The 57671-nt window shown below is 61.2% G+C and carries 49 protein-coding genes (1 of these 49 running past the window's edge); 32 read left to right on the top strand and 17 right to left on the bottom strand.

The window, feature by feature from the left end:
- Together ACXAJT_RS23560 and ACXAJT_RS23555 are read right to left on the bottom strand one after the other, a co-directional pair.
- Window positions 1-6067: the beginning of a hypothetical protein gene (locus tag ACXAJT_RS23560; RefSeq protein ID WP_475239991.1), read on the bottom strand. 7445 nt of this gene lie to the left of the window's left edge; 6067 of the gene's 13512 nt are visible here — the first part of the coding sequence; the start codon lies at window positions 6065-6067; the stop codon falls past the left edge of the window.
- 150 nt (window positions 6068-6217) lie between these two features.
- A complete protein-coding gene (locus ACXAJT_RS23555; protein WP_475239988.1) occupies window positions 6218-6898 on the bottom strand; it encodes an OmpA family protein in 681 nt (226 codons plus the stop codon).
- Window positions 6899-7083: 185 nt separating this feature from the next.
- Here ACXAJT_RS23555 and ACXAJT_RS23550 point away from each other — a divergent pair, with 185 nt between their 5' ends.
- The 4 genes from ACXAJT_RS23550 (at window position 7084) to ACXAJT_RS23535 (ending at window position 13900) form a co-directional block, all read left to right on the top strand.
- Complete coding sequence (locus ACXAJT_RS23550) at window positions 7084-8469, top strand: TolC family protein (RefSeq protein ID WP_475239985.1); 1386 nt, start codon at window positions 7084-7086, stop codon at window positions 8467-8469.
- A 27-nt stretch (window positions 8470-8496) separates the two neighbouring features.
- The gene (locus tag ACXAJT_RS23545; RefSeq protein ID WP_475239982.1) at window positions 8497-10725 is read left to right on the top strand and encodes a type I secretion system permease/ATPase; all 2229 of its coding nucleotides are present in this window, start codon (window positions 8497-8499) and stop codon (window positions 10723-10725) included.
- Complete coding sequence (locus ACXAJT_RS23540) at window positions 10722-12044, top strand: HlyD family type I secretion periplasmic adaptor subunit (protein WP_475239979.1); 1323 nt, start codon at window positions 10722-10724, stop codon at window positions 12042-12044. The genes ACXAJT_RS23545 and ACXAJT_RS23540 overlap by 4 nt, the downstream gene beginning before the upstream one ends.
- Before the next feature lie 902 nt (window positions 12045-12946).
- Window positions 12947-13900: a hypothetical protein gene (locus ACXAJT_RS23535; protein WP_475239976.1), complete on the top strand. Its 954-nt coding sequence runs from the start codon at window positions 12947-12949 to the stop codon at window positions 13898-13900.
- 352 nt (window positions 13901-14252) lie between these two features.
- On the opposite strand, the gene ACXAJT_RS23530 is transcribed toward ACXAJT_RS23535, so the two are convergent.
- The gene (locus tag ACXAJT_RS23530; RefSeq protein WP_475239973.1) at window positions 14253-14957 is read right to left on the bottom strand and encodes a hypothetical protein; all 705 of its coding nucleotides are present in this window, start codon (window positions 14955-14957) and stop codon (window positions 14253-14255) included.
- Window positions 14958-15466: 509 nt separating this feature from the next.
- Here ACXAJT_RS23530 and ACXAJT_RS23525 point away from each other — a divergent pair.
- The 16 genes from ACXAJT_RS23525 (at window position 15467) to ACXAJT_RS23450 (ending at window position 33586) form a co-directional block, all read left to right on the top strand.
- Window positions 15467-16126 (top strand): transposase, encoded by a 660-nt coding sequence (locus ACXAJT_RS23525; protein ID WP_475239968.1) that lies wholly within the window; start codon window positions 15467-15469, stop codon window positions 16124-16126.
- Entirely contained in the window at window positions 16123-16410 is a 288-nt protein-coding gene (locus tag ACXAJT_RS23520) for a TRAP transporter large permease subunit (RefSeq protein ID WP_475239965.1), read from the top strand. The genes ACXAJT_RS23525 and ACXAJT_RS23520 overlap by 4 nt, the downstream gene beginning before the upstream one ends.
- Before the next feature lie 355 nt (window positions 16411-16765).
- The gene (locus tag ACXAJT_RS23515) at window positions 16766-17569 is read left to right on the top strand and encodes an IclR family transcriptional regulator (protein WP_475239963.1); all 804 of its coding nucleotides are present in this window, start codon (window positions 16766-16768) and stop codon (window positions 17567-17569) included.
- Window positions 17569-19626, top strand: coding sequence for a hydantoinase/oxoprolinase family protein (locus ACXAJT_RS23510; protein ID WP_475239961.1), 2058 nt, complete (start codon window positions 17569-17571; stop codon window positions 19624-19626). The genes ACXAJT_RS23515 and ACXAJT_RS23510 overlap by 1 nt, the downstream gene beginning before the upstream one ends.
- Window positions 19616-21628 carry a hydantoinase B/oxoprolinase family protein gene (locus tag ACXAJT_RS23505; protein ID WP_475239958.1) on the top strand — a complete coding sequence of 671 codons (2013 nt, stop codon included), beginning with the start codon at window positions 19616-19618 and terminating at the stop codon, window positions 21626-21628. Before ACXAJT_RS23510 ends, ACXAJT_RS23505 begins: the two co-directional genes overlap by 11 nt.
- Window positions 21625-22374, top strand: a complete 750-nt coding sequence (locus ACXAJT_RS23500) for an SDR family NAD(P)-dependent oxidoreductase (protein ID WP_475239955.1) — start codon at window positions 21625-21627, stop codon at window positions 22372-22374. Before ACXAJT_RS23505 ends, ACXAJT_RS23500 begins: the two co-directional genes overlap by 4 nt.
- A 12-nt stretch (window positions 22375-22386) precedes the next feature.
- Window positions 22387-23277 carry a polysaccharide deacetylase family protein gene (locus tag ACXAJT_RS23495; protein ID WP_475239952.1) on the top strand — a complete coding sequence of 297 codons (891 nt, stop codon included), beginning with the start codon at window positions 22387-22389 and terminating at the stop codon, window positions 23275-23277.
- Window positions 23278-23392: 115 nt separating this feature from the next.
- Window positions 23393-24946 (top strand): ABC transporter substrate-binding protein, encoded by a 1554-nt coding sequence (locus ACXAJT_RS23490; protein WP_475239949.1) that lies wholly within the window; start codon window positions 23393-23395, stop codon window positions 24944-24946.
- 143 nt (window positions 24947-25089) lie between these two features.
- Window positions 25090-26094, top strand: a complete 1005-nt coding sequence (locus tag ACXAJT_RS23485) for an ABC transporter permease (protein WP_475239947.1) — start codon at window positions 25090-25092, stop codon at window positions 26092-26094.
- Window positions 26091-26933 (top strand): ABC transporter permease, encoded by an 843-nt coding sequence (locus ACXAJT_RS23480; RefSeq protein WP_222493414.1) that lies wholly within the window; start codon window positions 26091-26093, stop codon window positions 26931-26933. Before ACXAJT_RS23485 ends, ACXAJT_RS23480 begins: the two co-directional genes overlap by 4 nt.
- The gene (locus ACXAJT_RS23475; protein ID WP_475239945.1) at window positions 26930-27985 is read left to right on the top strand and encodes an ABC transporter ATP-binding protein; all 1056 of its coding nucleotides are present in this window, start codon (window positions 26930-26932) and stop codon (window positions 27983-27985) included. Before ACXAJT_RS23480 ends, ACXAJT_RS23475 begins: the two co-directional genes overlap by 4 nt.
- Entirely contained in the window at window positions 27982-28992 is a 1011-nt protein-coding gene (locus tag ACXAJT_RS23470; RefSeq protein ID WP_475239943.1) for an ABC transporter ATP-binding protein, read from the top strand. The genes ACXAJT_RS23475 and ACXAJT_RS23470 overlap by 4 nt, the downstream gene beginning before the upstream one ends.
- Window positions 28989-29756, top strand: coding sequence for an SDR family NAD(P)-dependent oxidoreductase (locus ACXAJT_RS23465; protein WP_475239941.1), 768 nt, complete (start codon window positions 28989-28991; stop codon window positions 29754-29756). The genes ACXAJT_RS23470 and ACXAJT_RS23465 overlap by 4 nt, the downstream gene beginning before the upstream one ends.
- A gap of 10 nt (window positions 29757-29766) precedes the next feature.
- Window positions 29767-31008, top strand: coding sequence for an MFS transporter (locus tag ACXAJT_RS23460; protein WP_475239938.1), 1242 nt, complete (start codon window positions 29767-29769; stop codon window positions 31006-31008).
- A gap of 2 nt (window positions 31009-31010) precedes the next feature.
- The gene (locus ACXAJT_RS23455; RefSeq protein WP_475239936.1) at window positions 31011-32585 is read left to right on the top strand and encodes a gamma-glutamyltransferase; all 1575 of its coding nucleotides are present in this window, start codon (window positions 31011-31013) and stop codon (window positions 32583-32585) included.
- Window positions 32586-32653: 68 nt separating this feature from the next.
- Window positions 32654-33586: an IS5 family transposase gene (locus tag ACXAJT_RS23450; protein WP_475239934.1), complete on the top strand. Its 933-nt coding sequence runs from the start codon at window positions 32654-32656 to the stop codon at window positions 33584-33586.
- A gap of 102 nt (window positions 33587-33688) precedes the next feature.
- On the opposite strand, the gene ACXAJT_RS23445 is transcribed toward ACXAJT_RS23450, so the two are convergent.
- Window positions 33689-34366, bottom strand: coding sequence for a hypothetical protein (locus ACXAJT_RS23445; RefSeq protein WP_475239932.1), 678 nt, complete (start codon window positions 34364-34366; stop codon window positions 33689-33691).
- Window positions 34367-34373: 7 nt separating this feature from the next.
- Window positions 34374-35702: an RNA-guided endonuclease IscB gene (gene iscB / locus ACXAJT_RS23440; protein ID WP_475239929.1), complete on the bottom strand. Its 1329-nt coding sequence runs from the start codon at window positions 35700-35702 to the stop codon at window positions 34374-34376.
- Window positions 35703-36114: 412 nt separating this feature from the next.
- Between iscB and ACXAJT_RS23435 the strand changes: the two genes are divergently transcribed.
- The 4 genes from ACXAJT_RS23435 to ACXAJT_RS23420 all read left to right on the top strand — a co-directional run bounded on the left by ACXAJT_RS23435 (window position 36115) and on the right by ACXAJT_RS23420 (window position 40400).
- Window positions 36115-36822, top strand: coding sequence for a metallophosphoesterase family protein (locus tag ACXAJT_RS23435; protein WP_475239927.1), 708 nt, complete (start codon window positions 36115-36117; stop codon window positions 36820-36822).
- Between the two features lie 776 nt (window positions 36823-37598).
- Window positions 37599-38054, top strand: a complete 456-nt coding sequence (locus ACXAJT_RS23430) for a hypothetical protein (RefSeq protein WP_475239924.1) — start codon at window positions 37599-37601, stop codon at window positions 38052-38054.
- Between the two features lie 365 nt (window positions 38055-38419).
- Window positions 38420-39421: an ATP-binding protein gene (locus tag ACXAJT_RS23425; RefSeq protein WP_475239921.1), complete on the top strand. Its 1002-nt coding sequence runs from the start codon at window positions 38420-38422 to the stop codon at window positions 39419-39421.
- Between the two features lie 10 nt (window positions 39422-39431).
- Window positions 39432-40400 (top strand): hypothetical protein, encoded by a 969-nt coding sequence (locus ACXAJT_RS23420; protein ID WP_475239919.1) that lies wholly within the window; start codon window positions 39432-39434, stop codon window positions 40398-40400.
- A gap of 198 nt (window positions 40401-40598) precedes the next feature.
- Here ACXAJT_RS23420 and nrdF read toward each other — a convergent pair whose 3' ends face one another.
- The 5 genes from nrdF to ACXAJT_RS23395 form a co-directional block, all read right to left on the bottom strand.
- Window positions 40599-41561 carry a class 1b ribonucleoside-diphosphate reductase subunit beta gene (nrdF, locus tag ACXAJT_RS23415; RefSeq protein WP_475239916.1) on the bottom strand — a complete coding sequence of 321 codons (963 nt, stop codon included), beginning with the start codon at window positions 41559-41561 and terminating at the stop codon, window positions 40599-40601.
- 108 nt (window positions 41562-41669) lie between these two features.
- Window positions 41670-43745 carry a class 1b ribonucleoside-diphosphate reductase subunit alpha gene (gene nrdE / locus ACXAJT_RS23410; RefSeq protein ID WP_475240008.1) on the bottom strand — a complete coding sequence of 692 codons (2076 nt, stop codon included), beginning with the start codon at window positions 43743-43745 and terminating at the stop codon, window positions 41670-41672.
- Window positions 43746-43807: 62 nt separating this feature from the next.
- Entirely contained in the window at window positions 43808-44206 is a 399-nt protein-coding gene (gene nrdI, locus ACXAJT_RS23405) for a class Ib ribonucleoside-diphosphate reductase assembly flavoprotein NrdI (RefSeq protein WP_475239913.1), read from the bottom strand.
- A gap of 9 nt (window positions 44207-44215) precedes the next feature.
- Window positions 44216-44437: a glutaredoxin-like protein NrdH gene (gene nrdH, locus ACXAJT_RS23400; RefSeq protein WP_475239910.1), complete on the bottom strand. Its 222-nt coding sequence runs from the start codon at window positions 44435-44437 to the stop codon at window positions 44216-44218.
- 782 nt (window positions 44438-45219) lie between these two features.
- Window positions 45220-45471: a hypothetical protein gene (locus tag ACXAJT_RS23395; protein ID WP_475239907.1), complete on the bottom strand. Its 252-nt coding sequence runs from the start codon at window positions 45469-45471 to the stop codon at window positions 45220-45222.
- Window positions 45472-45937: 466 nt separating this feature from the next.
- Here ACXAJT_RS23395 and ACXAJT_RS23390 point away from each other — a divergent pair, with 466 nt between their 5' ends.
- The 3 genes from ACXAJT_RS23390 (at window position 45938) to ACXAJT_RS23380 (ending at window position 48314) form a co-directional block, all read left to right on the top strand.
- Window positions 45938-46294 carry a hypothetical protein gene (locus ACXAJT_RS23390; protein ID WP_475239905.1) on the top strand — a complete coding sequence of 119 codons (357 nt, stop codon included), beginning with the start codon at window positions 45938-45940 and terminating at the stop codon, window positions 46292-46294.
- Between the two features lie 45 nt (window positions 46295-46339).
- Complete coding sequence (locus ACXAJT_RS23385; protein WP_475239902.1) at window positions 46340-46483, top strand: hypothetical protein; 144 nt, start codon at window positions 46340-46342, stop codon at window positions 46481-46483.
- Window positions 46484-46745: 262 nt separating this feature from the next.
- Window positions 46746-48314 carry a mechanosensitive ion channel family protein gene (locus ACXAJT_RS23380; protein WP_475239899.1) on the top strand — a complete coding sequence of 523 codons (1569 nt, stop codon included), beginning with the start codon at window positions 46746-46748 and terminating at the stop codon, window positions 48312-48314.
- 208 nt (window positions 48315-48522) lie between these two features.
- Here ACXAJT_RS23380 and ACXAJT_RS23375 read toward each other — a convergent pair whose 3' ends face one another.
- The 5 genes from ACXAJT_RS23375 to ACXAJT_RS23355 form a co-directional block, all read right to left on the bottom strand.
- Window positions 48523-49014, bottom strand: coding sequence for a type II toxin-antitoxin system death-on-curing family toxin (locus ACXAJT_RS23375; RefSeq protein WP_475239896.1), 492 nt, complete (start codon window positions 49012-49014; stop codon window positions 48523-48525).
- Window positions 48992-49162, bottom strand: coding sequence for a hypothetical protein (locus ACXAJT_RS23370; protein ID WP_475239893.1), 171 nt, complete (start codon window positions 49160-49162; stop codon window positions 48992-48994). The genes ACXAJT_RS23375 and ACXAJT_RS23370 overlap by 23 nt, the downstream gene beginning before the upstream one ends.
- A 71-nt stretch (window positions 49163-49233) precedes the next feature.
- Window positions 49234-50319 carry a hypothetical protein gene (locus ACXAJT_RS23365; protein ID WP_475239890.1) on the bottom strand — a complete coding sequence of 362 codons (1086 nt, stop codon included), beginning with the start codon at window positions 50317-50319 and terminating at the stop codon, window positions 49234-49236.
- 616 nt (window positions 50320-50935) lie between these two features.
- A complete protein-coding gene (locus ACXAJT_RS23360) occupies window positions 50936-51181 on the bottom strand; it encodes a DUF6552 family protein (protein WP_475239888.1) in 246 nt (81 codons plus the stop codon).
- Window positions 51171-51875 carry an SDR family oxidoreductase gene (locus tag ACXAJT_RS23355; protein ID WP_475239885.1) on the bottom strand — a complete coding sequence of 235 codons (705 nt, stop codon included), beginning with the start codon at window positions 51873-51875 and terminating at the stop codon, window positions 51171-51173. The genes ACXAJT_RS23360 and ACXAJT_RS23355 overlap by 11 nt, the downstream gene beginning before the upstream one ends.
- Window positions 51876-51992: 117 nt before the next feature.
- Here ACXAJT_RS23355 and ACXAJT_RS23350 point away from each other — a divergent pair, with 117 nt between their 5' ends.
- Window positions 51993-52880: a LysR substrate-binding domain-containing protein gene (locus ACXAJT_RS23350; protein ID WP_475239878.1), complete on the top strand. Its 888-nt coding sequence runs from the start codon at window positions 51993-51995 to the stop codon at window positions 52878-52880.
- A gap of 75 nt (window positions 52881-52955) precedes the next feature.
- Here the strand turns inward: ACXAJT_RS23350 and ACXAJT_RS23345 are convergent, their stop codons facing one another.
- Entirely contained in the window at window positions 52956-54170 is a 1215-nt protein-coding gene (locus ACXAJT_RS23345) for a GAF domain-containing sensor histidine kinase (protein WP_475239872.1), read from the bottom strand.
- Between the two features lie 279 nt (window positions 54171-54449).
- Window positions 54450-54749: a DUF3604 domain-containing protein gene (locus ACXAJT_RS23340; protein ID WP_475239869.1), complete on the bottom strand. Its 300-nt coding sequence runs from the start codon at window positions 54747-54749 to the stop codon at window positions 54450-54452.
- 338 nt (window positions 54750-55087) lie between these two features.
- Between ACXAJT_RS23340 and ACXAJT_RS23335 the strand changes: the two genes are divergently transcribed.
- The 4 genes from ACXAJT_RS23335 to ACXAJT_RS23320 all read left to right on the top strand — a co-directional run bounded on the left by ACXAJT_RS23335 (window position 55088) and on the right by ACXAJT_RS23320 (window position 57233).
- Window positions 55088-55651, top strand: a complete 564-nt coding sequence (locus tag ACXAJT_RS23335; protein ID WP_475239866.1) for a helix-turn-helix domain-containing protein — start codon at window positions 55088-55090, stop codon at window positions 55649-55651.
- An 81-nt stretch (window positions 55652-55732) separates the two neighbouring features.
- The gene (locus ACXAJT_RS23330) at window positions 55733-56260 is read left to right on the top strand and encodes an N-acetyltransferase family protein (protein WP_475239861.1); all 528 of its coding nucleotides are present in this window, start codon (window positions 55733-55735) and stop codon (window positions 56258-56260) included.
- The gene (locus ACXAJT_RS23325; protein WP_475239856.1) at window positions 56257-56706 is read left to right on the top strand and encodes a DMT family transporter; all 450 of its coding nucleotides are present in this window, start codon (window positions 56257-56259) and stop codon (window positions 56704-56706) included. Before ACXAJT_RS23330 ends, ACXAJT_RS23325 begins: the two co-directional genes overlap by 4 nt.
- A gap of 137 nt (window positions 56707-56843) precedes the next feature.
- Window positions 56844-57233 (top strand): hypothetical protein, encoded by a 390-nt coding sequence (locus ACXAJT_RS23320; RefSeq protein WP_475239852.1) that lies wholly within the window; start codon window positions 56844-56846, stop codon window positions 57231-57233.
- Window positions 57234-57671: the final 438 nt, after the last annotated feature.

The following is a 57671-nucleotide window of genomic DNA, read 5'->3' as shown; positions in this document are numbered from 1 at the left end:
CTGGAAGGGTGTTGAAGACGACGGTTATGCGCGTGACGCTCTCCGAGCCATCGACGTCCGTCGCCACCGGCACAACCTCATCCGCCGGCCGAAAGGTAACTGACCCGTCGGTCTCCGCAAGCGCGATTGTCCCGTTCGGGACGGCAACATCTCCCTCAGCCTCGACAGTGATCGGCACGACCACCGCATCCTCGGATGTCGGCTCAACGCCAAACGTCGCGACAGGGGACGTCGCAGGGCTCTCTGTCGAGTAGTCGCGAGGGAAAACCATGACGAGGTCTTCGGCCTCGGCGACTGTCAGTGGTGCGCCCGGTGTCCACGTAAAGGTGCCATTAGGGGCAAGCGTTCCGACCGGAGTTCCGCCCTGCAGAAGCTGGAAGTTGCCCGCGGGATCAGCGCCATCGTAGGGCAGGTTGGTGATCGTCACGGAGGTGATCCCGGTCGCCGCGGGATTGCCGCCATCCGCACTGTCGATATCCAGACTGTCCCCGATCCGGACCTGCAGGATATCATCGGTTTCGCGGGATATGATCACGCCGCCGATAACATCAGGGGTTGGTGTGATCTCGACAGTTTGCCGCGCAATTTCTGTTCCCTCGGGCGTCTGCGCAATGATGACCGTTCCGAAGCTGCCATTGTAATTGCCCGGCAAGTTGACCGATAGGTCGTTGACCTGCGTGACCGTTCCCGACCAGAGGGACGTAGCCGGGTTGAAATCACCTACGTTGAACGTACTGCCATCCGGCAATCCCAGGAACAGAACCCGAACGGTCGGTGCAAATGCGCTGTTCGGATCATCCGTTTCCGATCCGTCTGCGTCGTCGATCGAGAGATCGATCTCGAGATCGACGGTCACCCCACCGGAGGCATCCGGCAGGCCCTCGTCCTCTTCGGCAGTGATCGTCCCCGGTGCAACAAGGTCGATATCTTCCTGTGCGGAGACGTGGAGAACGCGCTCCGCCTGGCCCCAGCCGTCGCCGGGATCGGCATCGGGACCGGCGGCGGCGCCAGCAGCGATATCCTCGTCGGTCTGCGCCGAGAGCCGGAATGTGAGGGGAAGGCTTGCATCAGGCGGCACCGCGCCAGTGTCGATACGGTTTTCGGTCGAGAAATCCTCGGGAAGCATGAAGGAGATGCTCTCATAGGCCGCCGCGATGTCCGCGACCGGTCCTTCTTCGAGCGTGATCGTCATGGTCACTGAGCCGTCGGCGGCCCTCGTGAACGCGACAACCGCGCCTGGGTCGACCGAAAGCTGCAGATAGCTGGGGTCGATCGGATCGATGAGTGGAGCGCCGGCCGGATCAGTCGCTGGCAGGCCCTGGACGACGAGGACCAGCGTCTGGAGCGCCTCGGATCCATCCGCATCAGTCGCAACCGGGGATAGCAGATCGGCGGGCCGGATGGGTGTGTCATCGTCTTCGAGACGATCGGTGAAGGCCATGCTACTGTCGATCCCGACATCCCCTTCCGGCGAAATCGTGAGCGTCACATTTTCGGTCTTCCCAAGACTGTCCTCGTTCGAGGCAACGCTCAGAGTGCCCGTGATCGGACCTCCAGGCAGCGGACTCTGGGTCGAGTAGTCTGCCGGGAACCCGAGTGTGAGGGCGGCATACTGCGCGTATGTGCCCTGAAAGGTGAACCCTCCTCCGACAGTCTCATCGTAGGACACCGTACCGCCGAGTGGCGTTGCGATCTGCATGTCCGCAGGAAGGTCCGACAAGGTGAGCGTAACGTTATCGATGACCTCGCTGCCGTCAGCGTCGGAAATGCTCGCCTGCCAGGCGTCGGCTGGGCGCAGGATCACCGCGGCATCGGTTTCCGCTGCAATCAGCTCCGTTACGTCAAAATCGATGTCACCAGTTGGGGTCACAGTGATCGAGAGCCCGGTTTCGACGCTCCCTTCGGGGCTGACTGCCCGAACGGTCGCAGTGATCGGCGCGTCCACCTCTGTCGAAAAGTCTCCCGGAAGCAGCAGGCTGACCACTTCAGCCTCAGTCATGCTCCCGCTCCATACGCCGGTTGACGGATCGTAACTGCCCTGCGTGAAGCTCGCTCCCGGGGGCAGCCCCCCAAATTGAATCTCGACGGTCGTGCTGTCCTCTGACCCGTCCAGATCGGTGGCAGTGACACTGATCCCGAGATCGATTGTCACCCCGCCGCCATCGGCACCGTCGCCATCCTCCTGCACGGCAATTGCGCTCTGCGCGACGCTCAGATCCACGTCGAGCTCATAGCCAATCTCGATGCTTCGCTGACGAGTCATCTCGCCATCGCCCAGCCTATCCGTGCCGGGATCCTGGTCCTCGTCGGTGCGTGCCGACAGCCGGAACGTCAGCGGCAGGGATGTCCCACCATCAGCGCTGGCAAAGTCGCTCCTGTTGGCCGTGGAGAAATCTTGGGGGAGTGTGAAGCTGATCTGATTGTAGGCGGCCGCTACGTCGCCGACACTGGCCGCGTCGAGCGTGAGTGTCATTGTGACCGTGCCATCGGCGGCAAGCTTGAACTCCGCTACCCCACCACCATCGTCCAGCAAAAGATAAGAGCCATCTACCGGAGGAAGCGGATCGAGTGGAGCGCCGCTCTGGTCCGTCGCCGGCAACCCCTCGATGGTCAGGACAAGCTGCTCCAGAGATTCCGAGCCGTCGGCATCGGACGTAAAGGCTTCGATGACATCCCCGGCGCGGATGACCGTCACCTCATCCGTCTCGACAGGTGCCACAAAGGGCTTGGTGCTGTCGATCCGCACGTCCCCTTCCGGCGTCACCGTCAGACTAAGGGGGGTGCCGGCCGTGGCAGCGCATTCGGTCGATACCGCCGAGAGTGTGCCGGTGATGGGACCTTCTGTGCCCTGCCCCGGTCCCCGGCTCTCGGTGGAGAAATCAGCCGGAAAGACGAACGCGAGCTCGGTGTACTGCGCTGCCGTACCCGTGAAGACCAATGCCCCGCCAGATACCACATCGTAGGTGAACGTGTCGGTCGGCACGTTCAGCACCGTGACGCCCGGTGGCATGTCCTCCAGCGTCAGAGTGATGGTCTGAAGCTCTTCGCGTGGTAAGTTCGTGTCGAAGTCGCTGATCTCGACCCGCCAGACGTCCGAAGGGCTCAGGCGCACCGGCCGGTCGGTCTCGGAGAGCGCCGCGTCTTCGATGCCGAAATCGATGTCCGGAGCGGGCGTGATCTCGATGACCTGGTCGCCCAGCACCGCGCCTTCCGGGCTACGCGCCTCGATTTCCAGAGACACCGTGCCCGAGTAGTCGCCCGGGAGTCGGAGGCTGAGGGCCTCCGCCTCTGCCTCACTGCCCTGCCAGATCCCTGTTGCCGGATCGTACCGGTCCGTCAGGTCGGTGCTACCGTTCAGAAACACCGTCCCTGCGGGCAAGGTCTCGAAGCGGATCGTCACCGTGATGTCGTCTTCCGAACCATCGATATCGTTTGCCGCGATGTCTATGCCCAGAGCGACCTCGACACCTGTCCCGTCGCCCGCGCGGTCGTCTTCGATTCCGTTAACGAACTCTGGCGCATCGAGCGTGAGATCCGCTTCCGCTGCGATGTCCACCACGCGCTCCGCAATCGCGAACCCGTCATCGGCGGTCTCAATCCGCAGGTCCGCCTCTTCATCAGTCAGGCCAATGAGCCTCAGTGTCAGCGGCAGCGAGGTTCCAGCCGAGAGATCGCTGCGGTTTTCCGTCGAGAAGTCCGCCGGCAGCTCAAATTCAAGGGCAGAATAGGCTTGCACAACATCGCCGACTTGTGCCTGCGTCAGCAAGACGTATGCGGTGACGGTTCCATTCGGCAGGGTGTCGAGTAGAGATTGCGCGCCTGTTGGCAACGCAAGGCCGAGCGATGCGAGGGTCGATCCTCCTGGCAAGCCTTCGATGACAAGCACGGCACCCACAAGGCTTTCGGAACCGTCGAGGTCAGTGATCTGGGGAAGCATAAGCTCAGAGGGGGACACCCGGGTCGGCTCGTCTGTCTCATCCGCAACCGTATCAGGCAACTCTCGGATAACGAGATCGCCTTCGAGGGTGATCCGAAGCGATATTGGAACATTCTGCTCGCCGGTCGAGTCTTCGCTCGAGGTGGCGCTGATCGTGCCTGTCAGTGCGCCACTTGCTCCAGAGAGCGGGCTCTCGGTGGAATAATCTGCGGGGAAGGTAAGGGTCAAAGAGGCGTATTGTTCGGCCGTTCCTGAAAAGGTTAGCGTGCCACCCGTCAGGGTGTCGTAGCTGATAGCACCGGCCGGAACTCCTGCCATGATCACGCCCGGCGGCAGCCCTTCGAGTGTGAAGGTCACGCTCTGAAGGGATTCCGAAGGCTCCCCAGGATCGTCATCCGAAACCGACACCTTCCATGCCGAGGACGGGATCACGACCACTGGCGCGTCGGCCTCTGCGGCCACCAGCTCATTGACGTCAAAATCAACGTCTCCCGTTGGGGAGATGCGGATCGTTTGCCCGGTCTCGGTTGACCCTTCCGGGCCGAGAGCTCGAATGACCGAAGTGATCGTCCCCGAGTAGTCGCCGGGGAGCGTCAGGACGAGCGCATTCGCCTCGGCCATGGTCCCGGCCCAAAGGCCGCTGTTTGCGTCGAAACTGCCACCACTGAAATGGGCGAATGGCGGCACACCCGAGTATTGGATCTCGACGACGGTGCTGTCTTCTGACCCGTCCATATCGGTGGCCGAAACGCTGATCCCCAGTGCAAGACGCACACCGGATTCATCACCGCCCCAGCTGTCCTCTTCGGCTTCGATCAGAGCCGGCGCTGAGAGATCAACGTCGAGCTCATAGGCAAGGGTTACGTCAAAATCGCCGGTGACCACACCTCCCTCATCCGTGCGTGCCGTGACAGTTCCGATGATTTCGGTCGCCGGGTTCGCGGTTGAGAAATCCGTCGGAAGTCTCACTACCAGTTGCGCGTAATCCTGCGGCGACCCTGAGAATGAAAAAGGCTCCGCCAACACTGAGAAGGACACGCCGCCGTCTCTCGAAATCAGCGTCCCCGCGGGCAGGCCGATGAGCTCCAACGACACGGTGGTGACGCTTTCCGAACCATCAGCGTCAGTCGCTCCCGGCACCAACGCGTCGATGGGGCGAAAATCGACCGGGCCATCAGTCTCGGCCAGCTCCAGCACCCCCGGCCCATCCATCGCGACGTCGCCTTCGACCGAAAGCCCGATGGTGAAGTCAGAGCTGACATCGTCGCCAAAGCGCGAGGTGACATGGACCGTTCCCGGAAGCGCGCCCGCCTCGAAGTCCGAGCGGCTGTCTGTTGAGAAATCCGCCGGTAACGTGATCAGGATCGCGCCGACCTGCGCGGCCGATCCGGTCGCCTCGAAGACGAGCAGCCCGTTCTCCGCCAGCGTGAACGTGCCGAAGCTGGCGCTCGTGCCGACCGGCAGGTCAGCGATTCTGACACTCACGACAGCCGCGCTTGTGTCGCCATTCCCGACCTCGGAGGTCAGCGTGAAATAGTCCCCCAGCCTGAAGGACACCGGGTCATCGGTCTCGGCGAGCCGAACGTCCGACGTCTCGAGGGGGACAATCTCGAAGCCCCTCGGACCTTCGCGACCGCCATAGTGGTCTTCGAAACGCTCAGGCTCAGGATAAGAGACCGGCAGCAGGAGCGGATTGATCTCTAGTCCAACAAGTGGATCGAGAATGCGTACAGGGACTTCGGGTCCGCTTCCGGAAGGAGCCTCAGTGTCCTGCGGCTCGGCATGGCTCAGTCCATTCCACGACTCAGCGGGGATCGCTATTTTTAGAAGGTCCTCAGAGCCGATGCTCCGATCATTTCCGAAAAGAGTAAATTCATGTGCGGTGGCCTCGAGAAGGACGATTAAATCGCCATCGGTCAGGACCAGAATCACCGCATCTTCCAAGACCAGCACTTGCGCAACTTCAACGACGCCAGGCAGATCGATTCTAGATTGACCTTCCGTATCGATGAAAGTCACGCCATCGACGATCTCGCCCGCGCTCCCAGCCTCGAGCACGCGTCTAAGATCAGCAACAGACGTCGCCGGCACCAATTGCGCGAGTTGCGAAGAAAGATTTCCATCGGCCATGCAGTCGCTCCTCGTGACTGGCTGGCACCACGATCCTTCAGGTGCCAAGTACAGCCCGCGAACGTTACTGCCCAACTTTTTGCTTGAGCCTTGTTCTCACACATCCGCGGGTATGAACGCGCCTCCGGACTCCGGTGCGCGGTACAATCCTCAGTTTGCTTGCAAAGCCACCTTCATCCTGGCGTAATTGCAGAAGCACCGCTGCGCATACTCGACCTTGCGTACCGCGTCTTTGGCGAAGCCTACCGCAGTGCCACAGTCCTCTCGGGCGGCTCCCGCCATTTGGTAGGCTGGCCCGTTGATCCCTGCTTGCCCGAGCTGCTGATAGGCTCCCACGGCTTCTGCCAAACGCGACCGCAGGTCCTGCTCAAGTTCAGTGCCGACTGACGCCTGCGTCAGGCCAAGATCCCGCCAACTTCTGCAAGCCGCAAAGATATCGTCGAGTGTAACGGTGACCCGGCGGTTGCGTCTCTCAGGACCGGCGACGGCGACCAGTAACTCGCTCTTCCCGCGGCTCGCCACCGTCCCGATCCGGGATACGGGAACGCCTTCCGCGATCAAGGCATCTCTCACGGTGCGTGCGCGAGCAAGCCCCAACTCTTGGTTATAGCCTTGGCTGCCCACCGCATCGGTAAAGCCGACCACAACGGTGGGTTTGTAGCTTGGGGTCGACAGCAGCCTATCGGCAATAACTTGTATTTCCTCACGGGCCGAGACGTCGAGGACGGAAGAATCAAAGTTGAAATTGACTGTGCCGAGTTCCTGCGCCCGCAAAGGCAGTGCAGTGACAACACAGACAAGGAGGCTCAGGAAATATGTTCTGATGCTCATGGCTTACACTTCAGTGGAATACCTCGGCAGCCTGTCGCAGCGTATACTATTTTGCAACTCTCTTCTCGGTTGAGCGCAAATAAACACGCAGTTGCGCGCGCAGCGGTTGATTTGTGGGATTTTTCCGGGTCAGCCTGTTCCTGACTATTTTAACGGGAAGGTTCGAGACCGTGCGTAACCGATCTATGGCGTTCAGCCTGATTACTCTGTTGTCTCTTACATCTCATGCGCAGGCTTTCGATGTCCGGCAAGCAATCGTCTATGTTCTGGAGAGCAATCCAGATATTCAGGCCGCCGAATATAACAAGCAAGCGCGCGAATTTGATCTCGGGCAAGCCCGCTCGTTTCGAGCGCCGAAATTCTCACTCAATGGATGGGCCGGCAGCAGTCGCGACCTAGGCGAAAACAGCAGCGGCACCGGCGATTACGTCGATGGCTACGAGCTCAATGCCGAGGTCTCGCAGCGGCTTTTCGACGGCTATTGGACGCGGTCCGAGATCGAGCACCAGGCTTACCGAGTGGATGCGGCGGCCCTGCGGGTGCTCGAACGTTCGGAGTTTCTGGGGCTCGAAGCGACTCGGCTCTACGCCGATGTGCTGCGGATGCGCGAGCAAGTCAGCGTCGCGCAGTCCAACCTTGCCTACCACCGCGAAGCCGTGGCTCGCCTTCAGCGCGCTTTTGACAACGACGTCGTCAGTCCCAGCGATCTGTTGCAAGGCGAGGAGCGCTTGCTGACCGCCGAGGACATCCTGCTTGAGTTTGAACTCGACCTCGCAGACACCGAAGCATTCTTCATCGAGGTGGTCGGCGTCGAGCCGAACAGTTTGAGTTCGGTGCCTTCGGTTGCGGGCGCCGTCGCGCCGTCTTTTGATCGTGCTCTCGCAACAGCGCGTGCTCGGAATCCAACCATCCGCTTTTCGCAGGCAGACGTCGGGGCATCCGAAGCCCTTTCGCGACGCGCGCAAAGCAACCGCTTCCCGTCCCTCGATCTGGTTGTCGGCGGTCGCTATGGCGAGGATGTCGACGGCGTCGAGGGCGACGTCAACGATCTCTCCGTGGGTTTGCGCTTCAACTACGAATTTCAAGGCACGTCCAACCGCTCGGAACGGGAAGCAAACGCCCGCCGTGTGAACGAAAGCCGCGCACGTCTGCTGTCGCAAACCCGGCTTGTCGAACGTGAGATGCGGCAGAGCTGGAACGCCAGAGAGCAGGTGCGCAAGCGCGTGGCAGTGCTGAGTTCGCGGGTCAAAGAGTTGCGAGACCTTCGCGAGACCTACGAAACCGAGTTCGGTATCGGCGCGCGGTCCCTTCTGGACGTGCTGAATACCCAGAACGCCTATGTGCGCGCCCAGGCCGAGCTCATTAATGCGCGCTCGCTCAGCACCTACATCGACTATCGCGTGCTCGCCGCCTCAGGGGTCCTGCTGACAACGCTTGACATCGAGCCTCCCGAAGACGCCAAGCCCTATGCCCGCGACCAGGTCGGCGCACCACCGGTCGCCGCCGCAGAGACCCAAGACCGCTTCGACGCGCAATCGTTCAGCGATTGGCGCAAGTCCCTCGGCAGATGATTCTCAAAGGGAGGCTAGGAAAGGGGCATGTCAGAACCAGCTGAAACCTCCCAGGCCAGCGGACCACGGCTTCGTATTGCCCCAAAGGTCGCGCAATCGAAGCCAACCGGAAGCGCCCTACCGGAATGGCATTTCCCCCGGCCCGAGAGTGATCCGCTCGCGGCCTGCCTGCTCGAAGCGATGCGTCTGTTCGGGCGAGATATCTCGATGGAAACACTGCGCAGCGGACTGCCGCTTCCGCCCGATGGAGCACTGACGCCGGAATTGGCGCTGCGAGCGGCGGACACGCAAGGGTTCGACGCGATGATAGTCCGCCGGAAAAACCTCGACGCCCTGCCGAAAGAGGTGCTGCCAGCCGTCCTTTTCCTGGCATCGCGCGAGGCCTGTCTATTGCTGGGGCGGCACGAAGATGGGCGCGCCCTGGTGTTCTGGCCCAGTCGAGGCGCGCAGACGCAGCCCATTGCGCTTACCGAATTGCAGGAGGCATATTTCGGGCACGCACTTTTGCTGCGTGTGAGCGGTGTGACCTCTCACCCCTCTGAAGTGGAGGAGCCGGCGGCGCGGCACTGGTTCTGGAGCGCAGCTCGGGCGAACTGGCCCGATTATCTTCAGGTTGTCCTGGCCTCCGGCGCAGTTAACCTCCTTGCGCTTGCGGTGCCGCTCTTTACGATGAACGTCTATGATCGCGTTTTTCCGAACGCGGCGCTCACGACGCTATGGTCGCTGGTGGCGGGGGTAGCGGTCGCGCTCCTCCTCGATGCCGGTCTGAAATGGTTGCGCGCGGGCATCGTGGATGCAGCCGGCAGGCGGCTCGACCTGACGGTCTCTGCAGCTCTGTTCCGCCACATATCGGGGCTACGGCTCGAAGCGATGGACCGGTCCTCCGGCGCGCTGATGAACGCGCTGAAGGATTTCGAGCAGGTTCGCGACTTCTTCGGATCGCAAACAGTTGCCTCGCTCACCGACCTGGTGTTCAGCCTGCTTTTCTTGGTCGTCATCTTTTACATCGGTGGCCCGCTTGTGCTGCCGCCAGCAATCGCCCTTGCCGCCACGCTGCTTATTGGCCTTGCGATCCTCATCCCATTGCGCCGTGCCGCCAACCGGGTGCGGCACAGCAGCGGCGTCAAGAACGCCGTGGCCGTCGAAGCCATTACAGCTCTCGAGACACTCAAGGCAACTTCCGGTCACGGCCGCATGCAGAGCCGGTGGGAACGCCAGGTCATGGAAAGCGCTACGGCACAGGAAGGCAGCACGTCGCTCGCAACGTTCGCAACCACTTCAACCGCCTTTTTGCAGCAATGCTCATCCATTGGCATCGTCATTATCGGGGTCTACATGGCGCTCGAAGGGCATATCACCATGGGGGTGGTGATTGCAGCGGTGATCCTTTCGGGCCGAGCACTCGCGCCCAGTGGCGCCCTCTCCAGCCTGTTCCTGCGCGGCAGCTACGCCATGTCAACCCTGCGTAGCCTCGACACGCTTATGTGCCTCGAGTCTGATGCCTTGCCGCGCCTGTCCACGGTAAATGCCACAAATCTGCTTGGCGCGCTGACGCTTGAGGCCGCCACTCTGCGGTATCCGGCGGCGCCGCTGGACGCGCTCGACGCCATCACGCTGGAAATTCCGGACGGCGCGCGTATCGGCGTGCTTGGGCCCGTCGGCGCCGGCAAAAGCAGTCTCGTGCGCCTGCTGTCAGGGCTCTATCGCCCGACGGAAGGACTCGTTTGCCTTGGCGGCATCAACTTGCAGCAAATCGACAGCGCCCAGGTTCGATCCATGATCCAATTGGTTCCCCAGGACGCCGTTTTGTTTTCGGGAACGCTGGCTGAGAACATTGCCTTCGGGGTGCCGGGCGCGCGCGATAAGGATATACTGCGCGCCGCCCGCGAGGCCGGTGCGGATCGAATTGCAGCGCAACACCCAGATGGCTACGCCATGCGTATCTCCGAGCGCGGCAGCAACCTTTCGGGGGGTCAGCGCCAGTTGGTCGCGCTGGCGCGTGCGCTGCTGATGCGCCCCAAGATCCTTGTTCTGGACGAGCCGACCTCTGCCATGGATCAGGCCAGCGAACAGCTTTTCGTTGAGCGCCTGAGAACTTTACTGGACCGCTGCCCGATGACCCTCATCGTCTCGACCCACCGCATGGGACTTCTTGAGCTGACCGACAGACTGATCGTCCTCGATCAGGGCAAGCTCGTTCAGGATGGACCCAATAGGGCGGTTTTGGACAGACTTGCAGGCAGGGCGCAGTCATGAGTACGGACCGGAGCTGGCAACTCCACGACTTCGCCCCCGGGGCTGCGGCGGCGCGCCTGCATCGTCCCTCCCGCGTGCTGACCTTCGCGCTGCTGCTTATCCTTGTCCTGGCAGGCTGCGGGCTCGCATGGGCAGCCTTCGCCCATATCGAAGAGGTCGCTCGCGCACCCGGACGTGTCGTGCCATCAGGTCGGGCGCGGGTCGTTGAAAGCCTAGAGGGCGGTATCGTGCGAGAAATCCATGTCGCCGAGGGGAGTAAGGTCACGCGGGGCGACATCCTAGTGCGGATCGACGACACCGCAAGTTCCTCAAGCCTCGGCGAGCTTCAGGCACAGCGCAATGCGCTTGTCGCTCGCAGCCTCATGCTCGAGTCCGAAGCGCGCGGCGTCGAGGAGCTCGACTTTGGCCTCTCCGGGCTCGATCCGGGCTCTGCGCTTGCCTTGCGCGAAACCGCGCTGCTTGCCAGTAGGCGTGCCGCCTACTTGGGCCAGCGTGCCGTTTTGCAAGCACAGGTGGATCAGGCGACCCAGGAAATCAGTAAGCTGCAATCCGCCATTGAGCGCAATGCCGAAGGGCTCGCACTTCTGGCCGAGGAGATCGATCTCAAGACCAGCTCCGGCGTCGTCCCGCGGGCACAGATGCTTCCGCTCGAACGCGAAAAATCCGGGCTGCTTCAGGCGCGCGACGAGCAAACAGTCGCCCTCTTGCAGGCCCGTGCAGCCCTGCGCGAGGGCGAAGCGCGCCTTGAAGAGGCTGCGCTGAACCACCGCGCCGAGGTCACTGCCGAGCGGGCAGAAACCCGGAACCAACTCGAGGTTATCGACGAATCCATTCGCCGCGCGTCAGATGCCGTTGCTCGCTCGAACCTTCGTGCGCCGGTGGATGGCATCGTTGCCGAGCTTAACGTCAATACCGTCGACGAGGTTATCAAACCCGACGAGGAAGTGCTGCGGATTGTTCCGGCTGACGATACTCTTCAAGTTGAAGCACGTTTACGTCCCGAAGATGTCGCCTTCGTGCGGCCGGGCCTCGAAGCACGAGTCAAGCTCACCTCCTTCGACTTCACAATCTACGGTGCCCTCGACGGGACCGTTTCGCGCATCGGAGCCGACTCGATGACCGACGAAACGACCGGAGAAATCTACTTCCCGGTGATCGTCGAGACCCCGACGTCGACATTGAGCCACGGCAGTCAGACCCTTGAGATCAAGCCGGGCATGGTTGCCTCTGTTGATATCCTGACGGGCGAACGAACTGTGCTCGACTACCTGCTGAAACCGTTGCGCAAGGCCCGAGCCGAAGCGCTGCGCGAGCGGTGACTAGAGGTTGGAATTTCAGTCCCGAAATTCACCACGTGAAGCATCACCATATGATGCGCGACCAATCCGCAGATTTCACCCGTGGTTGAAATCTGCGGATTGGTCGCGGCGATGCCAAATGCATCGATTGATAGACTGGCTTGGAGGGGCGGGCTCGAGGCGCAGCAAAACCTTAGCTGCGCCCCGCTGTCTTTTGGATCCGTGAGTGGCGTCTCCAAGAAAACAACTTAACGGTGCATTTCTCACAGTCAATACGACAAAAAAGAGCGCAAATTACTAGGCTAAATGGCGCGGGCCAGTGGTCAAAACGATCACGCCTTAAATGAAAGGATCCATCAAGAAGCGCGGGTCTTATTCAGCGCATCGGAAGCATCTGGAGGCCAAACCCTCTGTCCGGCTCCGAGCCGAGTTCCCGGAAAGCTTCCCAAGAGCGCAACCTGCTCATCAAGCTCTGAGGAAACAGAGCACCGGCTCGGCCGGCGCCCGAGGACGACCCGTTCTGGCAGTGCGAACTGGTACCAAAGCGTGGCGAGCGCGGTACGATCAAGATAAACACATCCAAGGATGTTTTTCCGATGGCAAGGCTAGCTCCGTCCCGCCATCCTCTGGATCGACCGCGCTCAAGGTGACCATAGCATACGCTGCCTAATTCCCCTACCGGTTTTGATCACCACACTCTCCGGAAGGTAACGTTCGCCTTTGAGACCCAATACTTGAGATCATGGCGAAATGAGGCGCCGAGCAACATCATGCCGGATGAGATTTTCATTCCATCGTCGAAAGTTAATTCACCGGTTGCCTGCATCACATCATGCTTTCCGCAAGTTGGTACCTGCGTACCAGCCCGAGTGACAAGGGGGCCGGCAGGCTCGTGTGGAGGATTGGCATTGCGATCAGGGCGGTTGATCAATGCGTGGGCCTTGATGGTAGTTTCCGGAATCGCGTTCAGCCCCCGCGCGGCGCACGCACAGGCCGTCGTCGACCTTGTTGGCGGGTCGATCGAAAGCCGCGCCTCGGGTGCCCTTGCGCTCCTCGGGCTCGCCGCCGTGCCCAGCGAAACCGCAAGCACTCTTACTCTGGACACCGGCAGACGGCCTGACAGGGGCGTGGACTTCCGGGCCGGACAGCTTGGCGGCGGCTTCACCTTCAGCGATGAAACTCCTCTCTATTTGGAGGGCCATCTGGGTTGGAACCGATATGATCCAGTCTTCATTGCGTCCTCTGGAGCTGAACAGCGCAGGCTTCCGGTGAATTGGAACAGCTTCGCAGCGTCAGGCGCGATCGGCTGGGATTTCAAGCTGACCGAAACGCTTGCGCTCCGGCCGCTGCTTATGGTTGCACTCGGCACCATTGCGAGCGACGCCACGCTCGGCGCATTCTATGTCGGCAAGAAGCTCGACAAGGATGTGAACTTCCTGTTGGACGCCAACCTGACGGCGGGAGGACTCGGAACCGCTCTGGTGCTCGACTACAACCGCAGGTGGGAGAACGACTGGGAAGTCGATGTGACCCTTCGCCAGAATTACCTTTACCTCGAGCCGATCTGGGGCGACAGGGACGTGGTGGGCAGTGCCGAGGCCATCACGACGGCGCTCTGGTCCCGGCTTCGGATCCCCACGCGCGAGACCGCGTTTGGTCGGCCAATTCGCGCTGTTGGGGAATTCTCACTAGGTCACTATGGCGGCGATCAGGAAGAGATCTTCAATTCCCCATGGATCGCGCAGGTCGGACTCGGCGCCGAAATAGATGTTTCGGAGACCAAAATCCCTTGGGTTACCACCGCCCGCGCAGTCTTCCGGTACACCAAAGGTGAAAATCTCGAGGGCTACGCTCTGGGGCTTGCGGTCAGTTTCTGACGTTCGCTGCGCATGCAGCGTTGGTTGCGAGCAGCCGCAGCAATGCGCAGAGAACGGACTTTTGGTCTAGCGCTTTAGACAGCTCCAAAGGCGCAGCTTGCCGAAGGTAACGACTCCGCTCTGCCATCCCACGGGTGCGCATTTGAAAACACTTGCGCCGTAAACGCCTCGCCAAAAAACATTGGACCCAACACCGCGTCAAATGCAGTACCTGCAGCGAAGATGAAACAGTAGCCCCTGGCTTATCAAAGTTACCAGAAATTCCGTTCAACTTGCTCAGAAAATCTAAAAAATGATAAGCCCAAGGCCTGACGATAATTATACTCACAGCAACCTGCTTATTTCGAGTAACCTAGTTTTCTACAATGGAATCATCATTAAAGTCGAATTTTCGCCTAAGCTTGCCCCAAGAGTTTTCGCTTGATTCTTCTTCTATCTTATCCACTGCAGTATCAAACACACCTAGATACGACTTGAGGTCAGAAAAAGTGGGTATGGAAAATGTGAGATCAGAGTAGGTTTCCGCTGCACCTTTCCAGATATTTCCTGGGGCAGTCGCCAACTCTTCAAAGAGCTCGTCTCGCGTTGGGATTTGCGTCGCGCAGACTTGATCGACATCGCCGGGCAGTTGGAAGTCTGGGTTAAAGGCGACGGATAATTCGTAATTATCCTTTAGCGCCTCGCATAAGTCGTATACCTCCCAAGCGGTTGCTGCCAGAATTACTGACACTCCAATCCATGGGAGAGCCTCTGCCGGCATGGAGCCGAAATTGCGCTGTGCACTTGCAACAAGCCGTCGTCGGACCGCAGTAGTATGTTCCTCGACTGCATCCGCTAAAGGCATATGCCGTTCTTTGTAGCGCACCGTACGTGCGCGAACTTCAGGGCTGACCGCCGCCAGCTGACCTATCTGGAGCTTGTTGGCTTCCAGCTCCTCTACAAGAAGTTTGGTTTTTTGAGTGCTGGTCAGATTCGAAATTGGCTTTATGCCATACGCTGAACGCAGTGCTTCAGCGTCGGACACCACCCTTTGAGCAACAACGTCGTTCAAAGACAATGCGAACTCCTCGGGCGGCTTTGATCCTTTCGCTCTATTTGTGCTCCTTGAAGTAAAACGAAGGTTGCGTGGATCGTTTGCTAATTCCTCAACTCATTTCCGCAGATCCCCTGTGAATAGGCGTAATAAAGTGATATCAGATGGTCGACTTCAATATCTTCGCATTTGTCTTTCTCGTTTGCGGTGTACTGATCCTACACCAATTGACCAAGAGAACAGTAGCTTCCGCGAGTCTTGTACGATGGTCTAGAGAAGTCATGATCACACTGCTGCGCATTTCCCGCATGTGCTGACATAACGAAGGTGCCTAGGCAGAATAAACGAAATGCCTTATTCATTATTAAATATTCCTTTGTAAAATGTACTTCCAAAATGCTGGCGCTTGTCGAATACTGATGCAATGATAAACCTATCAAGCTTGACAACATGTTGAAGGCTGGACACCTCCGGAAACCTCTGGCTGATGTTCTGTCGTCGTGATTCACTGCCTGCGATGGGTGGAGGGGATCATGGCCAAGCAAGCAGGGTTCTGGAGTGTCGATGACCGGCTGGCGGAAATCTCGGCGGGTGGTGACCCGCTTGAGATCCTGAACGCCACGGTGGATTTCGAGCGCTTCCGACCGATCCTGGAACGCGCGGCCGGCAAAGCGCGCAGCGCCAAGGGCGGCCGGCCCTCGTTGGACGTGGTGCTGAAGTTCAGGATGCTGGTGTTGCAAAGCCTGCACGGGCTGAGCCTCGAAGCGACCGAGCGCATGGTTCGGGACCGGCTCAGCTGGATGCGCTTCTGCGGGCTGGGCATCGCAGATACCGTGCCCGACGCGAACACGCTGTGGGACTTCCGGGAGGCGCTCATCAAAGCCGGCGCGTTCGATGCGCTGTTCCAGCAACTCGACCGCGCGATCAACCAGGCGGGCTTCATCCCGCGCGCCGGGCAGATCATCGACGCAAGCCTCATTGCGGCGCCGCGCCAGCGCAACTCCGACGTTGAGAAGGCGGCAATCAGGGCGGGCAAGACCGCGTCCGAGATCTGGCCGGACAAGCCCGCCAAGGCGGCGCAAAAGGACACGAACGCGCGCTGGACCGTCAAGTATTCCAAGGCCAAGACACGCGCGGACGGCAGCAAGCCAGTCGATCTCGCCTCCTGTTCGCCGAAATCCTATCGGATTTGACGCTTCGTGAGCGGAGCACTTCGAAGGGGCTGGCTCAGATCATCCTGACGCCGATGCTGCTGCCGCTGGCGCCAAAGCTGGGGCTGGGGACGGTGCACTTCGGCATCATCAGCGTGGTGGGCCTCGCCATCGGCATGGTCACGCCCTCGGTGGCAATCAACCTCTTCGTCGCCTCCACCACCTTGGACCCTCCGATCGAGCGGATCCCCCGCGCCGTGCTGCCCTACCTGGCGGTGCTGGTCCTAGTCTACCTGCTGGTCGCATTCGTGCCGCTGGCGCTCTGAGCCTCGCCTGACACCGGGCGGGGGGGGCGTGATTCGCGCCCCTGCCCGGCCAGATGCTCATCTTCCGTGCATATATGAGAAAAAGTTTCGCGGCCGCCTGAGGGGCCGTTTTGCGTTCTCCCGGGTGCGTTTCGCGTCGTGAAACACCCCTTCGGCGCAATGCCGCTGGGGTCAATTCTACAACGTCCAATTGGATGTAACGGGCCTGTGACAGCCTACCCCGCGCGGTGCCTCGCACCGTGGCGTGGCCGTGGTCGTGCGCGGCCGATGTCGCGCCGCCGCAACCCACACCGGTGTTGACAGACAGCCCTTCCGTTCCGTCAACTGATTACAGATGCGAACAGGGTTCACATACATGAACAACCAAGTCAAGTCCGCCGCAAGGGTCCTCGACGTGCTGGAGCTGCTCTCCCGCCAGCCGGAACCGATGCGCCTGAACGAGCTGGTGGCCCGGCTTGGCTTTCCCAAGTCCTCAGCCTACGGGCTGCTCTCGACCCTCGTGGCGCGCGGCTACGTCAAGAAGGACAGCGCCGACCGCTATGCCATCGTTGAGACCTTCCGCCAGGGCTTCGGCTGGGTCGGCGGGCTGGAGGGCTTCCTGACCTCCGTCGCGGCCCCCGTGGTGGAAGAGATGCGCGACAGGTTGAACGAGACGGTCTTTGTCTGCGTCCGCACCCCGGAACAGAACGCCCGGCTGGTCACCAAGGCCGTCAGCCGCCAGCCGATCCGCTACGACGCCTCGGACCAGTCCTCGCTGCCGGGCTACGGCACGGTGATGGGCCGGGTCCTGCTGGCCTTCCAGCCCGACGAGGTGATCGACGCGTACTTCGCCAGGACCGAGCTGCGCGCCTTCAACGAGCTGACCCCCACGGACGAGGCGACGATCAGGGCCGCACTCGCGCAGATCCGCGCCGAGGGCTACGGCACCATCGTCGACGAATACGCCACCGGCGGGGCAGGTATCGCCTCCCCGATCCGCAACGCGGAAGGCACCGTGGTGGCCGTGATCGACGTGGCCACCGTGACCGCCCGCTACGAACAACGCCGGGACGAGATGCTGGCCGCCGTACTGGAGGGCGCCGCCCGGATCAGCACGCGGCTCGGCTATCGCCCCGGCCCCGAAGACAACCAGACACTGACACCACAAGGAGACGCGTGATGGGTTATCGCGTGGGCGTAGACATCGGCGGCACCTTTGCCGACTTCTGCGCATTCGACGAAACGGCGGGCAGCATGGGCACCGTCAAGGTTCTGACCACCCCCGACAAGCCGGGGCAGGAGGTCATCGACGGCCTGAAGGCGCTGGAAGACCGCTTTGGAATCGCGCCCGGCGACATCTCCTATTTCACCCACGGCACCACGGTGGGCATCAACTCGATCATCATGCGCAAGGGCATCCGCCTTGCCATGTTCACCACCGAGAACTTCTGCGACGTGCTGGAACTGGCGCGGCTCAAGATGCCCGATCCCTACCACCTGCTCTCCTCCCGGCCCGAAGCGCTGGTGACCCGCGACCTCGTCTTCGGCGTGGCGGAACGGATGCTGGCCGACGGCACCGTGGACAGCCCGCTGGACGAGGAAAGCCTGCGCGCAGCCGTGGCGGCGGCCAAGGCGCGCAGGGCCGAGGGCGTGGTGATCTCCTTCCTGCACAGCTATCGCAACCCCGCGCATGAGCAGCAGGCCAAGCGCCTGATCACCGAAATCGCGCCCGAGCTGCATGTCTTCACCTCGCACGAGGTGCGCCCGATCATCCGGGAATACGAACGCTCCTCCACCGCCGTGATCCATGGCTACGTGCAACCGCGCGTGTCCCAGTACCTCGGCGCGCTGCAAGAAGCCCTGTCGGGCATCGGCGTGACGCCCGAGCCGATGATCACCAAGTCGAATGGCGGCATCATGTCGGTCGAGGTCGGCAAGACCGCCTGCGTCGAGATGCTGCTTTCGGGCACGGCGGCGGGCGTCATCGGCGCGGCCTTCGTCGCACGCGAGGCCGGCGAGGACAAGGTGCTGAGCCTCGACATCGGCGGCACCTCGGCGGATGTGGCGATCATCACAGGCGGCCAGCCCGGCTATGGCATGAACGAGGTCGTCGGCGATTTCCCGATCTTCGTGCCCACCGTCTCGGTCACCTCCATCGGCGAGGGCGGCGGCTCCATCGCGCGGATCGACGCAGCGGGGATGCTGACCGTGGGTCCGGACAGCGCGGGCTCCACCCCCGGGCCTGCCGCCTATGGCCGGGGCGGCACGCAGGCGACGATCACCGATGCCTTCGTGACGCTGGGCCTGCTGGACCTCTCGGCGCTTGGCTATGGCATGGTCTCGGTCGACCGGGACAAGGCCATCGAGGTGATCCAGCCGCTGGCCAACAGCCTTGGCAGCACGCTGGAGGAAACCGCCGAGGGGATCGTGGGCATTGCCGTCTCGGGCATGTTCCGCGAGGTCTCCAAGCTGTGTTCGCGCCGTGGGATCGACGTGGGCGAGTTCTCCCTGCTGGCCTTCGGCGGCGGCGGCCCGATGATGGCCTGCTTCCTTGCCCGCGACCTCGGGATGAAACGCGTGATCGTGCCCCCCTCCCCCGGCGTTCTTTCGGCGCTTGGCGGGCTGACGGCGGACGTGCGCAACGACTTTACCGAAACCGCCTATTACGACCTCGCCCCCGCCAATGCCCCGCGCATGGGCGAGACCGTCGCCCGGCTGACCGAAAAGGCCCGCCGCTGGATGGTCGAGGAACAGCATTACGAGGGCACGCCCGTCTTCCACGCCTCGGGCGAGATGCGCTACCGCGGGCAGAGCTTCGAGATCGAGGTGCCCATCGATCCCGCCACGCTGGCCAAGGCCGACATCACCCCGGTGGCGGAGGCCTTCCACGCCGAGCACCGCCGCCTCTATGGCCATGCCGACCCCGAGGCGCCGATCCAGATCATCGCCATCAATCTCGTGGTGACCGGCCATTCGGCCAAGCCGACCCTTCCGCGCAGCACGCCCCAGCCGAAGACGGTGACGGCGCAGGCCAGCATGTCGGCCTGGCTGGACGGCGCACGCCGCGAGGTGCCGCTTTTCACGCGGACCGACCTGACGCCCGGTGCCACCTTCGTCAGCCCCTGCGTGATCGCGCAGGATGACACCACCACCATCGTGCCCGCCGGATTCAGCGGCGAGGTCGATGGCCATGGCAACCTGATCCTCACCCTCGCGGAGACCGCCGATGCGAACTAATCCCGTCACCCTCAAAGTGCTGGAAAACCACGCGCAGGCCGTGGCCGAAAGCATGGCCTTCACGCTCTTCCGCACCGCGCATTCCACCTTCGTAAAAGAGACCGAGGATTTCACCACCGGCCTCGTCACGCCCTCGGGCATGACCTTCGCCAGCCCCCGCGACCTTGGCGCCACGTGGTTCATCGGCCTTGATTACAAGGGTGCGCTGGAGATGATCGACGACTACGAGGAGGGCGACATCTGCGTTACGAACGACCCCTACTCGGGCTTCGTCTGCACCCATACGCCGGACATGCACATCTGGAAGCCGATCTTCTGGGAGGGCGAGATCATCGCCTTTGCCGTCGGCCATATCCACAACACCGACATGGGCGGCGCGGTGCCCGCCTCGCTGTCGCGGGCCAACACCGAGGTCCATCAGGAGGGCATCCGCTTCCGCCCCACCAAGCTGATCAGCCGCGGCGTGATGAACGAACAGCTGATCGAGACAATGATGCTGAACGTCCGCATGCCCGATCAGAACCGGGGCGACCTGAACGCGCAGATCGCCGCCGTGAACACCGGCGAAGCCAAGATGCACGAGATGATCCGCAAGTTCGGCGTCGAGACCGTGAAGAACGGCATCGAGGACCTGCTGGACGTGGGCGAGGCGCGCGCGCGTGCCGTGATCTCGGGCCTGCTCGATGGCGACCACCGCTTTGTCGACTACCTTGACGAGGACGGGCCGGGCGGCGTGCCGGTGCGGCTGGAGCTGACGCTGAAGGTGCGCGGCGACGAGGTCATCATGGACTTCACCGGCTCCGACCCACAGCTGAAATCCGCGCTCAACATGCCCACCGGGGGCAACCCCCGGCACATCCTGCTGATGGTGGGCTACAACTACTGTCTCTACACGCTCGACCCGTCGATCCCGCTGAACGGCGGCATCCTCAGGGCGGCGACTTGCGTCGTGCCCGAGGGCACGGTGCTCAATCCCCAGTACCCCGCTGCAGTCGGGATGCGCTCGCTCACCTGCGGGCGGCTGCAGGGGGTCATCATGGGGGCGTTCCACGCCGCCGCCCCGGACCGTCTGCCCGTGGGCGCGGCGGGCGGCGGCGGGATCGTGAACGTCAAGACCTTCGACGCCGCCAGCGGCAAGCTCTCCATGGCCTCGATCGACCCGGTGACCGGCGGCGCGGGCGGCTCGGCGCTTGGCGATGGCACCGACGGCTCCGGGGCCAACTCGGCCTTCCTCAAGAACACCCCGGTCGAGATCAACGAGGTCGAGGTGCCGATCAAGTTCCGCCGCTATGGCCTCGTGCCCGACAGCGGCGGCCCCGGCACCGCACGAGGCGGCATGGCGACCGAACTGGAGGTCGAGGTCTTCACCCCGGACACCGTGATCACCGCGCGCAACCGCGACCGCACGATCTTTGCTGCCTGGGGCGGCTCGGGCGGGCAGCCCGGTGCGCCCTCGTTCTTCACACGCGTGACGCCCAAGGGCGAGGAGATCAACCTCGGCAATACCGACGTGGTGACCATGGGGCCGGGCGACATCTTCAACCTGACCTCGGGCGGCGGCGCAGGCTATGGCAATCCCTTCGCCCGGCCAGTGGAGCTGGTGGTGCGCGACGTGCTGCGCGGCTCGGTCACACCCGAGAAGGCCAAGGCGAGCTATGGCGTCGTCGTGGACCGCGAGGGCGTGCTGGACGGCCCCGCCACCAAGGCCCTGCGCGACGCCCACGTGGCCCCGGCCCCCACGACCTTCAGCTACAACGAGAGCCGCCGCGCCTACGAGGCGATCTGGACCGATGCCAACTACGCCGCGCTGACGCAGGCGCTGACCATGATGCCGGTGCACTGGCGCCACTTCGTCAAGCGCGAGGTCTTCGACCGGATCGACGCCCTGCCCGCGAAAGCCCGCAAGGGCGACGGCAGCGAGGTCTGGGAGGCCGTGGAAGCCGTGAAAACCCGCGTGCCCGGCCTCGCCCGGTCGATGCAGGTGCAGGAGGCGGCGGAATGATCAGCTTCGACTTCTCCGGCCAGACCGTCCTCGTGACCGGGGCCGCCCGCGGCATCGGGGCGGGCATCGCGGCCGAATTCGCCGCGGCAGGTGCGCGCGTCGTGGCCGCAGATATCCTTGGCGACGATCTGGCCGCCTTCGCCGCCGACCATCCGGGTGTCGAGACGGAGGTGATCGACCTTGGCGATTTCGAAGCGGTCAAGGCCCGCTTTGGCGATCTGGTCCCCGACGTGGTGGTGAATTCCGCCGGCGGCGTGCGCGGCAACACCAAAAAACCGTTGGAAGAGGTCACGGACGAAGAATGGATGTCTATCTATGACGGCAATGTCATGTCGGCCTTCAACCTGATCCGAGCCGTGATTCCGGCAATGAAGGCGCGCGGCTCGGGCCGGATCGTGACGATCTCCTCCGGTGCGGGGCTGAAACCCAGCCTGACCGGCATCCAGTCCTACTGCTCGGCCAAGCACGGGCTCATCGGCCTGACCCGCCAGATGGCGCTGGAGCTGGGGCCCTTCGGGATCACCGTGAACTCCGTCGCGCCGGGCTTCCTGCGCACCTCGCCCGACTATGAAAAGCAATGGGCGAGCTACGGCGAAGAGGGCCAGAAACGCATGGTCGAGAACATCGCCATGCGCCGTCTAGGTGAGCCCGCCGACATCGCCGCCGCCTGCGCCTTCCTCGCCTCGGACCGGGCGGGGTTCATCACCGGGCAGGTATTGCCCGTTTCCGGCCATCCCTTCCCCTAAGGACCTGAAATCATGAGCATATCCGAAAACCCCTGGGAATGGCCTGAAGAGGTCTGGCGCGGCAAGGTCGATCGCGTGCGCGCCGGTCAAAGCCTCAAGCCCGCCACCTGGCCCGGTGGCGCCAAATGCGCCGTCGCCATGTCCTTCGACGTGGACCACGAGACGAACGAGCTGCGCGACGGTGGCAAGTCCATCGGTGCCATGAGCCGCGGCCAGTACGGCAACCGGCAGGGCATCCCCCGGATCATGGAGATCATCCGCCGCCAGGACATCAAGGCCAGTTTCTATGTCCCCGCCGTGGTGGCGCAGCTCTACCCCGAGGAGACCCGCATGTTCGTGGCCGAGGGCCACGAGGTCGGCATCCACGGCTGGATCCACGAACGCAACTCGGTCCTGCCCGAGCCGGTGGAACGCGATCTTCAGATGCGCTCGGCCGACATGCTGGAAAAGATCAGCGGCGCGCGCCCGGTGGGCATCCGCACGCCGTCGTGGGATTTCTCGCAAGCCACGCTGGAAATCACCCGCGACATGGAGCTGGCCTATGACAGCTCGCTCATGGCGGATGTGGATTGCTACCGGCTGCTGCTCGATGGCGCGGACACCGGCGTGGTGGAACTGCCCGTCGAGTGGAACCGCGACGACGCCGTCTACTTCAACATGAACCGCTTCTCGGCGCTGCGGCCCTACACCCCGCCCGAGGCCGTCTTCGACATCTTCTCGAAGGAGTTCGAAGCCGCCTACGCCGAGGGTGGGATTTTCCAGCTCACGATGCATCCGCACATCACCGGCTACCGGTCGCGGGTCTGGATCTTCGAAGAGCTGATCAAGCTGGCAAAGGCAAAGGGCGACGTCTGGTTCGCCACCCATGCCGAGATCGTGGACTGGGTGAAGGCCAACGGCTGAGCCCGCCCCGTCATCCCCACGCGGCCCCGCACGGGTCCTTGCCGTCCCGGTCCCTCCCCGGTGCGGCCAAGACAAAGAGAACAAATCAACGTCAACCAACAGAGAGATAAACGCCATGAAACATCACGTTCTGGCGCTGTGCTCCGCACTTGCGCTGATGACTCCGACCCTGGGTGCGGCCCAGGATCGCTACGTCCATGCCAACAACTCCTCCTATGACACGCTCGATCCGCACACCGTGCGCGACGTGGCCCGCGTGGCGTCGCGGCTCAACTTCTACGACGGGCTCTACCGCTGGGTGGACAATCCCCCGCAACTGATCCCGTGGCTGGCCACCGATCACTCGGTCTCCGAGGACGGCCTGACCTGGACCTTCAACCTGCGCGACGACGTGACCTTCCACGACGGCACCAAGATGACCGCCGAGGATGTCGTCTATTCCTTCGAGCGGATGCTGGAGCTGAAGCGGGGGGCCGGTTCGCTCTTCCTGCCGATGATCGATCCCGGCATGACCGAGGCGGTGGACGAATACACCGTCACCTTCACCCTCAAGGAACCCTCGGCGATCTTCGCGGCGCTGGTGCCCGACATCCTCGTGGTGAACTCGACGCTGGTGCAGGAAAACGAGGTCGATGGCGACTGGGGCCAGGCCTACATGATCGACCACGTCGCGGGCTCTGGCTCCTACATGCTGCAACGCTATGACCCGGCGCGCGGCTTCATCGGCGAACGCTTTGCCGATCACTTTGCCGGCTGGGGCGAGAAGTACTTCGACGAGATCGAGTTCCGCACCGTTCTGGAGACCAACACCCGGATCCAGGGCCTGATGCGCGGCGATTACCAGGGCCTCGACGGCTACCTTGCGCCCGACCAGGTGGATCGCCTGAGCGCCGACGAGGACGTGCAGATCATCGAGGAAGAATCGATGCGCGTGTTCCACATCGCGATGCACAACGGCCGCGCGCCGCTGGACGACAAGAACTTCCGCATGGCGATGGTGCATGCCTTCGACTACGACGGCTACATCAACGAGATCATGCAGGGCACCGTCGCCCGCAACCCCACGATCATGCCGGGCAACCTCTGGGGCGCACCGGATGTGCCTGGCTACGACTACGATCTCGAGAAGGCCAAGGAATTTCTCGACGCCTACAAGGCCGACCATGGCGACGAGGTCCGCACGATCAAGATCGGCACGCTGGCCGGCTTCTCGGAAACGGAACAGGCCGCGGCGCTAATGCAGAACGGGCTCTCGCAGCTCGGCATCGAGGTCGAGATCGAGAGCTCGCCCTGGCCGGTGATCTCCTCGGCGATGCAGAACCCGGACACGATGCCCGACATGGTGCCCTACTGGAAGTCGACCTATTACGTCGATCCGAATAACTGGGTGGGTGAGCTCTATGCCTCGCGCTATGCCCCCACGCGGAACGTGTCGTCCTACCACAACGACGCCGTGGACGAGATGCTGGAGAAGGCGCTGGTAATCACCGATCAGGACGCCCGCGCCGAGCTCTACTCGGATGCCACCAAGCAGATCTACGAGGATGCGGCCGGTATCTGGATCTACAACACCAAGTGGTTCGGCCCCTATGCCTCCAACGTGAAGAACGTCCGTTTCTGCCCGGTCGGCAACGGCCAGGACATGCGGTGGGCCTACCTCGAGGAGTGATCCCCTCTGATGCCCCCTCTGACGGCCCCTTCCGGGGGGCCTGACTGGGGGACCTGACCGGGGCGCCGCGGGCTTTCTCCCGGCGGCGGCGCCCCGCCCTCTTCACCCAGCAAGACCTTCCCAGCCCGATCGGAGCTTCCTCCATGCGCAGACTGGAACTCATCCTGTCCCGCCTCGTCTGGTTCATTCCCACCCTCTTCGGCCTCGTCTTCGTGGTCTTCTTCATCTCGAACGTGATCCCGACCGACCCGGCGCGGATCATCGCGGGCGAGAACGCGACCGAAGCACAGGTGCAGGCGCTGCGCGCCGAAATGGGGCTGGACCAGCCGATCTTCGTCCAATTCGGACGCTATGTCGCCGACCTCGCCACAGGGGACCTCGGCAAGAGCCTCTATACCCAGCGTGCGATCTCCGAGGACCTTCTGCACCGGCTGCCAGCCACGCTGGAGTTGACCATGGCCGCCATGGTCCTCGCCATCGGGCTCGGCGTGCCGCTCGGCGTCATCTCGGCGGTGAAGCGCAATTCCATGATCGACCAGACCCTACGGGTGCTCTCGGTCTCGGGCCTCGCCGTGGCCAGCTTCTGGCTGGCGATGGAGCTTCAGATGTACTTCTCGACGAAGCTGGGCTGGACCCCGCTCAACGGCCGGATCGCCGGCTGGGGACCGGAGGAGATCACCGGCTTCTACCTGCTCGACTCGGTGCTGACCGGGGATTGGGCCTCGTTCTGGGACACGCTGCATCACATGCTACTGCCCGCGATCACGCTGGCCCTTCCGGCAGCTGCCACGCTGGTGCGCTTCACCCGCGCCGGCGTGCTGGAGGTGATCAACTCCAACTTCGTGCTCTACGAACGGGCCATGGGGTTCCCGACGACGCTGATCACGTGGAAATACGTGCTGCGTAACGCGCTGATTTCCACCGTCACCCAGATCGGCCTGATCTTCGGCACGCTCTTTGCGGGCGCCGTGGTGGTCGAGGCGGTCTTTGACTGGCCGGGCCTTGGCACTTACGCGGTGCAGTCGATCCTGCAATCGGACACCAAGGCGATCCTCGGCTTCTCGATCATCGTCGGCGTCGTCTTCATCGGCGTGAACCTCCTCGTCGACATCATCCACACCTTCATCGACCCGAGGACCCTGAAATGACCGCTCTGAAACGGCTTCTGGCGGACCGGGCCGCAACCATCGGGGCCGCCCTCATCCTCGGCCTGATCCTCGTCGCGATCTTTGCGCCCGTGCTGGCCCCCTACCCTGAGGACGTCACCGCCTTCCACCTGACGGAACGGCTGCAACCGCCCTCGGCTGACCACCTCTTCGGCACCGACAGGATGGGGTCGGACGTCTTCTCGCGCATCCTCTTCGGGGCGCGGATCACCATCACCATCGCGGTCATCGCCGTGGGCGTCTCGGTCGGGATCGGCGTGCCCATCGGGCTGATCGCAGGCTATTATGGCGGCTTCCCGGGCGGGTTCCTGATGCGGACCTCGGACATCTTCCTTGCCGTGCCGCAGATCGTGCTGGCCATCGCCATCGCGCAGACCCTCGGACCCTCGGTCGAGAACGTCATCCTCGCACTGTCGCTGACCTACTGGCCGTTCTGGGCCCGCCTCGTCTACGCCGAGACGAAGTCGCTCAAGGCGCAGACCTTCGTCGAGGCCGCCCTCGCGCTTGGTGCCTCTGACTGGCGGGTGATGGTGCTGCATATCCTGCCCAACACCGCCTCCGCCATCATCGTGCGGACCTCGATCGGCATGGGGGCCACGATCCTCACCGCCGCCGCCCTCGGCTTCCTCGGCCTTGGCGCGCCGCCACCGACACCGGAATGGGGCCGGACCATTTCCGAGGCGCGCGAGTTCCTGCCGGAAGCCTGGTGGTATGCCGCCGCCCCCGGCCTTGCGATCTTCCTGGTCGTCATGGGCTTCAACCTGCTGGGCGATGGCTTGCGCGACATCCTCGACCCGAAACTGAGAAAGGGAAGCCGATGACCGACGCGCTCCTGACCGTCGAGGGCCTGTCCCTCGGGTTCCGCGGGGATGGGGGCTTTGCCCATATCCTCGACGGCGCCAACATGACCATGAAGCGGGGCGAGATCATGGGCCTCGTGGGCGAAAGCGGCTGTGGCAAGACCACGCTGGCCAGTGCCATTCTCGGCGTGCTGCCGCGCCACGCGCTGGAGATCCGCGGCGGGCGCATCCGCTTCGACGGCATCGACATGCTGGATGCCGCACAGGGCGTGCAGCAGCAGGCCGTCCGCGGCCGCCGGGTGACCTTCATCCCGCAGGATCCCTTCACCTCGCTGAACCCGGTCTTCACCATCGGCCAGCAGATCGAGGAGCTGATGAAGTGGAAGTCGCCGCGCCGCCCCGTGGGCCCGTCGCGTGCGCCGACCCTGCTGACGCCCTACCCCCTCGCCCGGCGCAAGGCGGACCGCGAGAAGATCATGGAGATGCTGAACCTTGTTCAGCTGCCCCGGCCCGAACAGCTGCTGAAGAAATACCCGCACGAGGTCTCGGGCGGACAGCGGCAACGGCTGATGATCGCCATGGCCCTGCTGCCCGAACCTGACCTGATCATCGCGGACGAGCCGACCACCGCGCTGGACGTGACGATTCAGGCGCAGATCCTCGGCCTGCTGCGCAATCTCGCAAACGACCGGGGGGTGGCGGTGATGCTGACGACCCATGACCTCGGCTCGGCCTACGAGATCTGCGACCGAATCACCGTGATGTACGCCGGCCAGGACGTGGAGGCCGCCCCTGTGGCCGAGTTCTTCAACCGCCCGACGCATCCCTACACCGCCAAGCTGCTGGCCTCGCTGCCCGAGGGCGGCGGCGGCATGACCGGCATCCCCGGCGAGTTGCCCAGCTTCTACGCGCCACCGCCGGGCTGCCGGTTCCAGACCCGCTGCGACCGGGCGACCGAGGCCTGCCGCATTCGTCCCGCGCCCGACCTAGCCGGGCCGGCCCATGTGGTGCGCTGCGCCCATCCGCAGTTCCAGACCACACCCGCTACCCCGCTGAAGGAGGTGCAGACATGACAGACGCCCCGATCCTGACCGTATCGGACCTGACGGTCCGCTTCCCGATCCGCGGCCCCTTCGCCTGCAAGCTGGGCGAGATCAAGGCCCTCGACGGGGTCGGCTTCGACCTCGCGCAGGGGGAAATCCTCGGCCTGGTGGGGGAATCCGGCTGCGGCAAGTCCACGCTCGGCAAGACGCTGATGGGCATTCAGGCGCCCACCTCCGGCTCCATCACCTTCGAGGGCAAGGAGATCGCGGGCCGTACCCCGCGCGAGGCGCGCGCCCTGCGCCGCCGCCTGCAATATGCCTATCAGGACCCCGGCGCCTCGCTCGATCCGCGCTGGAAGATCGGAAAATCGCTGGAAGAGCCGCTGATCATCCACACCGACTTGCCCCGCAGGGAGCGGCTGGCCAAGGTGAGTGAGATCCTGACCTCGGTCGGGCTGCCAGCCGGTCACGCGGACCTCTTCCCGCATGAGATCTCGGGCGGGCAGCAGCGCCGCGTGGGCCTTGCCCGCATCCTGATGCTGAACCCCGAGGTCGTGATCCTCGACGAGCCGACGGCGGGCCTCGACGTGTCGGTGCAGGCGACGGTGCTGCGGCTCTTCCGCGACCTGCGCGAGACCTTCGACCTGACCTACATCTTCATCTCGCACGACCTCTCGGTGGTGCGGCTCATGTGTCACCGGGTGGCGGTGATGTACCTTGGCCGGATCGTCGAGGTGGGCCCGGTGGAGGAGCTGATGGACAGCCCTAAGCACCCCTATACGCAGTCGCTGTTGGCCGCGATTCCCAAGGTCAACGGCCCCCGCGTGACCGAGAACTTCTGGCTTGAGGGCGAACCGGCGGATGCCTCGAACCTGCCGCCAGGCTGCCGGTTCCAGGGCCGCTGCCCCCATGTGAAGCCGATCTGCCGGCAGGATGACCCCGCCGACCGCACCGTGGGCGCCCAGACCGTCGCCTGCCATTTCGCGGGCGAGGTCTTCCCGCCCGTCCCCACATCCAAGGAAAGTACCCCCGCATGAGCAAGACAGCCATCGTCACCGGCGGCGGTCGCGGCATCGGCCGCGGCTGCGCCCATGAACTGGCCCGGCAGGGCTGTGACATGGTTCTGGCCGACCTGGTCCCCGAGGACCTCGCCAACACCAAGGCCGAGGTCGAGGCCATGGGCCGGACCTGTCGCACCTATGTCGCCGACGTGGCCGATTTCGCCCGCGCGCAGGAGATCGCGGCCGAGGTCGAGGCCCAGACCGGCCCCATCGCCGTTCTGGTCAACAACGCGGGCAAGTCGAACACCGACGGCATCTGCGAGATCACCGAGGAGAGCTTCGACCGCACCATCGCGATCAACCTCAAAGGCGCCTTCAACTGGACCCGCGCGGTTGCCCCGGGGATGATGCAGGCGCAGGCCGGGCGGATCGTCATGATGTCCTCGCTGAACGCCTATACCGGCGGCGTCACATCGGCCGTCTCGAAATTCGCCTATACCACGGCAAAGGCCGGACTTTTGGGCATGACCAAGGCCCTTGCGAAGGAAATGTCGCCCTATGTTCTGGTCAATGCCGTCTGTCCCGGTATCATCGAGCCGGAACGGTCCAACGACCTGATCCGCGCCCGCAAGGCGGAGCTGGAGGCCGGCATCTCGCTGGGCCGCACCGGCACCCCTGCCGACGTCGCGCAGGTCGTGGCCTTCCTCTGCCTCTCCGAGCCCTGTTTCGTGACCGGCGAAGACATCAAGATCGACGGTTTCCAATGGGTGATTCGACCCGCCGCCGGTGAGCGCACCTGAAGGAGCCGCAATGACAGACGTCCGCACCGCCACCGCACCCTCGTGGGTGCCCATCGTGTTGACCGTCACCCTTGTGCAGGCGGTGCTGGCCCTGATGATCCGGGTGCTGCCCCTACTGGGGATGCCCCTGACACAGGCCAGCGGCGTCCCGCCCGAGGCGGTGGGGCAGCTGTCCTCGGCGGCGGCCTTCGGCTCCATGTGCTTCTTCCTCTGGGGGCCGACGGCGCTGGTGCGCTTCTCCTCGTTGCAACAGCTGCAACTAGGGTGCGTCACCTCGGCGGCAGCGCTGCTCTTCTGCCTCTTCTACCGGTGGGAGGCGATGCTGCTGGCCAGTTTCGTGATCGGTCTGGGCTATGGCACCGCAACGCCCGCAGGCGCGGACCTGCTGATGAAGGTGGTGCCCAAGGCCCGGCGCGCGACGATCTTCTCGGTGAAACAGGCGGGTGTGCCGCTTGGCGGTCTGGCCGCCGGGCTGCTGCTGCCCTTCGTGGCGCTGCATTTCGGCGACGTGCCCGCGGCGATGATCACCGCCTGCGTGCTGGCGCTCGGCTCTGCCGCGGCACTCGCGCTCTGGAAGGGCGCGATGGACGACAGCCCGCCGCCGACCCGCGCCCTGCCATTCCGCGACCTCGCGCTTGCGCCGATGCGGCTGATCGCCCTGCTGATGTGCGACCGCCAGTTGCGGCTGCTGACTGCGGCGGGCTTCTGCCTCGGCGTGGCGCAGGGCATCCTGATGGCCTTCTATGCCGTCTTCCTGTCCGACCACGCGGGCTGGTCGCTGGCCGCCGCCGGGGCGGGCTTCGCGCTCCTGCAGGGCGCGGGCGTTGCCGGGCGGATCACCATGGGCTGGCTCTCGGACCGGATCGGCGATCCGGTGCGCGCACTCTCGGGGCTGTGCTTCGTCTCGGGCATCACCATGGCGCTGCTGGCCACTATCGGCCCGAACAGCCCGGTGTCCTGGATCGTCCTGCTCTCGGTTCTGGCCGGGATCACGGTGATTTCCTGGAACGGGGTCTTCCTGACCGGGCTGGCCGAAACCGCCCCCGAGGACCGCGTGGGAGAGATCACCGCCGCGGGGACCTTCGTCCTCTTCAGCGGCTATGTCCTCTGCCCCGTGCTGATCCAGACCGTGTTCGCCGCCACCGAAGGCTATGCCACCGGGCTGGTGATTTCGGGGCTTGCCCCCGTTCTCGCCGGCACCGCGCTGATGAGCGGCGCCCGCAGGCGCCGCGATGACAAGACGAAAGGCTGACCATGAACAATTTCTCCAAGACCCAGCAGATCCGCAAGGAAGTCATCTGGACCGAGGGTGGCGTGGTCGCCTCGCAGCACCGCAAGGCGGCCGAGGTGGGCGCCGCCGTGCTGGCGGCCGGCGGCGATGCCATCGACGCGGCGGTGGCGACCTCCTTTGCCGTGGGCGTAGTGGAGCCCTGGATGTCCGGCCCCATGGGCGGCGGGATGATGACCCTCTGGCGCGCCGACGAGGAGCGCGCCGAGACGATCGAATTCGGGATGCGTTCGCCTGCAGGCCTCAAGCTGGAAGACTACCCGCTGGTGTCCGGCGCCAAGGCCGGTGACCTCTTCCCCTGGACCCGCGTGACGGGGGACCGCAACGTCTATGGCGCCACCGCCGTCGCCGTGCCCGGCACCGTCGCGGGGATGGAGCTGGCCCATGGCAAATACGGGCGCAAGGCCTGGGCCGAGCTGCTGGCCCCCGCCGTGGCCCTGGCCGGAGAGGGGATGCTGATCGACTGGTACGCCTCGCTGATGATCGCCTCAGCCACGCGGCAACTGGCGCAGGACAAGGACGCCGCCGATCTCTTCCTCGTGGACGGGCAGTGGCCCAACATCGCGGGCTGGACCGCCCTGTCGGATGCGCGGCTGAACCAGACCGCCCATGCCGCCACGCTGCAACGGCTTGCCGAGCATGGCGCGCGGGACTTCTACGAGGGCAAGGTCGCCCGGATGCTGGTCGAGGACGTACAGGCCAAGGGCGGCTCGCTCGCGCTGGAGGACCTTGCCGCCTACCGCGCCGTGGCCTCCGAGCCGCGCAGGGTCCGCTACCGCGACGCGGTGATCTATGCGCCCTCGGGTCTCTCGGCCGGGGCCGAACTGGTCAAGGCGCTGGAGGCGATGGAGGCGGGCTTCACTCCCGGTGACGCCCCCTCGCCCGAGAACTATGCCATCATGGCGGGCGCGCTCGGCGCGGCCTATCGCGACCGGCTGGAGCATGGCGGCGACACCGGCGAAAGCCCGCAGGCCCCCGCCTGCACCACCACCTTCAGCGTGGTGGACCGGCACGGCAACATGGTGAACGTGACCCAGACCCTCCTGTCGATGTTCGGCAGCCACGTTGTCTCGCCCCAGACCGGGATGCTGCTGAACAACGGGATCATGTGGTTCGACCCCGAGCCGGGCAAGCCGAACTCGCTGACGCCGGGCAAGCGCTGCCTGATGAACGTCTGCCCCACGGTGGGTCAGGCGGGCGACCGGATGTTCGCCATCGGCGCCTCGGGCGGGCGCAAGATCCTGCCTGCCGTGACGAATCTGACCAGCTTCATCGTGGATTGCGGCATGGATCTCGAAGAGGCGATCCACACGCCCCGCATCGACGCCTCGGGCGCCAGCGGCACCGTGGTGGACGAGGACCTGCCCGGCGCGGTGGGTGAGACGCTGGCGGCGCTCGGCCCGGTGAAGAAGGCCAAGCGCACGGTGCACCCCTATGCCTTCGCGGTGCCTGCGGGCGTGATGCGCAAGGCGGGCCGGAACTGCGGCGCGACCGAGATCATGACCCCCTGGGGCGATGCGATCCGCGAAGAGGAGGTGTGAGGGGCGTTGTTGCAAAACCTGAGCCGGTGACGATTCACAGCTGGAATCCAGCAAGTTAGTAGGGTGTCATGCCGAAGCCGACGCCAAGCCGCTACCGCACCACGAACTGTTCCGCCTACAATGCCGCGCTTCGCAAGCGGGGTGAGATGCTGATCTGGTTCGACAATGACATGACGTGGCTCGCGCCGCACGACGGTCGCGCCGGCAGGCCACCGGTTTTCTCCGATGCGGGGATCCAGTTCTGCTTGTCGATCAAGGTTCTGTTCAGGCTCCCCCTGCGACAGACCCCAGGGATGGTCGCCGGCCTCTTGCAGCAAGCAGGGCTTGACTGGCCCGTTCCGGACGCGTCTACGCTCTGCCGCCGGCAGAAAACCCTGGCGGTGCAGAACCCGTATCGCCACGCCGATGACCCGCTCAACCTGCTCGTGGACAGCACCGGCATCAAGTTTCTCGGCGATGGTGAATGGCAGGCCCGCAGGCACGGCGTGCAGGGCCGCCGCCAGTGGCGAAAGGTTCACCTCGCCATGGGCCCCGCCACGTCAGACATCCGGGCCGTGGAGTTTACGCCGAGCCGGGACGGGGACAGTCCGGTCCTGCCCGAGCTGCTGGATCAGGTGCCTCAGGACGAACCAACCGGCACGGTGACGGCTGATGGCGCTTACGATACCCGCCGCTGTCACACCGCCGTCCTCGAACGAGATGCCGTCCCGATCATTCCGATCCGCAAGAACGGCAGGCCATGGAAGGACGACGGTCCGGCGGCCAAAGTCCGAAACGAGACCCTGCGCGCCACGCGTCACGACGGCAGGGCGTTCTGGAAGCGCTGGACGGGCTACCATATCCGAAGTCGCATCGAGGCGAAGATGCGGTGCTTCAAAGCGTTCGGCCAACGGATCGCTGCAAGAGACCCAGACCGCCAAACCGCCGAAGTTCAAATCCGCATCGCCCTCATGAACCGCTTCAACGCCCTCGGCACCGCCGAGATCGTCCGCGTGGCCTGACGTCAGCGGGGAAAGGGGCAGTCGCGCCTTAGGCCGTGGTAGTGCAACAACGCCCCCACACGTGAGCTCCAAAAGAACTTGCGTGTGGGGTGGTGGACTAAATCAGTCCGTGGCCTCGGCAGGGACCAAGTCGGCGAGAACGCCGTTCTTGAATGCTTCTTGGACGACATCCTTCGGGTACTGCAACTTCTTGCGGTCCTTGACGTAGCCATCGAGCGCGGACTCGATCATAAGTTTCCGATCCACGGTGGCCGCAAGCTCACGGATCTTGTTCGACAGCTGCTCCGGATCGAACCGCGGCTTGCGCTTGTCATACGACGTTTGCGGAAGCCCGAGGTCGTAGCCCTCAAAGAAAACCGTCACGAGAAGCAGGTTCTCGATCAGTTCGTCGTCGGACACCTCCGGTGCTTCCGTCTTCAAAAGGCTCAAAATAGACGTCGTGCCTTCCTCGACCTCCATCCAAGTCGCGGTACCGGCCAGCCGAGCCTCCGCGGTCTCATCTCGAAGCCAGCAAAGCCGGTCTGAAAAGACCGCTTCAGGCTCCATGATTTCTCTGATTTCATCATAAATGCTCTCGAGCGTCCGCTCCGAAGCGCTTTCTTTGGCCTGAAGCTTGTTCGCGAAGTCGATCACCTTGGGCAGAAAGCGCGCCAGGAGGTTTCCGACATGGTAGCTGATCTCCATATCGTCCCAGACCCAGGGCATCTCCCGGTTGGCCAGCTCTCTCCACAACTTGGACGTATGCGCCACGCGATCTTCGAGGGAAACAGTCGTATTCATTGAAAACCTAGCGCCCGAAACCCCGGGCTTTAGTCCGGGGAGGGGACGCGTGTGTTCTCGTGGGGTGGTCTGTTTGGTATCCATATCCATCATTTCTCTGCAGAATCCGACAATGCCTGTGGGAAACTCCCTGCACTGTGCCGGTCTTTGTTGTAATGTTGAAGGAGCCTGTCTTCCTGACTGCGACACGGCCGATGTGTGTACCCGCTTTCCTTCCAGCAGGAACCACGGCCTTCACGATATCCCCTGTCTGAAACCGGTGAACCGACTTCTTCGACATGAGGTAGCCTCGCGGGAAGCCATACTTGTCCAATCGCGTTCGCTGGTGGCTGCCGCGGCCCATGGCCGAAATCAGAAGGACGGGCTGATCCCAGCACTTGAGGTCTTGGACCCGCCCAACACAGGCGGCGTCAAGGCAATGCTCTTTGGGTAGCCCTTGCGTCGTGCGATTGAACTTCGTTAATCCGCCAGAGCTGCCGGTCACCGGAAGTCCGATCTCATTCAACTTCAACCACAGGACGTTTCGCGTAGCATTGACTGCAGCCGTATCGCGCAGGGGCTTCTTGGACTGAGCCTTGATGCTCCGCAGCAGGGCAGGCCTCGTCTTGAGGTAGTCATCTACAGGCATATTCCCCTTGGCCTGGTTGCAGGATTCACAAGCCAAAGTCAGGTTCGAAACGCGGTTTGATCCGCCCCGAGATCGAGGCTCGATGTGTTCAATTTGAAGGGGTACATCGACCTGCCCGCAATATGCGCAATGGCGTCCCCATTTTTCCAGAAGATACTCCCGAACTTCGTAGCCAACGAGCGTTCCTTGCTGATACTCGACGCCCGAGATTTCAGGATTCTCAAGCTTTTGCATGTCGAAGCGCACTCGCTCGACAGCAATGGAAGTGACGGGTGTCAGCTTGCGATACCGCTTTGCCCAACTCGTGATATTATCCACCCGCGACTGAAGAGAGGGCGGCAACCAGCCAGCCTTCCTGCGTCGATTGTCAAAGCGCTTCTTGCGGTAGCGCAGGTTTGCAGACCTGCGCCTCCGTCGAAAGGCTGATCTCTGGCCCATCTTCTTACGGATTTGGGCACCGCGATGGGTCATTTCAGAAAGGTGCAGGACGTCGTCTGCGCCTTGCCCTTGTCGGACAAGGGCCATCCCGGTGGTCTTCGACCCCGGATCGACCCTCAGTTCGATTGGCTGTGTATCCCCTTCCGTCCGGTCTTTGAGCCGGATGGTGAAAGGATATCTTTTGTGGACGACGGCACGGCCGTCCTTGAGAAGCTTCCGCGCCCTGGCGGGACGCGTCGGCATGAGAGGCTTGCCATTCTTCGCAAGCACGAAAACGCGGCTTACGCCGCTCGCGGAGTTTACACTCCGGTTGCGCCGTCTTTCGACGGTCTCCTCTCGCACATGTTGACCACCCGCGTTTGGACACACCCCGTTTCGTTCCTGACCCGGATTGTCTACTGATGTGTCTTCGAGAGGGCCGTGCTGAGGAGGCACACGACCGTCGGTCTTGAGCGTATGGTTCAACGTAGATTGAATGGTATTCTCCTTTCTTTCTTGTGCTGGTCAACGTGCGCTTGCGCGCCAGACCTCAGTTGAGGCCCAAATGGGCAGACAGGCCGCCCATCCAAGCCTCGGACTTTAGTCCGGGGTCATTGACCAGAATTCCTTACACATTTCACATGCAGGCTACACACTCGGCTTGCACTGCGCTATCCTATATTTCTAACTAGTGACGATGGGTATGAACTCTGAAATTCTGATTTATGGCGATCCGCACGGAAAGTGGGACCCGCTCTTCGAGGCTATCGGTAGCTCCACTAAGACGGTGATTGTTCTCGGTGACTTCTCAGATGGGAAACTGGACCCAAGCGGCGCGGATCGGACCCGGGAGGCATTCGACCGCTTAATCGATATGGGGCTCGATCTTCGCTTCATCATTGGGAACCACGATGCATCCCTCGACAACCAGATTGATCTTTTAAAGGACTTCGACGGGCACCGGATCGACGGTAAAATCATCGAGGTCGGAGGACTTCGCATCGCCGGCCTGGGCGGCATCGTACGCGGGAAGGTCTGGCGCGGAGACGGAGAGGCGCTTGTCGCTTCAGAAGCCGAGCTCATCGCGCGGACACCTCGAAACGAGCGCATCGATGGCGGCCTTCCCAGAAAGCACCTGACGACGATTATGCCTTGGACGGTCGAAAGCCTCCGCGCTCAGAAAGCAGATGTCCTCATCACGCATGAAGCGCCGAGCTGCCACGAACACGGTTTTGAGTTCATTGACCAGCTGGCGGCCGACATTAACGTGTCGCTCGTGATCCATGGCCACCATCACAAGAACTACTCGGATCGGCTAGATAGCGGCATCGCCGTCAGAGGAGTTGGGCTCGCCACGCCCTGGCAGCTTCCTGACGTTAGACTTGAAACCAAGGTCATCCCTGCCAATTAGGAAGCCGGGCACGCTGAGTTCAATCGTCGGTGCCGCGCCAACCAGCCTCCTGGTCTCGTAAATCACGGTAATGGGCGGCGCCCGCGGCACAAAAGGCTGCTGCGGGCGCTACTTTCGCATCCGAAAATCAGAGCCAACCAGTTTCGAAATCGACAGTTTTCAGAGTTTCGATGACTTTAGCTCCAACCGACCCGACCGCTCCGCAGACTTGTTCGCTATTTCCTGGCTCGAACGCGCTGCCAAGCCCGCCGCCGAATGGTCATCCATCGACGAGACCTGATAAAAGCTGACGCCATCGGGTTTTGCAGCGTCGGCACATCCACCGCCAGCAACATGAGACCCAGCGGAAGCATCCAGATCCCGAGGACCGGCAAGAATGCAAGCAGCCCTCCAAGGATGAGTAGAAGCGCACTGGGCACGCGGATGGACGACCAGCCTTTGCCTAGCAATGCCTTAGTTGGCCGCTTCAGAGCCGGCATTTTGCGCCCCAAAGTATCGATTTGCCTAAGGAGCCGTCGGCGTGGCTTCGTCATTGTGGTCTTCCATCAGTGTTCAGTTCGTCGCTTACGACGTGCACGTGAAAGATTGATTTGGTTTGCATGCTGGCAGTGGATAAGGCGGCGACAAGAGGAACTGCGAACAATAGAACAACCGTCCAGTTAATTCGCACGTTCGCACGGCGAATGAGCAACTTAGGATTGCATGCTCCGAGAATTTTCACCAGACATACCAATGCTGGCCGGACATTAACAGTCCCTCCTAAAAATAGGTGAATCATGAATAAATCGGTTTTGACTGCAGCTTTCTTCGCGGTCATCGCAGGCGGCGCATCCGCGGAGGGATGGCACCACGCGGCGGCCCCCATGGGTCAATTCGAAGGTAACTACTCGACTAGTGACGAAAGCTACGGCCTCTTCTATGGCTGCACTGGCATGTCTTCCCGGCTCACCTTCTCTGCAAAAGGGGCCCATATCGCGGCTGGCCTGAGCTCCATCACCGTCGATGGCAAAGAGGTTGCAACCGGCGACACGACGTATAGCTCCCGTCAGGATCGAACGATCTTCTCGAGCGATGTGCAGAGAGATTGGGGCCAGCTTCGCAAAGACGAGCACAACGCCATCATCGCCGCACTCGCCACCGGCTCCGAAGCAATTTGGACGACGCCCTCTGGCGACCGTTTTACCTTCGATCTGACCGGCTCGTCCGGCATCAAAAAGTGTGAAATGTACTAAGGGCTCCCCGTTCGGTTAAACCGGTAGGAACCAATCTAGCATATCATAATGAGACAGCTTCGGCTGCTTCGGCTGGCAACAGCCTTTAGAGTCGGCCACCCATTTTTCTCGGATGGCCGCCGTCCCGAGGTGCATTGTCAAGGAAGCGGACCTTCACCCCAAAGCGTGCCTTGATTTATGACAAATGAAGGTCCGATCTTCCTCTACGGTTATATCTAGTTGCTTTATAAGAGGATTTAGAGCATTTGGGTAGTGTCGACGCGGGAGATTTGAGAGGTTTCGACATGCTTCGAGATTTTGATCGTCGGACCGTAGAGTGCCCGATGTGGCCGTGACGATCACGCAATAACCAAGTTTGAAGACTCATGCTCGACCTATACAAGTTCTATATAAGTGGTACTGACGAAACAGATCTCGATGGTGCAGTCATCTCTTCCGGCGCGTACCTCGCTATGCGAAGCCTTGACGAGCCGAACCCCATCCTTGTTGGCAACACCGCCAAGAAGATTGCGGACTTCGTCAAGCAAGAGGAGGACAAGTCTAGCACCATCACACTGGGCAACGGCAACCAGGCTCTCCTAGTCTTCCACCGCTTCCGTCTTAGCAACGTCGTCGATATATCGAACAAGATTGCCGAGATGATCTGCCGCGTAGACTTCTCGTTTTCAGGCGCGTCTGGACTGCTCGCACGATGCTTGTTGGAAGCAATGCGCAACGCTGTCACCCACGGCGCGCACCCCGGGCGTGACGACTTTTCCGCGACACTATTCGTTATCAGGACTGAGTACTACGTCTCAGTGTCCATCGAAGACGATGGCCGCGGTCTAGCGGCAACGATCTCGGATGTGTTTGAAGAAGTTAGGACGCGAAAAATTCTCGTTCTCGACGCAGGAAGTGTGGACCAATGCGAAGAGTTTTTGCGATCTCCGGACCACACCGCCCTACGTCTACTGACCCCGTATGGCGGTTCCTCCAGCGCGGCTAGCGTTCATCGTAGCGGCGGTGCCAACCGCGGGACCGGGCTACCCGTTCTTCGGCATACATCCGTGGCATTCACCATTCAGTCCGGAACTGCGGGGCTGTATTCATCGCGTTTCAAGGTCGATGGTGGCCCAAGGTACTATCAGCAAGTACTCAGTTCCCGGAAGACGAATCTTCATCTGTTCGACGTCCCGCGAATTCGCCAGCACAATGGCGTCCGTATTGAGTTCATGGTGAATCTGAAGACGCTCCCAGAGTTGATCGGAAGTGTCGATCGCCACATCAGCACTCTTGACGAACCTATGATCAGGAAAGTCCGCGACCGCTATGGCGACGCGATTGCGCGGCGTGTTGGCCTCCTACCTCCCAAGACACGAACCTGGTGAGGGACCCGGCATGAAGCAGTCTCCCGTACAGAATGCCGATGGCCTCACGACGGCCGTGCGCACCCTTCGGAAGGTACTCCCGGCTCGGGCCGCGGCCATCGGCGTCCGGTTAGCATTAGAAGCATGGCGATGGTACTACCCCCTGCCTAAGGAGGGCGGACCGTGGGAAGAGTGGGAGGCGCCGACTAGACCTGGTTGGCTGACGTTCTCACGCAACGGCCAGCGGGACCTCGAAGGGCCTCCTGAAGAAAAGCTGCCGATCCTTTATAATTGTAATTTCCACAAACACGGCGCAGAGGGTGCCGACCCGGGTGACCAGAGCGGGCTGCACCTCACTCTGGACTTGTGTGACATCCTAAGGGAAGTGAACGATGGGCGGGTCGTCGTAGTTCTCGGGGCCGTTTCGGGCGGGATCGCTTCCTCGGACCCTAAGTTCCGCGGGCATGACAGGCTGGTGTTCGAGAACGAGCTTCCGAGCCTGGTTTTCGCTCTGACAGCAACCGTTGGCGTTTTGCTGCTACTGCTTTCCTGGGTGGTTCTAAAGGGGGTTGATGGCGGATTGCTGGACGCAGCCCTCGGCGCCTCTGCCGCCGCTTTGGGCATTGTCTTCTCGATGTTCCTAACCAAGAGTGTTGAAGACAGAATACTCGATGGGATCGCCATGAGCGCGCGGCTGCATGCCGTGGAGCAAGCAATGGGCACGACGCCCGAACTCGTCGCGATCGAGCAATTTTTGGAATTATCCTTCGAAAATGGAGGCCGGCCGGATTGTGGTCATCCAGAACCGGGTACGTTGTCGCCCGAGAAGCTAGAGACCGTCGTGGCGCGGGCGCGCCAGATCGTCAACTTCGCCCACGAGTTCGAAGCGCAGATTTCGGGTAGCGTCGCCGCGGAGCACTTTCTGGAGATTGCATGGAGAGTGGATGATTTACTCAAGCGAGGTAGCCAGCCGGACCTGAGCGAGGGGACCGGATTCTAAAGTGCGCCCTTTTAGAGTGCCGACCGCTTGACTCTGTCTGAGCGGCAGCTTCCGGTGCGTGAACGGGGCGCCGCAGGGCCCACTTGCTGCGCCTTTCTGACCACCAGGAAACAAAAGCAGACCGCGAACTGACTGCTCGCCTGCATTGGCGCACTCCCCCTTGAGGTCCAGAAAGGCTTTCAAGGGGGTGTGTGGCCCTCAGAAATCCCAGTCTTCGTCTTCGGTGGCCACTGCCTTACCGATCACGTAGCTCGAGCCGGATCCCGAGAAGAAGTCGTGGTTCTCGCTGTCGGGGCTCAGAGCCGCCAGGATCGCCGGGTTCACCTCCGCGGCTTCAGACGGGAATAGCGCCTCGAAGCCCAGATTCTGCAGCGCCTTGTTCGCGTTGTAGTGCAGGAAGGACTTAACCTCTTCGCTGAGGCCGATGTCGTCATAGAGCTCCTCGGTGTACCTGGTCTCGATCTCGTAAAGCTCAAACAGCAGGCCGAATGCATAGTCCTTGAGCTCCTGCTGACGCTCCGGCGTTTCGCGCTCCAGAGCCCTCTGAAACTTGTAGCCGATGTAGTAGCCATGCACGGCCTCATCCCGGATAATGAGACGGATGAGATCGGCAGTGTTGGTGAGCTTTGCGCGGCTCGACCAGTACATGGGCAGATAAAAGCCGGTGTAGAACAGGAAGCTTTCAAGGAAGACGGATGCGATCTTGCGCTTGAGCGGGTCCCCATCGGTCGCATAGGTCTCTAGCACGGCCCGCGCCTTCGCCTGCAGGTGAGGATTCTCTTCAGACCAGCGGAATGCTTCATCGACCTCTTTGGTCGAGCATAACGTCGAGAAGATCGAGGAGTAGCTGCGCGCATGCACGGCCTCCATGAAGGCGATGTTGGTCAGCACAGACTCTTCGTGCGGGGTCTGCGCATCGGGCATCATAGCCGGGGCGCCTACGCTGTTCTGGATGGTGTCCAGCAAGGTCAGGCCAGTGAACACGCGGATGGTGAGCTGGCGCTCTTCTTCAGTCAGAGTTGCCCAGCTTTGCACGTCGTTCGACAGCGGCACCTTCTCGGGCAGCCAGAAGTTCACAGTCAGACGGTTCCAGACCTCGAGGTCCTTCTCGTCTTCCAGACGGTTCCAGTTGATGGCGCGGGGAATCTTAATGTCGGTCATAGGTGTCTTTCGGTTCTGAATTCTGTTGGGCCGGGCCGCCACTTTCAGACGGAAGCGAGCAGGCCCGGGGGAAACGCGGCCCAGGGGCCGCGCTGGTGATCGGGCAGATCAGAGACTGCAGGAGACGCAGCCCTCGACCTCAGTGCCTTCCAGAGCCGCTTGGCGCAGGCGGATGTAGTAGATCGTCTTGATCCCCTTCTTCCACGCGTAGATCTGCGCCTTGTTGATGTCCCGGGTGGTGGCCTCCGCCGGGAAGAAGAGTGTCATCGACAGCCCCTGATCGACGTGCTCGGTCGCCGCGGCATAGGTATCGATCAGCGCCTCTGGGCCGATCTCATAGGCGTCGCGATAGTACTCGAGGTTGTCGTTGTCCATGAACGGCGCCGGGTAGTAGACACGGCCGATCTTGCCTTCCTTGCGGATCTCGATCTTGGACACGATCGGATGGATCGAAGAGGTCGAGTTGTTGATGTAGCTGATCGAGCCCGTCGGCGGCACCGCCTGGAGGTTCCGGTTGTAGATACCGTTCTTCATCACATCCTTTTTCAGAGTCTCCCAGTCCGCCCGGGTCGGCAGGCTGATGAACTCGAACAGCTCGCGCACGCGCTCTCGCGTAGGAAGCCAATCTCGGGTGACGTACTTCTCGAAGAAGCTGCCATCGGCATAGGCAGAGTTCTCGAAGCCCTTGAAGGTGGCCCCTTTCTCTTTGGCGAGATCGCACGAAGCGCGGATTGCATGATAGGCGACCGCCGCGAAATAGACCGACGTGAACTCGACACCATCTTCGCTGCCGTAGTGGATGTGCTCGCGTGCGAGGAAGCCGTGTAGGTTCATCTGTCCGAGGCCGATCGCGTGACTATCGTCGTTGCCGCGGCGGACTGAAGGCACGGAGTCGATCGCTGACATTTCAGAGACCGCAGTGAGAGCCCGGATAGCAGCGGTGACTGTAAGCCCGAGGTCTTGGCCATCCATGGTCTTGGCGATGTTCAGCGATCCCAAGTTGCAGGAGATGTCTGCCCCCATCTTCGAAAAGCTCAGGTCCGCGTTGAACTCGGAGGCCTCGGCGACCTGAAGGATTTCGGTGCAGAGGTTCGACATGGTGACCCGGCCAGCGATCGGGTTCGCCTCGTTCACGGTGTCCTCGAACATGATGTAGGGGTAGCCGCTTTCGAACTGGATTTCGGCCAGCGTCTGGAAGAACTCCCGCGCGTTGATTTTGGTCTTCCGAATGCGTTTGTCCTCGACCATCTCCTCGTACTTCTCGGTGACCGAGATCTCTGAGTACGGCACGCCGTAGATCTTTTCGACGTCGTAGGGCGAGAAGAGGTACATGGGCTCATTGCGCTTCGCCAGCTCGAAGGTCACGTCTGGAATGACCACGCCAAGCGAGAGCGTCTTGATCCTGATTTTCTCGTCCGCGTTCTCACGCTTGGTGTCCAGGAATTTCAGAATGTCCGGGTGGTGGGCGTTCAGGTAGACGGCCCCTGCCCCTTGGCGCGCGCCGAGCTGGTTTGCATAGGAGAAGCTATCCTCGAGGAGCTTCATGAACGGGATAACGCCCGAAGACTGATTTTCGATCCCCTTGATGGGTGCACCGGTCTCTCGGACATTGGTCAGCATCAGGGCGACACCACCGCCGCGCTTGGAGAGCTGCAGTGCAGAGTTGATCGAGCGGCCGATGCTCTCCATGTTGTCCTCGACCCGCAAAAGGAAGCAGGAGATCAGCTCACCGCGGCTCTTCTTGCCGGCGTTCAGGAAAGTCGGCGTTGCCGGCTGGAAACGGCCCGCGAGAATTTCGTCGACAAACAGGCGCGCAAGATCAGCATCGCCGCGCGCAAGGGCCAGCGCAGTCATGACAACGCGATCTTCATAGCGCTCGAGGTAACGCTTCCCGTCACGTGTTTTCAGAGTGTATGAGGTGTAGTACTTGAAGGCCCCGAGAAAGGTCGGAAAACGAAAGCGCTGGGCATAGGCATCATCCCAAATTGACTGCAGGAACTCAGGCTCGTACTTCTCGAGCACTTCCGGCTCATAGTAGCCCTCATCTACCAGATACTGCAGCTTCTCGCTCAGCGAGTGGAAAAATACAGTGTTCTGGTTCACATGCTGCAAGAAGTACTGCCGCGCGGCCTCTCGGTCTGCGTCGAAGCGGATGTTCCCGTCAGCATCATAGAGGTTCAGCATGGCGTTCAGGGCATGGTAGTCGAGCCCCTGCCCATCAGATGACGTATGGTCGGTGTCAAAATTTAGCTTTTCCAAAATTCATTCAGTCCTTCATGTACACGGGCAACATCACGATCGGTCCCCGCAAGTTCAAAACAGTAGAGCAGCGGCACTTGGCATTTCTGAGCCACCACGTTGCCTGCGATGGCGAAGGTCTCCCCAAAGTTCCGGTTGCCCGATGCAATCACCCCACGTAGCAGCCGGCGCCTTTCAGGATCGTTCAGAAATTTAATCACCTGCCGTGGCACGGCGTGACGCCCTAAGCCATCGGCGAAGGTCGGCGTGAAAAGCACGAACGGTTCAGAAAGCTTGGGAAGTTCCTCGGAGGGCACGCGTGGGATACGCATCGCTTTGCGGCCCAGGCGCTGCACAAAGCGATGCGTGTTCTCAGAACGAGATGAGAAGTAGACGATCTCGCTCATGAGCTATGGTCAGGCGATCTGTGCGATCTTGTCGGGCCGGAAGCCGGACCAGTGCTTATCTCCCACCATAACAACCGGTGCCTGACGGTAGCCGAGGTTAGTGACCTCTGCCATTGCATCTGCATCGGTCGACAGGTCGACGACATCGTAGTCGATGCCCTTGGATTTAAGGGCACGCGTGGTTGCCGTGCATTGCACGCAGTTCGGTTTTGAGTACACTTTAGTCTTCATGATTTCTATCCTTTATCTCATGGTCTGCCGAGCAAATCACACCTACACGGCAAGCATCAGACAAAGCTCGTCGAGACCACCGAAGCGGTGTATCAGGCATGGTTTACAAAATGGTTTGTACGGGCCTTCGCCGGCTTCGGCGCGCTGGGCGCTCATGGTCAGGTGGTGAGCTGACTGAATGCGACAAAGAACTTTCGAAGCCTTCCTTCTAAGCGCCCGCAGTGGCGTAAAAAAAAGCCGCCAGTCCGAAGACCAGCGGCTAGTTATGAAAGGAAAAATATACGTCGTAGAACTGTACACAGCCCATATAGCTGAAACTTGGTTAACAGGTGATTACGAGTAGCTATCCGAGTTCGTTGCCTTGCCGTGACGCGATCAGGGCCGGGCTGCCTACGAAGAAAGACCGCTCCCCGAAGGAAGCGGCCTAACGGAACAACAAGAAGGAATGGATATATCTATCCCCTTTGGACCGCCCTGGGCGGTACACTCAGATACATAACCCAACTTGCCTTTCGAGATCGTGAAAGGTCGGTCGTGGTCGCCAGGCCCCCAAAGAAAATGGGCCGCCATCCCAAAATGACGACCCAGGAGCCATGTAAAGCTCATCGAGATAGCAGCCAAAGGAGAAAAACCGCGATCCGATGCCGACCACACTATGTGGTACGCTATCCTTTGTACCCGATATGAATCTTCAGAAAATGAAGGACCGCCCTGTTGCACTCCTCTAAAGAGGACGTGTGGCGGCCCGTGACAGTCCTTAGGTTGTCGCTTTGCTGTAAAAGTCAACGGCCTGAATCTGCCCTCGGCTCAAGCTGAAGCGCCACTTCGCGTGCCCTTTCCAAAGTGCCATATGCGTCACCGGTGCCTCCGAGCGCAAAGAGTGTGCCGAAGCGGGTCTGCGCTGGACGAATTGGGTAGCCATTCACGACCTCGATCACGATGGCTGCCTCATGCTCTTCAAGCTGACGTCCAAACTCTCTGGGGCCAAGCTCTTCGAGAAGTTTGAGGCGTTCTGTGGGGTCGCACCAGTCCATAGCAATCACTCTCTGGCATACTGACAACTCGCAAGAACATTGCCCGTGAACCACCCCCGATGCAAGGACCACAGGTTTTGTCACAGCATCGCTCTATGCCGCCCGCTCGAAAAGGTCTGAGGTGCGGAGGGCAAGGTAGACAACACAAATCTTGCGACAGCAGCGTCATTTACGTTTCTAACGGGTGCAACGTGCTATGCGAGCGCGTAATCCAAGCCCACCTACGTTTTCGCCGGTGCCAGCGCTTTTGCATCTGGGGAGTAGGCATTGTTCGAAAGGAGATCGGCCATGGGCCCTGACAAGAAAACACCCGGCGCCAGCCTTGAGCCCCGTGCCTTCTCTACAGGCGTCGACGACGTCCTCACGTTGAGACCACTACGTGAGACCTTCCAGCGCCTCTGGAACCGTAAGCCAGACAGACGCGTGTCTGAGCTTCAAAAGAGATACAATTTGACGCGAGACAGACATGATTGACGACGATGATCCGAATTTCGAAGCCGCCCTCGGCGTTGAAGACTTGAATTTGGCGGCCCGCGGCGAAAAAATGCATCCCGGCCGGCGCCTTTCTGAGAGCACCGCACTCGTGATCTTCTTCGGAAATAAGCAGTCCTCCGTTCACTTGTGGAATCTCGCCTCCGGGCGCTCGATCTCCTCGGAGGTTCTGCCGACCTCGCTCGACCCTTTGTTCATAGAGGACGATGAGGCTACCGAGGTGATCGAAGCCTTTCGCCGCCTGGCACCGGAACATAACTTCGATCTCTATCCCGGAAATTCCGGATGGGATCCCGATCGAACTGAACCGGCTTCAGGTCTACCCTTTTAGAATCTTGCGGCGTATATTCAGAGAACTCATTCGAGGAAATAGACAATGGCCAAAGAACCCCTGATTGCTCACACGACCCCCGCTGGAGGTAACATCTTTGCCGACCTTGGTTTTTCTGCCGAAGAAGCTGCATCGCTGAAGGCTGCCGCGCGGGCAGGAACACTCAACAAAGAAGGCTACAAGGACTAAGTCCTGAAACCGGATTTGAGGAGCAGCACGGCTACTCGCCAACTTCCGCCCCCAAAACCCATGTGAAGTTCATGCTGATTTCCAGGGATGCGGAGGTCTGACCTACGCGATGTGCCTTACGCCCAAGTAGAGTTCCGGAGGCTTCCTCTCTCCAACAAGACACTATCGGCCAACTTGGTGCTAGCACTCTCAGTGACCCCTGATAAGGTAGCGTCACTTAGTGCTCGTATGTTTGTTTCGACTGCCACCAATTGAGGCCAACATGACTTTCAAAAATCGAATATCCCTCTCAATCCTCAGCCTTGCACTTCTATTCGCCCTTGCCCCCATGAGTTGGGCTCAGGATGCGCCAGAACCGGCTCCAGGGGTGGCCGAGGAAGCGCCACCTGAGGAAACGCCACCCCCTATTGAAACCGCAATAGAAAGCGCCGTAGATCGCGGACAGACTGCAGCGACAACCCGATCCGAAGTCGTCTCAGCTGCTGGTGCAAGCGAAAGCCCTATCATCCCTGCAAGTGACGAGGCCCTCATCTCGGAGCTGACGGATCCTGAGATTACCGCCGACGAACTTGCTCTCCGGACCCTGCCTTTGACCACGTCTGAATTGTCACAATTGGCGGAAGCATGGCAGCGTATCGCCAAAGGCATGACCAAGGCAGTCGTCGAGGAGCAGCTTGCCGTGTCTGGGCAAGAAGCCGCTGGATCAACCGTGCCGCGAGACCGCCTTACCGAACTGCTTGAGGTTCGAAATGCCGCTTTTGACAACCTCAGTACCGTCGCTACTGCGCTGGAGGCCAAAGGCGGAGACGAAGCAGAGGTGGCCGGTTATCGAGCTTACCGTGCCGCAATCAGAGTGGATGAAACACAGCGTGCAGACTGGAGGACACTCGTCGCACAGGTTTCCAACTGGGCGACTGACAGGGATGGCGGGCTGAAAGTCCTTCTAAGGATCGTAATCATCGCAGCTGCCCTAATTGGCCTGCTCATTGTTGCAAAAACAACTCGAAGCCTCGCGAACAGAGGCCTCAACCGCGTGCAGAACCTTTCGAAGCTTCTCCGCGCCTTCCTTGTCATGGTTGTCTACTGGTTGACCATCGCTTTCGGCTTGATGATTGTATTGAGCGCTCTCGGGATCAATGTCACACCGCTCTTTGCATTGGTTGGCGGCGCCTCCTTCATCATTGCCTTCGCCATGCAGGACACGCTGGGCAATCTCGCAGCAGGTCTCATGATCATGATCAACAGACCCTTCGACGAGGGCGACTATGTCACAGTGGCCGGAACTGGCGGCACGGTTCAGTCGGTCTCCATTGTCTCCACCAAGGTCGTGACGCCCGATAACCAAGTAATCATTATCCCGAATTCCAAAGTCTGGGGTGATGTCATTACGAACGTCACTGCAAGCAAAACCAGACGCGTCGATTTCACCTTCGGGATCGGCTACGGAGACTCTATCGAGAAGGCTCAAGAAGTCCTTGAGAAGGTGGTGTCGGACCACCCGCTCATCCTTGATGACCCGGCTCCGGTTATCCGCGTGAATGCACTCGGATCAAGTTCTGTGGACTTCATCTGCCGCCCCTGGGTTAAGGTCGAAGACTACTGGACTGTCTACTGGGACCTCACGCGCCAGGTCAAAGAGGCCTTCGACACCGCGGGTATCTCGATACCATTCCCCCAGACCGACATGCACGTACACATGGCAAAGCCGGACACGCTACCGGCCTTCATCGCCACCCCCGCTAACACGCAAAAGGAAGAGGCATACTATAAACGTGAAGATCGCGTCACATCCTTCAAAGAAGGCGATGGCGGACATGACGAAGAAACCTAAGATCCATTAGGCTTCAGACGGTCGCCGCTAGCTGGCGACCGTTCACACTGCGTGTGAACCCACACTGAGCCAATCTCGAAAGAAGCATTCGCCTCAATCGCCTCCGCTTGCTCTGGCGTCAGCCTATGTGCCAAGCTTCGATGTCCCTCGAGCCGCTTGCGACCTTCCGTGCGCGCTCGATCTCTCGCGCCTTCGTGTGCCGCCGCCGTCATTGTCGATAGCCAGTAGTGGCCTGCGAAGCTTTGAGGTCAGCCGGATGGTCGCTAAGGCAAAACTCCGGGTTCTGCTCCAAGTGCGCTCGCAGAAACTCTGAAATTGGCTCGTATCCCTTTGCGTTCTCCGCAAAGTCGACGATCGCATCCGCCAACTCTTCCGGGTCCGCCACGACCTCGTATCCGGCGCCTTTCAGGGTCATTTCCGCAGCCGCGAGGGCGGTGCGTTTATTGCCGTCGGCGAAGGGGTGGTTTTTCATGATGCCGAAGGCCAGTTTGGCAGCCGCATCCACCTGATCCATCCCTGGATCGAAGCTCATTGCCGTGAGCACTGACCCAACTGCAGATTCCAACAGGTTGGGTTCACGTAGACCAGCCAGGCCACCAGAGCGCTCCAATTCGATGTCGTGGATGACCTCGAGAGTGTAGGCATTTGGTATGCCCAGCTGGTCCTCTATTGCGATGTTATCGGTTCTTGAGAATGTCATAAGCAGGCCCGTTCTTCTTCAAACTGTCGATGCCACCTTGAAGAAGCTTGCGCTGAGCCGGGCTCATGAACCGCTCGCGCGCGCCCTGCCCTTTTTCCTGCTCCTGAGCCTCGTCAGTTGGCTTGGTGTCTTCGTTCTTGTCAGTCATCGTGATCTCATTTTTTTGAGCTGCCTTTTCTGAAAACTACCAGCCTGCTCTGAAAACGACAAACACGCCTGTCAGGCCATGACCGGAGCCGGCGAAGCAGGCGTCAGCACAGCCTCCATGTCATAGCTGAAGCCGTGGATCTTCTCGTGGAGAGCATCTGCAAACTCGGCCCATAGGAGTTCATCATCCCCCTCGCCCAAGGCGTCAAATTGGTCTTCGCGCACAAGGTCGAACGCCATCTCCGCCACGTCTTGGTCAACCCGCTCTCCGCTGAGATAGGAGGTCAGGAACTCGGCACCGTCAGCAACGAAACTCATTCTGCTGGCCTCAACTGCGGCCGCCAGGAGGTACGCCCTTTCCTGATCGACAAACGGTTCACCGGTCTCCGGAAGGTGTTTTCTGAACGCAACCTCGTCGGTCGTCTCGTCGAAGAGAATGACCGTGTGCCCTTCGGATGGGATCACTTCGCTGGGCTCCACGCTGTCGAAGTATTCCACATGAGCTACCGTAAGTTCGAGCTCGCCGTTGTGCAGCTTGCGCGTTCGGCTTGAGAAGCCACGGTAGGTGTCACCTGTTTGAAAGTCCAGGTACTTCGAGATCTTCCCAGGCGTGACCTTCTTAATCACGTCAGGCATCTTTTCAGACTTTTTCGCGTCACCCCCGATTACGAGCTTCAGCGTGGCGCTGTCCATGTAGTTCTGGACCCGCTGGTAGTCCCGGTGCGGGTCTTTGGCATCCGATGGGAAAGCTGGATGCGCCATATTGGCGTACATGCCTCCCAGTCGGCGCTGGATCATGCAGACTGCCTGCACCGTCGTCTTTGCCGCCCAGGCTTCGAGGCCAACAATGCGATCCAGCACCTCGCCCTCGAAGTCTGCAAACGAGCCGGTCAGGACATCTTCCCTCTGCTTGGGCCGCGCGTTATGGGCGTCCTGCAGCCAGATGTTGGCGCCGGGCTTGTTCGCCGGGAACGTACTCTCGGTGAGGTGAACGCAGATCTCGTCGGTGCCGTTGACGTCACGATGCAGAAACTGCCCTTCAGAGGTCGACATGCCCTTTGAAAACCCGCGCTCGCCAAGCGACGCGATCAAACTCTGAAAATTACTCATGGCATCCCTGCTTTCCTTTGCCTGTGGGATACAGATGCGCGATTTCACGAAAGTTTCCGGATTTGCTCCCCGGTTTCTTAGGAATGGCTGCCTTGCGAAGAGCTCCGGGACATTGCCGTACAGTTCGGCTGGGCGACTGCGGGCTTATTGGGGCGCCTACAACTGAGCGGGTTTTGAGATCTTTCGCGCTTCCGACGCCTTGGTCCTCGTCAACGACCCAAGATCCCGTCCCACCATAGTCAGAACACCCTTCGCTCAAATTGCTGAGCCCAACTCGAGTGGTAGAAACCTGGTTGGCGACCTAGGACCATGTCGAAAACCGTGCGAAAACGGCTCGAACTCATGGATTTCCGATCCAAGCCGAACCTTCGACACCGCCGCGCGCGGGCCTGCTATGTGGACAAACGATGCGCTCACTCGTTCCGGGAGTTTTACCTACGGGCAACATCTTTAGCGAGGCGGGGAATGGGCGGGCGGTCGTGAGACGGGTGAAGACCACCCGGCATGCCTTACCCACCGGGATCTGGACGAAGAGCAGCTTGAGATCATTAAGGAGTCTTGTGCAGTCCCCACGCGGCGGCGAGTTTCTCCTTTGGGCCGGAAGCTGAGCCGGATGCTTACGACCATGCGACAGGTTTTGGCCCCTGTGTCGCAATTTATGTCACTAAGTGGCCATCCCCGCCAGCATGGAGCCAAGAGCAACAAAGTGGATCAGCATGATCGCCTTGTCGTTCCAGAGCACGCCGACGATCAGCCAGCCCAGAACGCCAACGAGGAACAGGTAGAGGTTCCAAGGCGTCCAGCCGAAGCCGGTTCCGGCGTAGCCGAGGATCTGGATGATCGAGGCCACCCACTTCACGATAAACGCCGTCTGGCTGAGCCCACTGATGGTCGTTGCCTCAGACGCCATGAGTAAGTCCTCCGTCGATCCGCCAGTTCTGCCCGGTGACGTAGCTGCCACCTTCCGAAGCGAGCCAGCCGATGAGTGAGGAGACCTCTTCTTCCTTGCCGTAGCGGCCCATCGGGATACGCGCGCGGCGATCCTCGGTCTCCGGCAGGCTGTCGATGAAGCCCGGCAGGACATTGTTCATGCGGATGTTCTGCGCGGCATACTTGTCGGCGTAGAGCTTGGCGAAACCGGCGAGGCCGGCGCGGAAGATGCCGGAGGTCGGAAAGAGCGGGTCTGGCTCGAAGGCTGCAAAGGTCGAAATGTTGATGATGGCGCCGCCGCCCTGCGCCGCCATGATTGGTGTAACGAGACGGGTGGGACGGATCACGTTCAGAAGGTAAACATCGAGTCCCGCGTGCCATTCCTCGTCGGTGATCTCGAGAATATTGCCCTTGGGTCCGTGCCCGGCGGAGTTCACCAGAACATCAATGCGGCCCCACCGGTCCATCGCGCCATCAACGAGGCGGGTGAGCTCCCCGACCGACTGGTTTGACCCGGTGACGCCGAAGCCGCCGAGATCTTCGGCGAGCGCCTTCCCCTTGCCGGAGGAAGATAGGACGCCGACCTTGAAGCCGTCGGAGGCCAGGCGTTTCGCAACGCCGGCGCCCATTCCGCTGCCACCTGCCGTGATCAATGCCACTTTTTCTGTCGTCATGATCCTGTGCTCCTTACTTAACGAAGATTGCCTTCTGCATCTTTTGTCCAGCAGATAAAGGGCTTAGGATCATCTGACCAGCCAGGTGGGCTGTTACGTGAGTGTAGGAAATCTATCGTGTCAGACGAAATCGGCTTGCCACCCCTGAACGGCCTCCGAGCATTCGCAGCGGCGGGCAGACATCTGAGCTTCCGCGCGGCGTCCGAAGACCTGGGCGTGACACAAGGGGCGGTGGCCCAGCAGGTCCGCGGACTCGAGGAACATCTCGGCCTTCGCCTGTTCCTAAGGGAGCCGCGTGGTCTGGCATTCACCGATGAGGGACGCGCTTACCACGCGGCGGTTTCGCGGGCTTTCTCACAGCTCTCGAAGGCAACTGTCGCACTTCGGTCAGCACCGTCGCGAGTGACTATCAGCGTCACCCCCACCTTCGCGTCGAAGTGGCTCATCCCGCGGCTCGCCGAGTTCACCGAAGCCTATCCCGGGATCGACCTGCGCATTACCGCCACCGAGCGCGTCTCGAGCTTCCATGCCGACGGGATCGACCTCGCGGTGCGGCAGGGCCGGCCGCCCTTCGGAGCGAGTCTGCGCGCCGATCTACTGTTCCCGCAGGAGGTCATCGCGGTCTGCTCACCCAACCTGATCGCCTGTCAGAACCTCCCGCTCGAAGCGGCGGAATTGTCGCGCACGACGCTGCTGCATGACTCACACGATCTCTGGCCGAAGTTCATCGAAGCGGCCTTTGGAAATGAAGTTGAGCTGTCACGCGGACTTCGGTTCAACCAGACGACACTGACTATCGACGCGGCGCTGGCTGGGCAGGGGATTGCGCTGGCAAGCCGTTTCCTTGTTCAGCGGGACCTGAAGGCCGGGCACCTTGTACAACCGCTCGATAGCGCTCTTGAAGGTGGGCTGGACTTCTACCTCTTGACGCCGCGACATGGCGCATCTGACGTGACTTTGCTCGTCCGCGACTGGCTGCTTGGTATGACGGGCGAAGGCGCCTGAGTGCGTCGCCCAAACTCCCCGCAGTAGCAGATGTCCTCTCCGCGGTGATGCCCCCGCTTGCCGTGTCATGCAAGGCTATGAGGTGCCGAGTGTCGGCAACTCAAGCCGGAAGCAGGTTGTAGTGACCTCGCTCGTGACTGACAAACGGCCGCTATGGGCCTTTGCAATCGAGGAGGCAACGTGCAACCCCAGTCCGAGGCCCTCGCTTTTCTCTCCCCCGCGGCGAAACGGCTGAAACAGGATTTTCTGCAGCTCTGGCGGGATCGGCTCTCCCTCGTTTTCCACTTCTATGATGGCTTCCGTGGCACGGCTTCTGGCTCTGATCTCAACCGGCGCGCCGGGAGTTCCGTACGTGATCGCATTGGATAGGAGATTCGACACCGCTTGCCCGATCCGGTCCGGATCGCAACTGACCGGATGAGCGAGGTCGATATCCAACAGAATGTCCTTCCCCGGGGCGGTAACGCGGATTTCGCCGACCACCTGTTCCAGTGTCTCCGACAGAGGCGCATCCGGCACGGCGCTGACCGCGATACCACCGCCAAGTCTCGATTTCGCGTGCAGCATCATGTTGTCGATCAACTCGTTCATGCGGTGAAGCGAAGCTCGCATCAGAAGCAGGAGTTCTCGCCCCTGGCTCGTCACCGGCTCCTTGTCCAACTGGCGCACACCTGCACCAAGGGCGGCAACGGGGTTTCGCAGGTCATGGCTAAGGATTGCCACGAACTCTTCCTTTATCTGAGCAAGCTCGCGTTCATGCTCGATCATTTGCTCCTGCGCTTCCAGGCGCTCCTCGGTTTCGAGGCTACGTCCGATGAGGTCGGCAAACATCTTCAGCATCGCCACGGCGCGGGGGCTCTTGACATCCTTCGGTTCCGTGTCGATCGCACAGAGAGTTCCGAAAAAGCTGCCATCACTGCGATAGATCGGCACCGAAGCATAACTGACGATGCCAAAGGCCGCGGCGATGGGATGGTTTTGATATTCCGGGTCAGTGGCGGCGTCGCTGAAAATGACCATCTCGGAGGTGTCCCGCACTGTCTGACAGAACGTGGTATCGATGGCGATCTCATCGCCCTCGGCGAGACCGAAGTTGACTTCGTCGATCGTGCGGCAGGCGACCCATCGGTCGGCTGTTACGCGGGCAACCCCGGCAAATCGCATGTTCGTCGCAAGCATCACGGTCTCAAGAAGTGTCGTGACGAGATCGCTGCCTGCCAGCAATTCGATATCCGTCTGGAAATCATGGGTCCTTGCCAGATATGCGGTATGGTCCTGTAGTCTGGTCATAGTTTCCTTCTGGGTCATCGAGATCACCGTCTTCGTTTTCTGAACGGTATACCGATAGGAAGCGAAAGGGTATAGCTTTTGCAGCAGAGCGCGTCATTGCACTCCCGCAGAATTTCCATGGCTTGCCCGTCAATTTTCCCGTGCCAGCTAAGAGACCTCCACACGGCACTCGTTGATATTTTCGAATGGCTATGACGCAACATCCGCACTTCGTTCGTCCGTCGGCATATGGTCGTTTCTGCCGGGCGTATGTAGCTGGGACAACGCGGATCATTTCACTCACATCGGGCTGTACCAGATCGGTGAGGTATAGGCGCGCTCGGTGGTGATCATTGGCACTTCTTCCGGCATCTCGACGCCAAAGCGCTTCGCCTCATAAGCGGTCCAGCGCGGCGTCGGGATCTCGATCACCCGGGCGTAGTAGAAGGCTGGCAGCGCGGCATCGAACTCGGTGTCCGCCTGCTCGGTGGAATATTCCTGCGCGCGGGCGAAAGGCGGACAGACCGCGCCGCCGCAGACGATCAGAGCGAGGGCCGTGTGAAATGTTAAGGTGTATCTGTGATTGAACAAATGCAGCATCGGATGTCTCCTCCTCAAGACGATCTCTCAACGGAAGCACCAAGCACTCTACAGGTATATCTCTACCGCACTTTCCCATGCTGCATGGCAAATATGTGGATGTGGGAGCTCTGCGGTGGGTGGGTCCCGCGCGAACCGTCCGGGTGCGAAGCCGCTCAAAGCGAACGTCGCATAAGGGAGCTGAGAAGCCGATCGCTGCGGTCAGCACCAACGACCGGTTCGAGAGCGCTGGCCGTTCGCCAAGCCGGCGCTGAACTCACTAACTGCGGATGGAGCGGCCATTACCTGGTGTCCAACGCCACCTTGCCGGGTGCTGACTTGTCTACTATGGTAGCACGATGCAGCGCGACGACATTGACAGTAGACTTGGTGCCCGTATCCGGGCTGAACGGGAAAGCCGCGGCTGGTCGTTGACGGACCTGGCCGAACGGGCGGCTGTTTCGCGCGCCATGATCCACAAGATCGAGCGGGGGGACAGCAGCCCGACCGCGAACCTGCTCGGGAAACTGTCCGGAGCCTTTGGCCTCAGCATGTCAACCTTACTTGCGCGGGCCGAAGCATCGATCGGGCACCTTCTGCGCAAGGACGACCAACCCCTCTGGACCGATCCGGAAACAGGGTATGTCCGGCGGCAGGTGTCTTCACGGTCTGACATGCCTCTTGATCTTGTGGAGGTGAGCCTGCCGGCGGGAAAGAAAGTGCCCATGCCTGCGTCGGCCTATGCCTTCATCCGTCAGATGATTTGGGTTCTGGAAGGGGGTCTGACTTTTATAGAAGGGCATGTTCGTCATGAACTGCACCAAGGGGATTGCCTGCATCTGGGTTCGCCCGCCGACTGCATCTTCCGCAACGAAGGGGAGCGAGACTGCACCTATGCCGTGATCGTTCTGCGCGATAGCTGACGACCCTTAGCAAAGACTCGTTGACGACTAGTCCACCATGGTGGATAAAAAATCCACTATGGTGATCAGCGAGGCGTAATCATGGAAATCCGCGATGCGGAAAAGCATGACCTTGAAAGGGTCATGGCGATCTACAACGATGCTGTCGAACACACGACAGCGATCTGGAATGACACAAAAGTAGATCTTGCGAACCGGCAAGCGTGGCTCGCGGATCGGCGTCGCGCAGGATATCCCGTGCTTGTAGCTGTAGGCGACGATGGCGATGTCCTCGGCTATGCCTCTTTTGGAGACTGGCGCCCCTTTGACGGTTATCGCCACACGGTTGAGCATTCCGTCTATGTACGCGCCGACGCGCGCGGTGGCGGTATCGGAAAGACCCTGATGGAAGCCCTGATCCAGCGCGCGAAAGCCATTGGAAAGCACGTGATGGTCGCAGGAGTCGAGGCCGGCAACACGGGATCGATCCGACTGCATGAGAAGCTGGGTTTCGAGCAGGTGGGAGTGCTGACGGAAGTAGGCACAAAGTTCGGCACTTGGCTCGACCTTGCGTTTCTGCAGCTCAGGCTCGACCAGCGGACGGTCCCCGATCTTCAGCAAGGGGAATGACGCCGTTCATCACCCTTTGCCTACTTATTGCCGCAGGCGCCGCGCTGGTCATCCAGAATCTGCTGATGGCGAAGATGAGCGGATCAGTTTCGACCGTTCTGATCGCGCTGGTGATGAATTCGGCCGTTGGCTTGGTGTTTCTGTCGGCCCTTCTGCTCTGGAGGGCTGGTCCCAACGCTGTCAGCGAAATTACCGGTGCGTTCCGCCCCTGGTTTATCATCCCCGGGCTTCTGGGCTCGTTCTTCGTCTTCGCCAGTATCGTCGGGTACCAGCAGCTCGGGGCCGCCGCGACAATTTCCATTCTTATCGCCAGTCAGCTGATTGTTGGACTGGCATGGGATACTGCGCACTCCGATGATGTCACCTTTAAGGGGATTATGACTGCGGCACTTGGCACCGGCTTGTTGATCTGCGGCGTGTTCATTATCGTGTCGCGCCAACAATAGACACGCTTTGAGGCGTGCAGCGAACTTGCCACTCCATCAAAGGACGATAGGTTCAGCGGAGCTACGACTATGGGGAGGTCTGCTGCAACATGAGACTAGAATTAAAGCTACCTGCGAGCCTTCGCGGACAGACCGAGATGCGCAATGCGCTGGAAGCCGTAGATGGACGCAAGGAAACGAAGGCCATCTTGCGTCCGATCCTGGAAATCGTGAGCCGCGCAGTCTCCTCCGGAATCCAACAGGAATTTTTCATGAACTTCGAGCTCTACGCTGAGAATTCGAACATACCTCGACAGGGTGTGGGCGATGTGAAGATCGCGCTCGATCTGCCAGAGGAAGATCTCGAACCGGTCCGCGGTGACCTCATAGATGTCGCCATGGCGGGTTCCGAATGGATCTGGGAGACATCATCGGACGCAAGGGCCGCTGCCGTCTTTGAGGTCATCTGCGACATCCTCGATGAAGGGCTCTCTCCGATCGACCAACAAGCTCTGCTCGATGCAAACCTCGCTGATGTGGCACGCTGACTTTCTGTCACGTGGCGGGCGAGACATTCTTCTAAGTCCCGCAGCAGCACCGGTTCAACTTCCTCACGCAGCGCTAAGAAGCCGACGACGCTTTCCAGCCCTTTCTTGCCCTTCGCCTCGAGACGCCTTGCCCAACGAAGCGGACCTTCACGCCATGAGCATGGAGGGATCACTCAGCGGGCCTTCAGCCATTGATCGCTTTCAGGGCAGCCGCACAGAAATCGTGAATTTTGCACGCTACGAGGCTGCGAATGATATCAACCGCTTAGGGCGTGCATGAATTGCGTGCTAAATTAGGTTCCTGTCTCGTCTTCCTGAGCTTCAGTAACGACCTAGAACAGCTTAGGTTGTGAACGGCGGAGCAATACTCGGCCACGGTAGCGACGGCATAGTGTTGTCGCGGGCGGCGTAAAAGTCGTCCACTTTTGCCCTTTCGGA

It is taken from the genome of Salipiger sp. ABF4_146, assembly GCF_056161345.1.
This window is presented reverse-complemented; position numbering and strand designations above follow the sequence as displayed.

Bases quoted from the DNA above. Each gene is read 5' to 3' on its own strand.
- ACXAJT_RS23555 (WP_475239988.1), bottom strand. From the start codon at position 6,898: ATGAGCATCAGAACATATTTCCTGAGCCTCCTTGTCTGTGTTGTCACT.
- ACXAJT_RS23550 (WP_475239985.1), top strand. From the start codon at position 7,084: ATGGCGTTCAGCCTGATTACTCTGTTGTCTCTTACATCTCATGCGCAG.
- ACXAJT_RS23545 (WP_475239982.1), top strand. From the start codon at position 8,497: ATGTCAGAACCAGCTGAAACCTCCCAGGCCAGCGGACCACGGCTTCGT.
- ACXAJT_RS23540 (WP_475239979.1), top strand. From the start codon at position 10,722: ATGAGTACGGACCGGAGCTGGCAACTCCACGACTTCGCCCCCGGGGCT.
- ACXAJT_RS23525 (WP_475239968.1), top strand. From the start codon at position 15,467: ATGGCCAAGCAAGCAGGGTTCTGGAGTGTCGATGACCGGCTGGCGGAA.
- ACXAJT_RS23515 (WP_475239963.1), top strand. From the start codon at position 16,766: ATGAACAACCAAGTCAAGTCCGCCGCAAGGGTCCTCGACGTGCTGGAG.
- ACXAJT_RS23510 (WP_475239961.1), top strand. From the start codon at position 17,569: ATGGGTTATCGCGTGGGCGTAGACATCGGCGGCACCTTTGCCGACTTC.
- ACXAJT_RS23505 (WP_475239958.1), top strand. From the start codon at position 19,616: ATGCGAACTAATCCCGTCACCCTCAAAGTGCTGGAAAACCACGCGCAG.
- ACXAJT_RS23500 (WP_475239955.1), top strand. From the start codon at position 21,625: ATGATCAGCTTCGACTTCTCCGGCCAGACCGTCCTCGTGACCGGGGCC.
- ACXAJT_RS23495 (WP_475239952.1), top strand. From the start codon at position 22,387: ATGAGCATATCCGAAAACCCCTGGGAATGGCCTGAAGAGGTCTGGCGC.
- ACXAJT_RS23490 (WP_475239949.1), top strand. From the start codon at position 23,393: ATGAAACATCACGTTCTGGCGCTGTGCTCCGCACTTGCGCTGATGACT.
- ACXAJT_RS23485 (WP_475239947.1), top strand. From the start codon at position 25,090: ATGCGCAGACTGGAACTCATCCTGTCCCGCCTCGTCTGGTTCATTCCC.
- ACXAJT_RS23480 (WP_222493414.1), top strand. From the start codon at position 26,091: ATGACCGCTCTGAAACGGCTTCTGGCGGACCGGGCCGCAACCATCGGG.
- ACXAJT_RS23475 (WP_475239945.1), top strand. From the start codon at position 26,930: ATGACCGACGCGCTCCTGACCGTCGAGGGCCTGTCCCTCGGGTTCCGC.
- ACXAJT_RS23470 (WP_475239943.1), top strand. From the start codon at position 27,982: ATGACAGACGCCCCGATCCTGACCGTATCGGACCTGACGGTCCGCTTC.
- ACXAJT_RS23465 (WP_475239941.1), top strand. From the start codon at position 28,989: ATGAGCAAGACAGCCATCGTCACCGGCGGCGGTCGCGGCATCGGCCGC.
- ACXAJT_RS23460 (WP_475239938.1), top strand. From the start codon at position 29,767: ATGACAGACGTCCGCACCGCCACCGCACCCTCGTGGGTGCCCATCGTG.
- ACXAJT_RS23455 (WP_475239936.1), top strand. From the start codon at position 31,011: ATGAACAATTTCTCCAAGACCCAGCAGATCCGCAAGGAAGTCATCTGG.
- ACXAJT_RS23450 (WP_475239934.1), top strand. From the start codon at position 32,654: ATGCCGAAGCCGACGCCAAGCCGCTACCGCACCACGAACTGTTCCGCC.
- ACXAJT_RS23445 (WP_475239932.1), bottom strand. From the start codon at position 34,366: ATGAATACGACTGTTTCCCTCGAAGATCGCGTGGCGCATACGTCCAAG.
- ACXAJT_RS23435 (WP_475239927.1), top strand. From the start codon at position 36,115: ATGAACTCTGAAATTCTGATTTATGGCGATCCGCACGGAAAGTGGGAC.
- ACXAJT_RS23430 (WP_475239924.1), top strand. From the start codon at position 37,599: ATGAATAAATCGGTTTTGACTGCAGCTTTCTTCGCGGTCATCGCAGGC.
- ACXAJT_RS23425 (WP_475239921.1), top strand. From the start codon at position 38,420: ATGCTCGACCTATACAAGTTCTATATAAGTGGTACTGACGAAACAGAT.
- ACXAJT_RS23420 (WP_475239919.1), top strand. From the start codon at position 39,432: ATGAAGCAGTCTCCCGTACAGAATGCCGATGGCCTCACGACGGCCGTG.
- nrdF (WP_475239916.1), bottom strand. From the start codon at position 41,561: ATGACCGACATTAAGATTCCCCGCGCCATCAACTGGAACCGTCTGGAA.
- nrdE (WP_475240008.1), bottom strand. From the start codon at position 43,745: ATGCTGAACCTCTATGATGCTGACGGGAACATCCGCTTCGACGCAGAC.
- nrdI (WP_475239913.1), bottom strand. From the start codon at position 44,206: ATGAGCGAGATCGTCTACTTCTCATCTCGTTCTGAGAACACGCATCGC.
- nrdH (WP_475239910.1), bottom strand. From the start codon at position 44,437: ATGAAGACTAAAGTGTACTCAAAACCGAACTGCGTGCAATGCACGGCA.
- ACXAJT_RS23395 (WP_475239907.1), bottom strand. From the start codon at position 45,471: ATGGACTGGTGCGACCCCACAGAACGCCTCAAACTTCTCGAAGAGCTT.
- ACXAJT_RS23390 (WP_475239905.1), top strand. From the start codon at position 45,938: ATGATTGACGACGATGATCCGAATTTCGAAGCCGCCCTCGGCGTTGAA.
- ACXAJT_RS23385 (WP_475239902.1), top strand. From the start codon at position 46,340: ATGGCCAAAGAACCCCTGATTGCTCACACGACCCCCGCTGGAGGTAAC.
- ACXAJT_RS23380 (WP_475239899.1), top strand. From the start codon at position 46,746: ATGACTTTCAAAAATCGAATATCCCTCTCAATCCTCAGCCTTGCACTT.
- ACXAJT_RS23375 (WP_475239896.1), bottom strand. From the start codon at position 49,014: ATGACATTCTCAAGAACCGATAACATCGCAATAGAGGACCAGCTGGGC.
- ACXAJT_RS23370 (WP_475239893.1), bottom strand. From the start codon at position 49,162: ATGACTGACAAGAACGAAGACACCAAGCCAACTGACGAGGCTCAGGAG.
- ACXAJT_RS23360 (WP_475239888.1), bottom strand. From the start codon at position 51,181: ATGGCGTCTGAGGCAACGACCATCAGTGGGCTCAGCCAGACGGCGTTT.
- ACXAJT_RS23355 (WP_475239885.1), bottom strand. From the start codon at position 51,875: ATGACGACAGAAAAAGTGGCATTGATCACGGCAGGTGGCAGCGGAATG.
- ACXAJT_RS23345 (WP_475239872.1), bottom strand. From the start codon at position 54,170: ATGACCAGACTACAGGACCATACCGCATATCTGGCAAGGACCCATGAT.
- ACXAJT_RS23340 (WP_475239869.1), bottom strand. From the start codon at position 54,749: ATGCTGCATTTGTTCAATCACAGATACACCTTAACATTTCACACGGCC.
- ACXAJT_RS23335 (WP_475239866.1), top strand. From the start codon at position 55,088: ATGCAGCGCGACGACATTGACAGTAGACTTGGTGCCCGTATCCGGGCT.
- ACXAJT_RS23330 (WP_475239861.1), top strand. From the start codon at position 55,733: ATGGAAATCCGCGATGCGGAAAAGCATGACCTTGAAAGGGTCATGGCG.
- ACXAJT_RS23325 (WP_475239856.1), top strand. From the start codon at position 56,257: ATGACGCCGTTCATCACCCTTTGCCTACTTATTGCCGCAGGCGCCGCG.
- ACXAJT_RS23320 (WP_475239852.1), top strand. From the start codon at position 56,844: ATGCGCAATGCGCTGGAAGCCGTAGATGGACGCAAGGAAACGAAGGCC.